Annotated in this window: 39 protein-coding genes and 1 pseudogene (1 of these 40 only partly in view); 20 read left to right on the forward strand and 20 right to left on the reverse strand. The window is 42.3% G+C overall.

Features of this window, described 5'->3' with window-relative positions; translation table 11 throughout:
- Both FTV25_RS04620 and FTV25_RS04625 read right to left on the reverse strand, forming a co-directional pair.
- Positions 1-750 carry the 5' portion of a neutral zinc metallopeptidase gene (locus FTV25_RS04620; protein WP_179992117.1) on the reverse strand. It extends 153 nt beyond the left edge of the window, so 750 of the gene's 903 nt are visible here — the first part of the coding sequence; it begins with the start codon at positions 748-750; the stop codon falls past the left edge of the window.
- Positions 751-798: 48 nt separating this feature from the next.
- Positions 799-1725, reverse strand: coding sequence for a DUF808 domain-containing protein (locus tag FTV25_RS04625; protein ID WP_180002271.1), 927 nt, complete (start codon positions 1723-1725; stop codon positions 799-801).
- A 190-nt stretch (positions 1726-1915) separates the two neighbouring features.
- Between FTV25_RS04625 and trpS the strand changes: the two genes are divergently transcribed.
- Positions 1916-2929 carry a tryptophan--tRNA ligase gene (gene trpS / locus FTV25_RS04630; RefSeq protein ID WP_005234596.1) on the forward strand — a complete coding sequence of 338 codons (1014 nt, stop codon included), beginning with the start codon at positions 1916-1918 and terminating at the stop codon, positions 2927-2929.
- 344 nt (positions 2930-3273) lie between these two features.
- Here trpS and FTV25_RS04635 read toward each other — a convergent pair whose 3' ends face one another.
- Positions 3274-4725, reverse strand: coding sequence for a capsule assembly Wzi family protein (locus FTV25_RS04635; RefSeq protein ID WP_180002270.1), 1452 nt, complete (start codon positions 4723-4725; stop codon positions 3274-3276).
- 271 nt (positions 4726-4996) lie between these two features.
- Positions 4997-6523 carry a lysine--tRNA ligase gene (lysS, locus tag FTV25_RS04640; RefSeq protein ID WP_180002269.1) on the reverse strand — a complete coding sequence of 509 codons (1527 nt, stop codon included), beginning with the start codon at positions 6521-6523 and terminating at the stop codon, positions 4997-4999.
- A 378-nt stretch (positions 6524-6901) separates the two neighbouring features.
- Between lysS and FTV25_RS04645 the strand changes: the two genes are divergently transcribed.
- The gene (locus FTV25_RS04645; protein WP_034704192.1) at positions 6902-7396 is read left to right on the forward strand and encodes a YqiA/YcfP family alpha/beta fold hydrolase; all 495 of its coding nucleotides are present in this window, start codon (positions 6902-6904) and stop codon (positions 7394-7396) included.
- 39 nt (positions 7397-7435) lie between these two features.
- On the opposite strand, the gene FTV25_RS04650 is transcribed toward FTV25_RS04645, so the two are convergent.
- Positions 7436-7978 (reverse strand): adenine phosphoribosyltransferase, encoded by a 543-nt coding sequence (locus FTV25_RS04650; RefSeq protein WP_004783009.1) that lies wholly within the window; start codon positions 7976-7978, stop codon positions 7436-7438.
- Positions 7979-8454: 476 nt separating this feature from the next.
- Between FTV25_RS04650 and rubA the strand changes: the two genes are divergently transcribed.
- From rubA to FTV25_RS04675, 5 genes are all read left to right on the forward strand, one after another.
- A complete protein-coding gene (rubA, locus tag FTV25_RS04655; protein WP_004783011.1) occupies positions 8455-8619 on the forward strand; it encodes a rubredoxin RubA in 165 nt (54 codons plus the stop codon).
- An 88-nt stretch (positions 8620-8707) separates the two neighbouring features.
- Positions 8708-9886 carry a rubredoxin reductase RubB gene (rubB, locus tag FTV25_RS04660; RefSeq protein ID WP_180002268.1) on the forward strand — a complete coding sequence of 393 codons (1179 nt, stop codon included), beginning with the start codon at positions 8708-8710 and terminating at the stop codon, positions 9884-9886.
- Between the two features lie 57 nt (positions 9887-9943).
- Complete coding sequence (gene estB / locus FTV25_RS04665) at positions 9944-10882, forward strand: esterase EstB (protein ID WP_034704187.1); 939 nt, start codon at positions 9944-9946, stop codon at positions 10880-10882.
- 13 nt (positions 10883-10895) lie between these two features.
- Complete coding sequence (oxyR, locus tag FTV25_RS04670; protein WP_004783017.1) at positions 10896-11804, forward strand: LysR family transcriptional regulator OxyR; 909 nt, start codon at positions 10896-10898, stop codon at positions 11802-11804.
- 232 nt (positions 11805-12036) lie between these two features.
- The gene (locus tag FTV25_RS04675) at positions 12037-12633 is read left to right on the forward strand and encodes a response regulator transcription factor (RefSeq protein ID WP_180002267.1); all 597 of its coding nucleotides are present in this window, start codon (positions 12037-12039) and stop codon (positions 12631-12633) included.
- Between the two features lie 48 nt (positions 12634-12681).
- On the opposite strand, the gene ppk1 is transcribed toward FTV25_RS04675, so the two are convergent.
- Together ppk1 and mtgA are read right to left on the reverse strand one after the other, a co-directional pair.
- A complete protein-coding gene (gene ppk1, locus FTV25_RS04680; protein ID WP_034704182.1) occupies positions 12682-14763 on the reverse strand; it encodes a polyphosphate kinase 1 in 2082 nt (693 codons plus the stop codon).
- A gap of 111 nt (positions 14764-14874) precedes the next feature.
- Positions 14875-15549, reverse strand: a complete 675-nt coding sequence (gene mtgA / locus FTV25_RS04685) for a monofunctional biosynthetic peptidoglycan transglycosylase (RefSeq protein ID WP_180002266.1) — start codon at positions 15547-15549, stop codon at positions 14875-14877.
- A 77-nt stretch (positions 15550-15626) separates the two neighbouring features.
- Between mtgA and FTV25_RS04690 the strand changes: the two genes are divergently transcribed.
- Entirely contained in the window at positions 15627-16457 is an 831-nt protein-coding gene (locus tag FTV25_RS04690; RefSeq protein ID WP_180002265.1) for a rhomboid family intramembrane serine protease, read from the forward strand.
- A gap of 3 nt (positions 16458-16460) precedes the next feature.
- Here FTV25_RS04690 and FTV25_RS04695 read toward each other — a convergent pair whose 3' ends face one another.
- Positions 16461-18956 (reverse strand): ABC transporter permease, encoded by a 2496-nt coding sequence (locus tag FTV25_RS04695; protein ID WP_180009793.1) that lies wholly within the window; start codon positions 18954-18956, stop codon positions 16461-16463.
- Position 18957: 1 nt separating this feature from the next.
- Entirely contained in the window at positions 18958-19683 is a 726-nt protein-coding gene (locus tag FTV25_RS04700) for an ABC transporter ATP-binding protein (protein WP_180002263.1), read from the reverse strand.
- Between the two features lie 11 nt (positions 19684-19694).
- Between FTV25_RS04700 and FTV25_RS04705 the strand changes: the two genes are divergently transcribed.
- A complete protein-coding gene (locus tag FTV25_RS04705) occupies positions 19695-20324 on the forward strand; it encodes an arylesterase (protein ID WP_179992124.1) in 630 nt (209 codons plus the stop codon).
- A gap of 34 nt (positions 20325-20358) precedes the next feature.
- Here FTV25_RS04705 and FTV25_RS04710 read toward each other — a convergent pair whose 3' ends face one another.
- Positions 20359-20973, reverse strand: coding sequence for a carbonic anhydrase (locus FTV25_RS04710; protein ID WP_004783034.1), 615 nt, complete (start codon positions 20971-20973; stop codon positions 20359-20361).
- Positions 20974-21281: 308 nt separating this feature from the next.
- Between FTV25_RS04710 and FTV25_RS04715 the strand changes: the two genes are divergently transcribed.
- Positions 21282-22319 carry an alpha/beta fold hydrolase gene (locus FTV25_RS04715; protein ID WP_180002262.1) on the forward strand — a complete coding sequence of 346 codons (1038 nt, stop codon included), beginning with the start codon at positions 21282-21284 and terminating at the stop codon, positions 22317-22319.
- A gap of 14 nt (positions 22320-22333) precedes the next feature.
- Entirely contained in the window at positions 22334-23341 is a 1008-nt protein-coding gene (locus FTV25_RS04720) for a hypothetical protein (protein WP_180002261.1), read from the forward strand.
- Positions 23342-23379: 38 nt separating this feature from the next.
- Here the strand turns inward: FTV25_RS04720 and FTV25_RS04725 are convergent, their stop codons facing one another.
- Positions 23380-25434, reverse strand: a complete 2055-nt coding sequence (locus FTV25_RS04725) for a TonB-dependent receptor domain-containing protein (protein WP_257218909.1) — start codon at positions 25432-25434, stop codon at positions 23380-23382.
- Between the two features lie 191 nt (positions 25435-25625).
- Positions 25626-26264 (reverse strand): Fe-S biogenesis protein NfuA, encoded by a 639-nt coding sequence (gene nfuA / locus FTV25_RS04730; RefSeq protein ID WP_004783039.1) that lies wholly within the window; start codon positions 26262-26264, stop codon positions 25626-25628.
- A gap of 158 nt (positions 26265-26422) precedes the next feature.
- Between nfuA and FTV25_RS04735 the strand changes: the two genes are divergently transcribed.
- The 3 genes from FTV25_RS04735 (at position 26423) to FTV25_RS04745 (ending at position 29810) form a co-directional block, all read left to right on the forward strand.
- Positions 26423-27040 (forward strand): rhomboid family intramembrane serine protease, encoded by a 618-nt coding sequence (locus tag FTV25_RS04735; RefSeq protein ID WP_004783040.1) that lies wholly within the window; start codon positions 26423-26425, stop codon positions 27038-27040.
- A gap of 113 nt (positions 27041-27153) precedes the next feature.
- Complete coding sequence (locus FTV25_RS04740) at positions 27154-28098, forward strand: ABC transporter substrate-binding protein (RefSeq protein WP_180002259.1); 945 nt, start codon at positions 27154-27156, stop codon at positions 28096-28098.
- Positions 28099-28265: 167 nt separating this feature from the next.
- Positions 28266-29810: a hypothetical protein gene (locus tag FTV25_RS04745; RefSeq protein ID WP_180002258.1), complete on the forward strand. Its 1545-nt coding sequence runs from the start codon at positions 28266-28268 to the stop codon at positions 29808-29810.
- Between the two features lie 359 nt (positions 29811-30169).
- On the opposite strand, the gene FTV25_RS04750 is transcribed toward FTV25_RS04745, so the two are convergent.
- Positions 30170-31789, reverse strand: coding sequence for an inorganic phosphate transporter (locus tag FTV25_RS04750; RefSeq protein ID WP_034589959.1), 1620 nt, complete (start codon positions 31787-31789; stop codon positions 30170-30172).
- Positions 31790-32305: 516 nt separating this feature from the next.
- Between FTV25_RS04750 and metH the strand changes: the two genes are divergently transcribed.
- Both metH and FTV25_RS04760 read left to right on the forward strand, forming a co-directional pair.
- The gene (metH, locus tag FTV25_RS04755; protein WP_180002257.1) at positions 32306-35992 is read left to right on the forward strand and encodes a methionine synthase; all 3687 of its coding nucleotides are present in this window, start codon (positions 32306-32308) and stop codon (positions 35990-35992) included.
- Between the two features lie 65 nt (positions 35993-36057).
- A complete protein-coding gene (locus FTV25_RS04760; RefSeq protein ID WP_076753215.1) occupies positions 36058-37071 on the forward strand; it encodes a hypothetical protein in 1014 nt (337 codons plus the stop codon).
- 47 nt (positions 37072-37118) lie between these two features.
- Here the strand turns inward: FTV25_RS04760 and FTV25_RS04765 are convergent, their stop codons facing one another.
- Positions 37119-37484: an endonuclease domain-containing protein gene (locus FTV25_RS04765; protein ID WP_180002256.1), complete on the reverse strand. Its 366-nt coding sequence runs from the start codon at positions 37482-37484 to the stop codon at positions 37119-37121.
- Between the two features lie 276 nt (positions 37485-37760).
- Here FTV25_RS04765 and dhaK point away from each other — a divergent pair, with 276 nt between their 5' ends.
- Positions 37761-39491, forward strand: coding sequence for a dihydroxyacetone kinase subunit DhaK (dhaK, locus tag FTV25_RS04770; RefSeq protein ID WP_180002255.1), 1731 nt, complete (start codon positions 37761-37763; stop codon positions 39489-39491).
- Between the two features lie 136 nt (positions 39492-39627).
- On the opposite strand, the gene FTV25_RS04775 is transcribed toward dhaK, so the two are convergent.
- The 3 genes from FTV25_RS04775 to FTV25_RS04785 all read right to left on the reverse strand — a co-directional run bounded on the left by FTV25_RS04775 (position 39628) and on the right by FTV25_RS04785 (position 42670).
- Positions 39628-40902, reverse strand: a complete 1275-nt coding sequence (locus FTV25_RS04775) for a glutaminase (protein WP_180002254.1) — start codon at positions 40900-40902, stop codon at positions 39628-39630.
- A gap of 266 nt (positions 40903-41168) precedes the next feature.
- A complete protein-coding gene (locus tag FTV25_RS04780; protein WP_180002253.1) occupies positions 41169-41975 on the reverse strand; it encodes an SDR family oxidoreductase in 807 nt (268 codons plus the stop codon).
- On the reverse strand, positions 41975-42670 hold the full coding sequence (locus FTV25_RS04785; protein WP_180002252.1) for a hypothetical protein: 696 nt from the start codon (positions 42668-42670) through the stop codon (positions 41975-41977). The genes FTV25_RS04780 and FTV25_RS04785 overlap by 1 nt, the downstream gene beginning before the upstream one ends.
- 174 nt (positions 42671-42844) lie before the next feature.
- On the opposite strand from FTV25_RS04785, the gene FTV25_RS04790 reads away from it, so the two are divergent.
- The 3 genes from FTV25_RS04790 (at position 42845) to FTV25_RS04800 (ending at position 47182) form a co-directional block, all read left to right on the forward strand.
- On the forward strand, positions 42845-45739 hold the full coding sequence (locus FTV25_RS04790; RefSeq protein ID WP_180002251.1) for a valine--tRNA ligase: 2895 nt from the start codon (positions 42845-42847) through the stop codon (positions 45737-45739).
- A gap of 64 nt (positions 45740-45803) precedes the next feature.
- The gene (locus FTV25_RS04795; protein ID WP_180002250.1) at positions 45804-46745 is read left to right on the forward strand and encodes a GAF domain-containing protein; all 942 of its coding nucleotides are present in this window, start codon (positions 45804-45806) and stop codon (positions 46743-46745) included.
- Entirely contained in the window at positions 46742-47182 is a 441-nt protein-coding gene (locus tag FTV25_RS04800; protein ID WP_179993366.1) for a Panacea domain-containing protein, read from the forward strand. The genes FTV25_RS04795 and FTV25_RS04800 overlap by 4 nt, the downstream gene beginning before the upstream one ends.
- A 98-nt stretch (positions 47183-47280) precedes the next feature.
- Here FTV25_RS04800 and FTV25_RS04805 read toward each other — a convergent pair whose 3' ends face one another.
- From FTV25_RS04805 to FTV25_RS04815, 3 genes and pseudogenes are all read right to left on the reverse strand, one after another.
- Positions 47281-47661 carry an endonuclease domain-containing protein gene (locus FTV25_RS04805; RefSeq protein WP_179993365.1) on the reverse strand — a complete coding sequence of 127 codons (381 nt, stop codon included), beginning with the start codon at positions 47659-47661 and terminating at the stop codon, positions 47281-47283.
- A gap of 68 nt (positions 47662-47729) precedes the next feature.
- Positions 47730-48449, reverse strand: a pseudogene (locus FTV25_RS04810) (molecular chaperone DnaJ); the annotation flags it as partial.
- A 7-nt stretch (positions 48450-48456) separates the two neighbouring features.
- On the reverse strand, positions 48457-48760 hold a 304-nt coding region (locus FTV25_RS04815), incomplete at its 5' end, for a transposase family protein (protein ID WP_180002249.1).

Here is a 48760-nt window from a genome sequence, read left to right on the forward strand (position 1 = left end):
CTTATGTGCCGCATCCATGGCTTCCTGTACATCACCCTGCTCCAGGAACTGAGTACGCTCATGGTTATGATAAGCCCATACCCCAGCCAGACAATCGGCCTGTAGTTCTTGACGTACAGAAAGCTGATTACCCTGTGCTTGAGTAGCTTGTTGACGTGCCTGCTGTACCTGTGAAGAAATACCTAGAATGGTCTGGATATGATGACCCACCTCATGCGCTACCACATAGGCTTGAGCAAAATCACCAGCCTGATCATTGCGAGATAACTCGGTTGAGTTCTGTTCCCCGCTAATTCCCATCTGAGTACGCATATCTTTAAAGAATGCCGTATCAATATAAACTTTCTGGTCTGCCGGACAGTAAAAAGGTCCCATGGCCGATTGCGCTGTACCACAACCAGAATTTACTACCCCACTAAATAGAACCAGTTTAGGCGGAGTATATTGCTGGTTCAGCTGCTGCTGAAATACTTGAGACCAGGTATCTTCTGTATCGGCAAGCACAGTTCCTACAAAATCGATTGCTTCTTGCTGCTCTGGCGTTGGATTTTCCAGACCTCGTGTTTCTGCACTAGAAACACCTTGCGTAACTTGCTTGGTGGTTTGATAGGCTTGCTGTGGATCAACGCCAAAAAACTTCCAGGCCACGAAAGCAATAATTAACCCGAGAATACTGATTCCACCGGCTTTGGCACCACCGCCACGACGGTCTTCTACATTGCTACTAACACGACGTCCTTTCCAGCGCATAGTGAGATTCCTTATAGTTTAAAGTCAGCTTATTTTAACGGGCCTGATTTATGCCTGCTTTGATTTCGATCTGATTTTTTGAATAAAGCCAATCAAGATAAATACGATTAACCCTGCCACAAAACCAATCACCAGATTAATCAGTGTAGGCGTAACAGCCCCTACGATACTGCCCAGACTAGGCATATGCTCTACATACTCAACCGAATCTTCAGTAAAATGATGAAACCATGGAATGGTATGGGCAATAATCCCGCCTCCGACCAGGAACATCGCAATCGTACCTACAATCGTGAGGGTTTTCATCAATTTAGGAGCAAAAGCCAGTAATCCACGGCCTATACTTTGCTTGAAGCTGGATGCCTGCTTAGTCAGGTACAAACCTAAATCATCAATTTTAACAATCATGGCGACGAAGCCGTACACCCCGACTGTCATTAATATGGCAATTCCTGCCAGTACGATGACCTTGGTGGTAAAAGCTGCGGCTGCCACCGTGCCCAAAGAAATCACTACAATTTCCGCAGATAAAATAAAGTCAGTTCGGATCGCACCCTTAATTTTCTCTTTTTCAAATGTGGCCAAATCGGTTTCGATCGTAGTGAATTCAGCCTCAGCATCTTCTTCAGTCTTGGCTTTCTTATGCTTTAAACTATGTAGAACTTTTTCTACGCCTTCATAACAGAGAAATAAACCGCCAATCATCAGTAAAGGATTGATTAACCAAGGCGCAACCACACTAATAAGTAAAGCCAAAGGAACAAGAATCAGCTTATTAATAAAAGAACCTTTCGCTACCCCCCACACCACAGGAAGTTCACGTTCTGCCCGTACACCGCTGACTTGCTGGGCATTTAATGCCAAGTCATCCCCCAAGACACCTGCCGTCTTTTTTGCAGCCATCTTGCTCATCACGGCAACATCGTCTAAAACAGTCGCAATATCATCCAATAATATTAATAAGCTGCTCGCCATTCTTGTTATCCTTATCATCTTTAGACATATTTTAATGAAAATATTTAAAAAATATTGTATTCACTTGTTTAATTAATAAGATTTTTTTACTGCGGCTTTTTTTCTGGCTGACATTCAAAAACAGAATGCCGTACAATGTGGCCATTCGTTAAAATATAGATGTAGTACAGACTACTTTTTGGAATAGATAATGAGTAATCAAGATAATCGTCCAGTAATCTTGACTGGCGACCGTCCTACCGGACAGCTTCACCTTGGCCATTTTGTCGGTTCATTACGCTCTCGCGTAGGTTTACAAGATTCTCACCATCAACATTTGTTACTCGCTGATGCTCAAGCCCTGACAGATAATGCAGACAACTTTGAAAAAGTACGTCGCAATATTATTGAAGTAGCAACAGATTATCTGGCTGTCGGTATTGATCCAACCAAAACTACTATCTGTGTTCAGTCTTGCCTGCCAGCCTTAAACGAACTGACTATGCTCTATCTGAACTTTGTGACAGTTTCACGTCTAGAGCGCAACCCGACCATTAAATCAGAAATTCAGATGCGTGGTTTTGAGCGTGATATTCCTGCAGGTTTCTTATGCTATCCAGTGGCTCAAGCAGCAGATATCACAGCCTTTAAAGCAACTGTAGTTCCGGTGGGCGAAGACCAGATTCCAATGATCGAACAGACCAATGAGATTGTACGTCGCCTTAACCGTCAGATTGGCCGTGAATTACTGCCTGAATGTAAGGCGCTGCTTTCTAATGTGGGACGCTTACCAGGTTTTGACGGTAAAGCGAAAATGTCTAAATCATTAGGTAATACTATTGTTCTAGATGCCTCTGACAAAGACATCAAAAAAGCTGTCAATGCGATGTATACCGATCCGAATCACCTGCGCATCGAAGATCCAGGCCAAGTTGAAGGCAATGTGGTATTTACTTACCTGGATGCATTCGACACCAATAAAGAAGAACTGGAAGAACTGAAAGCACATTATCGCCGTGGTGGTTTAGGTGATGGTACAGTAAAAAAACGTCTGGAAGGTATTCTGAAAGAGCTGATCGGTCCGATTCGTGAACGTCGTATGGAACTGGCCAAAGATCCGGATTACATCATGGATATTTTGAAAACGGGTACAGATAAATGCCGTGACATTACACAGGCCACTTTAGATGAAGTGAAAACAGGCTTAGGTGTTTTCCATTTCTAAGCTAGACAATATTTAAAAAAGCCCTTCATAAAGGGCTTTTTTTATTTAAGGCCAAAATGCGCAAAAATAAGGCAAGTTTCCACACAGATTCTTCATAGTTTTAACCTTACTTAACATCTATTAACATGAATACTGATGAGTCACATGAGAATGAGTCCTAATATACTTACATACAGTAAGGAATCAAATTTAACTCTCTCCACAGTTAATCTTGATTTAGTTTTGAAAGAAACTTCCTTTTTCTACGCAATGACAACCCCAATCATTGCGTTTTTTTTGTCTGTAATTTTTGAAAATATAAAAAAATCCTGCCAGATGAGCAGGATTTTGTTGTGTCTTGAATATTAATATTTGAACAAGCCTTTTTCTAATGGAATTTCAATTCCAATAGAGGCACCGCCATCCTGACCATTTACATCTGAGTCACTTATCCAGGCATTAATTTTAAGTGGCATTTCTGGACGAATATAATGCGACCAGGTGACATCTAGTGCTTTAATTTCATCATCAAAAGCAAAAGCAGCATTATTTACACTTGCACGCTCAGACTGATTGACTTCAGCAAACAATACCCGCCCAGATAAACGGTTCATCGGATCAAGACGGATATCACCACCTACTGAAACCATCTGTGCATCACCACCTAAAGCATGTGCCAGCGGATAACCATGCTGATAAAAACCATCAGTATAATTGGTATGGTTATAAGAAATACCTCGCACCTTGCCGTTAGTACGTGTATCTGCCCATTCTGTATAAAGTTGATATGGCATATTTCTTACAGTCGAAGAATAGTCTATTCCAGCCAGATACATTTTCTTCGCAGGCAGACCACCCGCTTCATCTTCACCTAAATATTGCCCATAGAAGCCCATAGGTACCTGTGTCAAAGGAAACAGGTTCAGGCGTGCATCGAAACCAGCAATCTGGTTTGATGGGTCAGGTTCACCCGTACCACCATTATCTTTATTCCCGACAAAAGCATCCCATAATGAACTTAAGCTTTCAGGACGTCCTTCCCCACCCCATTGAATCGCACGAGAAGCACCTAGCTCCAAGTAAGATAAAGGTTGTGCTGTTACACGAAGACCAATTAGTTTGGCATCTGGAACGGCAGTATAATCATCCAATTGTCCTGCAAAAGCCTGATATTGCCACGGTCCAATCCAGGACAGCCATTTAGTTTCAAAAGCTGTTTGTTCTGCACGTTGTGCCATAAATCCATATACTGGGCGGCTAGCATCGCCGCGAATCAAGCTGCCATCATGTCCCGGACCCCAATAGGTCGGAATTTGGCCGGCAATCAGCCATTGATTCCAGAGTTTCCCTGCTAGATAAGATCCTTCCAGATTTACATCCTGATCATTCTCAATTTGTCGATCTTTTTCGGCATTAACCCGGAGTTTGGCATCCCAGTTTTCGCCACCTGCATTAAATTCTAAAGCTGCCTGAAATTGTGCCTTTTGCTGATCGCCAAAGGCTTGAGGAATATCTTTTGGATCACTTTCCGCAAATAAGCCTACTTTGAGCTGCTGATTGTCTGCTGTTAATTTTGCCAGAACTGAATCAATAACACGTTGTTGTACTTTGTTACTCACTTGTGCATTGGATAGAGCACGTTGAATTTCATCACCACTGAGCGGCCAGGTCGAGGTACTGATCTGGATCACCCCTTGTTGGTTTAACCAGTTCAAGTCAGTACGAAGATTTGCATCATTCAGAACCAGCCCTTGAGCAAAAACAGGAAGCGAAAGTGTCGTAAGAAGTGCACTTAATAATGGTTTTTTTAGAAACATGGGATCAATATTCTCAAGTTTATTTTTGCCTAACCATAGATATTTCAAAAACAATATTCAATGGCGAAACTGTATCAGTATAATATGAAACCCTAGATTTAATTGACTTTCAAAATAATAAATCGCTTCGAGAAATGAGATAGAAATACAAAAATGAAATTACAAATGTAAAAAATAGAATTAAATAATGCTGGGTTTTAATTTTATTTAAAATAAATACTGAACACATAAAAAAGGCAGTTTTAAAAACTGCCTTTTTTCGAATAAGTCATTAGTGTTTATGACGCATATGCGGGAATAAGATTACATCACGGATACTTGGTGCATTCGCGAAGATCATCACCAAACGGTCAATACCGATCCCTTCACCTGCTGTAGGAGGCAGACCATATTCCAGGGCTTCAATGAAGTCAGCATCATAGTGCATTGCTTCATCATCACCCGCATCTTTCTCAGCAACCTGCGCCTGGAAGCGTTCAGCCTGATCAATCGGGTCATTTAATTCTGAGAAGCCATTTGCCAGTTCACGACCACCGATAAAGAATTCAAAACGGTCTGTAATATGCGGGTTTTGATCATTACGGCGTGCTAGTGGAGAAGTTTCTGCTGGATATTCAGTCACGAATGTAGGCTGACGTAGTTGAGTTTCTACCGTTTCTTCAAATACGATTGTTTGCAGTTTACCCAGACCAAAACCTGGTTTTACCTGTTCTTTCAGTTCTTCCTGAATGAATTTCGCCAGGAACTCACGGTCATTGACATTTTCTGGAGTGAACTGTGGATTGTGCTCAAGAATAGCATCAAACATTGAGATCTTTTTAAATGGTCCTTTGAAGCTAAAGACTTCATCGCCATAAGGCACATCAGTGGTACCCAGAATATCAATTGCCAGTTTTTCCAGCATTTGCTCAGTCAATTCCATCAGGTCTTTGTAATCTGCATACGCCTGGTAGAATTCGATCATAGTGAATTCAGGGTTATGACGAGTTGAAACACCTTCGTTACGGAAGTTACGGTTAATTTCGAATACGCGCTCGAAACCACCCACAACCAGACGTTTCAAATAAAGCTCAGGTGCAATACGCAAGAACAACGGCATATCCAGCGCATTATGATGCGTTTCAAATGGACGCGCAGATGCTCCACCTGGAATCACGTGCATCATCGGAGTTTCAACTTCCATAAAACGTTTGTCGTTCAGGAAACTACGAATACCGGCAACAACTTTGGCACGAACTTCAAAAGTTTTACGGGTTTCTTCATTTACGATCAGATCAAGATAACGTTTACGATACTTCATTTCAGTATCAGTTAAACCATGGAACTTGTCTGGAAGTGGACGTAATGATTTAGTCAGTAATTCAAAATGTTCGATATGAACATACAGGTCACCTTTACCAGAACGACCGATATAACCTTCAACTGCAATGATATCGCCCAGATCCAGGCCTTTGATCGTTGCAAGTACTTCTGGCTCAAGTTCTTTACGTGGAACATAAAGCTGAATACGACCGGTCATATCCTGAATCACGATGAATGAACCGCGGTTCAACATCACACGACCTGCTACTTTTACATGAACGTGTTCGCCAGCTTCAATTTCTTCTTTAGATTTATCAGCAAACTGGTCTTGTAAGTCTTGCGCATAATGTTCACGTTTAAATGTGTTTGGCCATGGGCTAACACCAGTTTCTTTTGCGTGGTCTTGAATCTGCTTTAACTTGGCATGACGCTGTGCAATTAAATCGTTTTCGGAAATGATTTGTTCAGAAGTCGATTGAGCGTTATTTTGCGTCATCTCTGCCTCGGATAAGATTAGTTAAAAAATAGAAGTTGCATAGAATAGCAGAAATCTGCATCAAATCGTAGCGTAAAGACTTCCCACACGTGGCTTTTCTTGAGAAAAATTTCTGGATATATGAAATTCTTAAAGGCAAATGATTTTCAGTTTCGAATTTTATGATTGGTTTTTTTAGAATATTGCCCAACTTTTGTTAGATGAAAGTCCAAGACCTCAATCCTCTGCACAAATTCTGCCTTTATATCCCATATCAGCTTAGACCAATAGCTAACTGCTTCCTCGAAATAGACGTTTTACAATAATGACCATATTAGAAGGTGGTGTCTTAACACCCTGACCACGACTTTGCCATGTCCGATAAAAATGAGTAAAAATATGTCTAAAATATTGTTTTTTCATGGCTTGGATTCGTCAAAACAGTCCACGAAATTTCATGCAATTGATGCAATGCATAAATATTGTATAGATGTGGATTATCGCAATCTGAGCTACCAGTCGGTAGCCGATTTCTACCACGAAATGGTTGAAACCATTAAACCGGATATTCTGGTCGGACACAGTCTGGGCGGTTATTGGGCGCTAAAAATGTCACAAGCTCATCAGATCCCTTGTGTGATCGCGAATCCTAGCTTGCAACCGAATTTCCGCGATGATTATCCTGCGATTTGTGACAGTGATTTGCAGCATGATATTCCGCAAATGGCCTATCTGGAATTAGGCGATGAAATTCTGGATATGCATGCAGCACAGGCACAGCTTGAAGATTATATGCAAATTCATGCCATTGAAGGTGGTCATCATCGTCTGGAACATCCCGAACAGATTAACGACCTGATTCAGGAAATTGAATATCATTTTATCCGGCAATAAAAAAGCCCTAATAGTTGGGGCTTTTTTGATCATTCAGACTTAAGCAACTGCAGCTTCAGGCTGGGACTTATCATCAAGTACTGACCAGATGTCCAGGCCTAATTCACCGTGTAAATCTGGCAGATCAAGGAAGATGCTCGCACCTAGAACCTGATGCTGACATTTTTCAGCCAACTCATGTACTGCTTTCAATGTACCGCCAGTTGCCAGTACATCATCCACAATAATTACTTTTTGTCCCTGAACCTCTGCAGACATTTCCAGACGGTCCAGACCATATTCAAGGCTATAACCTACACCTACGACTGGAGGCGGCAATTTACCTGCTTTACGAACCAGCAATAAGCCTTTGCCCGTACGCTGCGCCAACAGGCTTGCCAGCACAAAACCACGTGCTTCCACTGCCACAAAGCTGTCTACTTCAGCAAGCTTTTCTTCAGGAATGCTGGCAATCAAAGCATCAGTTAATGGACCCAGATTATTCATGAATAATGGAGTCAAATCAAAGAAACAAATGCCTGGTTTTGGGAAATTCTGGACAGTACGAATGTGAGACCACAGAGAAGTAGACAAATTGCTCATGGGAGATCTTTAAACAAGGAAAGGAATAGGTGAATTTTAAACTAAATTAACAATGTGTAACAACAACGACTGTGCAATATTAAAGCAGAAAATAATAATAACCAATTGATTTAAATATATAAATTTATTTTAAAAAATATTTAATAAAGATTGGGCTAAGTCTAAGTTAACTGATTTTAATCATTTTTTCTGCCCGACTTTGGTCTACAACCTAAAATCTAAGCCAGAAGAGTGTTTATAAAACTAAAAATACAACTCTTTTCCTAACCTTAAATATATTTATAGTAATGAAATACCTAGAGACTGCCCTTTTGCTATTAATTTCACTGATTAAACTTTTATTCGCTTTACTTTATGAATAGAACTGCGTAAAAATTTAGCCAAATATGTTTACTATTAAAAGTCATATTCTTTAGGGTCTTGCCATTTGTGGATTTTAAGCTGACAGCTACAGTTGGTCAGTTTTGGAGAGTTATATGAAAAAATATCAATGCATCGTTTGTGGATGGATTTATGACGAGGCAGAAGGTTGGCCTCAGGACGGAATCGTTCCTGGAACCAAATGGGAAGATATTCCTGATGACTGGACTTGTCCGGATTGTGGTGTTTCTAAAGTCGATTTTGAAATGATTGAAATCTAATCATGTTCTTTTAAAGACCATATTGAATGGTCTTTTTTATGTCCTTTATACCTGAAAAAAACTAATTTAAAAAAGCATGGAGAATCGTATGCATCCTATCGTCATCATTGGTTCGGGCATGGCGGGTTATGCTGTTGCCCGTGAGTTTCGCAAACTCAACCCAGACCATGAACTTGTCATGATTTGTGCTGATGATGCGACTAATTATGCAAAACCTACGCTTTCTAATGCTTTAGCAGGAAACAAAGCGCCAGAACACATCCCTTTGGGTGATGCAGAAAAAATGTCAGCACAGCTGAAAATGCGCATCGAAAAAAATACCTGGGTCAAAGCCATTCATCCTGAACAGCATCAGCTCACTTTAGAAAAAGACGGTCAGGAAAGCACACAGGATTATTCTAAACTGGTACTGGCTGTAGGTGCCGATCCGGTACGCCTGGCCATTGCTGGTGATGCGAGCGACGATATTCATATGGTCAATAACCTGACTGACTATAAAGCTTTCCGTCATAATCTGGCAGCCCGTGAAGATAAACGCGTAGTAATTTTAGGCGCAGGCCTGATCGGCTGTGAATTTGCCAATGATTTACAACATACTAATCATCAGGTCACCGTGATTGATCTTGCACCACAGCCTTTAGGTCGCTTATTACCCTCTCATGTCGCAGATGCTTTCCAGCAAAATCTTGAAGAGACAGGCATTCATTTTGTATTAGGAACAACAGTTGAAAAAGTCTCTAAAGTTGAAAATGGTGACTATCTGGTAACACTTGCCAATGGCCAATCAGTAGTTGCTGACGTGGTGCTCTCTGCTGTGGGCTTACAACCGAATATTTCTGTCGCAAAAGAAGCCGATATTCATACCAGTCGCGGGATTCTGACCAATACAAAACTAGAAACCAATCAACCGGACATTTATGCAGTAGGCGACTGTGCGGAAGTAAATGGAATGCTTTTGCCATATGTCATGCCAATCATGCAGCAGGCCCGCGCCCTGTCTAAAACATTGAATGGCGAACATACTGCAGTCCATTATCCAGCAATGCCTGTTGCGGTAAAAACGCCAGCTGCGCCATTGACTGTCCTTCCTGCTCCGATTGATGTCGAAGTAACTTGGGAAAATGAAGAGTTTGATGACGGTATGCTGGCCAAAGCCTTTGATGCCAGCGGTACTTTGCGTGGATTTGTCCTGCTTGGTGCCACTGCTGCCAAACAACGCCTGGCATTGACCAAGCAGGTTCCTGACTTGATTCCAGCTACAGTTTAGATGTTTAATACAAAGGACATTTTTTAAGCGAAATGTCCTTTAATCAGGAAATACATCATGCACAGTGCCCTGCAGTTCAATCATTCTCCGTATACAGCTTTCATGCGTGAAACCAAGGTCGATCTTGGCAATGGCATCGAATTGCACGTGGAAGTCGGAGGAAATCCTGAACACCCGACCATTCTGCTGATTATGGGGCTTGGGGCACAGATGCTGTACTGGCCGGACTTCTTCTGTAAATCCCTCATTGATCAGGGCTATCATCTGGTGCGTTTTGACAACCGGGATATTGGTTTATCTTCCAAAATTCACCATAAAGGGCCTCGCTTAAACACTTTAAAAATGATGAGCCGTTTTGTACTGGGTTTAGGCAATCAGGGCGCGCCTTATACGCTGTACGATATGGCAGATGATGTACATCTTCTGATTGAAAAAATGGGACTGGGTCAGGTCTATGTGCTCGGTGCCTCTATGGGCGGCATGATTGCCCAGATTCTGGCCGCACGTTATCCTGACAAAGTTAAAAAAATGGGCTTACTGTTTACCAGTAATAACCAGCCACTGTTACCTCCGCCTTTTCCAAAGCAACTCTTTAGTTTAATTGACAAACCCGCTTCCACAGATGAAGATGGCATTGTCGATCATAGCTTGAAGCTGTTTAATATTATTGGCTCGCCGGGTTATGTGAATCATCTGGAAGCGATTCAGACCGCCCGTAAGTTATATAAGCGAAGTTACCATCCAGCGGGTGTACTTCAACAGTTTTTAGCAATATTATGTACGGGTTCATTGCTGCAACTGGACAAGCAAATCCAACAAGAGACCCTGGTGGTTCATGGTGCTCGTGACAGATTGCTGCCTCCTAGTCATGGTAAGGCTGTTGCAAAAGCAATTTCAGGGGCTAAATTTGAATTAATTGATGGAATGGGGCATGATATCCCTCCGCATTTTATTCCATATCTTAGCGAATTATTTGCTGATCATTTTAAATCATAAACATTAGGACACTATGGCTGCATTACCATCCCTAAGACAGCTGTCATACCTCGTAACACTGTCTGAGACGCTGCATTTTACAGAAGCTGCTCGCCGCTCATTTGTTACCCAGTCAACTTTGTCTGGCGGTATTATGGAGCTGGAGCGTTTACTCGGTGGCGTTCTTGTTGAACGCGATCGCCAGAATGTACGTTTAACGCCGCTTGGTGAACAAGTGGTTGCACGTGCCCGTGTTCTACTGGCTGATGCTCAGGACTTAATGCGTTTAAGTCGTGAAATGAGTGAACCATTAACCGGTGATCTGCATCTTGGCGTTATTCCAACCATTGCCCCTTTCATCCTGTCGCAATTTCTGGATGAAGTGCATCAGCAGCTACCGAAAATCCAGCTACATTTACATGAAGCTCAAAGTGAGAAAATTGTAGAGAAACTGGAGCATGGTAATCTGGATATGGTGGTGCTAGCGCTGCCTTTCGATACCCGTAGCTTGAAAGTTGCTGAAATTGCCAAAGAGAATCTGTATCTGGTACATCACAAATCTGACCAGAATGCGGCTCAAGCCAAATCTCTGGAAGATCTGGATCTGTCTCGCCTGATGCTGTTGGAAGAAGGTCACTGCTTGCGTGATCATGCATTGAGTGCCTGCCCGATTGGTGAGCGTAAAAATGATCATCGCCTGAAAGCAAGTTCATTACCGACGTTAATTGAAATGGTGTCTGCTGATCTTGGTTTCACCCTGTTGCCAGAAATTGCGCTGCATACCAATATGATCAAAGCCAATCCGGATCTGCGCATCAATCCAATCAATGCTGCACCAAGCCGTACTCTGGCGCTGGTCACTCGTAAGAGCACACCGCTACAAAGCGAATTCGATATGTTATTACAAATTTTGCAAAAAATTACTGCCCATGATGCAGCTTAATTAAACTCTAAGAAAAAAGGAGCACTTAGATTGCTCCTTTTTTATTGCCTGTGTCTTCTGATAAAGTAAATTTTTATAAATTCAGTCAATTAAAATGATCCAAAAACCAGTTTTTCAAACTTTAACTATTTATAATATATAAAAATTAAATCCCTATTTCTTGGGATTGGCATTGATAATAATTTAAGCCAAAATACATCTGTATATTAATTACTCTCAGGATAAGATTTCTTTGGCCTCATTTTTGCCCGCACCGGTATTATTGGTGCAACCTTATCCACCACCGCTCTCTTCCAATCTTGATCTTGCATTGCTACAGCTCGGTTATCAACCAGATATGCTGTCCTATACCGATCATCTGTCTGCTCAATCCCATATTGAACAGTATCTTCCCAATCTAGTGTTATATGAGATTCATGAGAAAGTACAGCTTAAGAATTTTAATGTAATTCAAGCACGAATCCAGATTCCTCATCTGATTGCAGTTTTAGCTGATGATTCAGCTGAAATGATTAATTTACTCTTGTCATCTGGCGTGGATCGATATCTGATTGCATCGCATCCTGTTTCAAAAATAGTAGCGAGCCTGAAAATTATCCTACGCGGTGGTTCCGATTTACATCCTGAATTAGCCCGTTATTTAGTGAGTCAGGAAACAAAAATACATTTTTTAAATCAGACTGAAGTACAGATTTTAAAGTATTTCAGCCAAGACCTGACTTTGGCCGAAATTCAAAACAGATTAAGTCTGCACGATTACCAGATTTATGCTGCTATTCGCAAAATCTATCAAAAACTCGCGAATCCATTTATCCATTCTCAAAATTAACAAAATATAAAAAAGGCTGAATTATCAGCCTTTTTAGTTTGCATAGAGTTATTTAAAGGTTTCCAGCAAGGTACGCTGTGCATTATGCGGTTGTTCACCTTCTGCAACTTGGGCACGCACCCAGGTTCCATCTCCTTGTAACAACCAGGCCTGCTGATTGTCTTTCAGGTAATTTAATAAACCTTGCTGGTAAATGCGTTTCTTTAATGCTTCGTCTTCAATCGGGAAACAAGCTTCTACACGATTAAACAGGTTGCGGTCCATCCAGTCCGCGCTTGAGCAATAAATCCGAGAATTACCATTATTGCTAAAATAAAACACGCGTGTATGTTCAAGGAAACGGCCGACGATTGAACGTACCCGGATATTCTCTGAAAGTCCCGGTAAGCCTGGACGCAGACAGCAAATCGAGCGGATAATTAGGTCTATCTGTACACCTGCTTGAGAAGCTTCATACAGTTTATTGATCAGTTGCAGCTCAGTTAAAGCATTGACCTTCACGATGATCTGGGCTTTCTTGCCCGCTTTGGCATTGGCAATTTCATTATCAATATAGTTGATGAGCTGGGCATGCAAGGTAAATGGTGCATGGAGCAGCTTTTTCAGCTTGGCCATTTTCCCCATTCCGGTCAATTCCTGAAAGATACGATGCACATCTTCACACAGATCCTTGTCCGTGGTTAAGAGACCATAGTCGGTATAAATTCGCGCATTGCCGGCATGATAATTCCCGGTACCCAGATGTACATAACGCACCAGCTTGTTATTTTCTCGGCGTACCACCAGAATCATTTTGGCATGGGTTTTATAGCCGACAATACCATAGACCACGACAGCCCCCGCCTCTTGCAGTACATTAGCAACTGCAATATTGGATTCTTCATCAAAACGAGCACGCAGCTCGATGACTGCAGTCACTTCCTTACCGTTACGGGCCGCTTCTGCCAGCACCTGCACGATCTCGGAATCTGGACCACTACGATACAATGTCTGCTTGATTGCCAGTACCTGAGGGTCACGTGCTGCTTCACGTAACAGCGTAATCACTGGTGCAAAAGATTCAAATGGATGATGTAGCAAAATATCCTGCTTCTGCATGGCACTGAAAACATTTTCAGATTTCTTCAGTACTTTAGGCAGAATTGGCGTATGTGAATCATAACGTAGATGTGGACGTTTGAAGTTGGACAGTAACCGCGCCAGATTAACCGGTCCTGCCACTTTATAGAGCTGTTCTTCATCCAGATCAAATTCTTCCAGCAGATATTCATAAATATGCTGCGGACAATTTTCAGTCACTTCCAGACGGACTGCACGACCAAAACGGCGCGAACTTAGCTCGCCTTTTAAGGCTTTGGCCAGGTCTTCAACATCTTCATTTAAGGCCAGATCGGCATTCCGGGTAACACGGAACTGATAGCAGCCAGTCGCGGTCATGCCCGGGAACAGGTCAGACACATGTTCATGAATGATGGCGGATAACATCACATGATGTTCTTTACCATCAGTCAGTTCATCCGGTAAACGCACAACACGTGGCAATGAACGTGGCGCAGGAACAACCGCAAGATCAATCTGACGGCCAAAGGCATCTTTCCCTTCGAGCGTCACAATAAAATTCAGAGATTTATTCACCAGACGTGGGAATGGATGTGCCGGATCAAGGCTAATAGGCGTAAGAACTGGAGCAACCTGTTCCTGAAAATATTTTTTCACCCAGGCCGATTGTGCCGGTGTTAGCTCTCCACGGCGCAAGAAGCAGATATCTTCCTCACGCAGTTTAGGCAAAATCTCTTCATTTAAAATACGGTACTGACGTTCAATGGCGGCATGTGCAGTTTCGGCAATCTGCTCTAATACTTGTTTTGGCGTCAAACCATCTGGACTGCGGCTTTCATTGCCCAAATCCAGTTGTTCCATGACGCCAGCCACACGAATTTCAAAAAACTCATCTAAATTACGTGAAAAGATCAGTAGAAAATTCATGCGTTCCAGCAAAGGATGCAGAGGATCAACCGCCTGTTCCAGCACTCGCAAATGGAAATCCAGAATAGACAGTTCACGATTAATGTAACGATCATTATAAGTATATTCGGTTGGTGCCGAAGTCGTACTGGCTGCCGTATTCATATCAAACCTACGCTATTTTCAAGTCTTGCTTATTGCTTTTAGTATGCTTCAAATTAATGACATTTTCATAAAAAAAGCCCAAATATTTGGGCTTTATCTTGATATTTTTATTTAAGGGATTTCAGCATAGCGCATATAACGCTGAATCATACGTTTACGTGCTTTTAGGGCTGATGCATTACGATGATCTTCAAAATATTTTGGATTGGTGAGAATCGCTGCCAGGAAGATGGCCTGATCACGAGTCAGGCTCTCTGCAGTCTTACCAAAATAATGTTTGGCTGCCGCTTCTGCTCCATAGATATTGTCTCCAAACTCAATCGAATTTAAATACACTTCCAGAATACGCTCTTTAGACCACATGCGTTCCATCATCCAGGTCGCGACAGCTTCCTGACCTTTACGCAGGAATGAACGCTTGTTGACGAGGAACAGGTTTTTAGCCAGCTGCTGGGAAATGGTTGACCCTCCTGCCACAACACGGCCTTCATTCTTGTTACGGCTGAGTGCAGTCTGAATACCATCCCAGTCAAAGCCATGATGGTGCATGAATTTTCCATCTTCTGCCGTCACTACCGCCTGCTTGAGATTGGTACTGATTTCATCATAAGGGCGCCACTGATGTTGAATGGGCTTGGAGGGTTCAATCCAATAATCGATCCGCATCATCATGGTGGTATTCACTGGATTGGTTCGCCACCAGGCTAAACTTGCAAAAATCCACAGTTGAACAAGTAGAATCACACTGACAATCACGAGAAGGGTGCGGGTCAGAAAGGCTTTCATGTCAGTGCGTTACTCCTGAAAATTCAATTTTTCGTGTTAAGCTTATTCGAAATATACAATCACAGCAAAAAAATAGCATGCCTGAATATTCTCCCCCAACAACACATCGCAAACTGGAAATGCAGCTCTGGTGGATGACCGCACTCCTGATCTGTATCAATGTCAGCCTGTTTGGCTGGCAGGTTCTGAATGGAATGGACATCACACAGCCAAGTTCTCCAGATGCCATTCGCTGGGGAGCAGATTATGCACCTTTAACGTATTTAGCGGAACCCATACGCCTGTTTAGTAGCATGTTTTTTCATTTTGGCTTAATTCACCTGATGTTGAATATGTGGGCACTGTATATTTTTGGTAGTGTCGCTGAACAAATTTTTGGCCGGATCTATTTTACAGGTCTTTATATTTGTGCCGGCCTGATGGGTAGTTTGCTCAGTGGCTATATGAGTATCCAGGACAGTTATGCCTTAATCGAAGGCGGTGTAGCCAATCCTGGCTTATTGCCGGGTGTTAGTGCGGGTGCTTCGGGTGCAGTCATGGGTCTCGGTGCCTCCCTGACTGTTCTATCTTTACTGCCAATGTTGCCCCGTCAGCCTTTTATTCTGGATAAAAAAACGCTCGTAATGATCATGGGCCTTAACCTGGCGATGGGCTTTATGATCAGCGGAATTAACAATGCCGCACATATTGGCGGCATGATCATGGGGGCCGGACTAACAGCGCTCTGGTATCTTGGTCAGAAAATGCAGCGTGGCCGTTTGGTCAGTCTGGTTGCCTTACTGCTCGGCGTCGCTGCCTGTATCGTGCTGTATCAATATAATCTGGCTTTGCTTGAACCGATCCGCCCACTCTGGCAAGAGATTTTACAAATGCTACAACAGCAGTTGGCCGATCAACCTGCGAAATGAATCTTATTGATTCATCTCACGCAGGCTTTGTAAAGGTGGAATCTCGGAAAGATAACTCAGACGATAACGCCCGATCAGGGTACATAATACAGTCATAAACACAGGCAGGATAATCCAGATTTCCCAATGAGGCTGGATGATCAGATCCATCTTATAGCTGGCAATGGCGCTGATCACTTCTGCAAACAGACATGAAACAATACCGGCGAATAGTCCGATAAAACCGATTTCCAGACTCATCATGGTTTTCAGCTTCTGTTTGGAACTACCAAAAGACCGGAGCAAAGCCACTTCACGTTTACGTTCATCCATGAGCAGGTTTAGACAGGCCATCAGTACCAGAAAACCGGATACACTGACCAGCACAGCCAGAATGGTAATGATCTGTACCAGCACATTCACAATTCGTTTGATTTCTTCCAGAATCAGGCTGACATCAATAAATACCGTATTCGAAAAACGCTGAACCAGATTCACCAGTTTATCTTTGTCTGTTTCCGGTACATAGAAGCTGCCCAGATAACTGCCCGCATTGGCATCCATAGTATTCGGTGCAAAGATAAAGAAGAAGTTTGGACTAAAACTCTCCCACTCTACCGTTCTGAGATTCACCACTTTGGCTTCGAGTATGCCTTCAGGCAGGCTAAAGCTGAGCTTATCTCCCAGTTTGATGCCCAGCTCTTGTGCAGTATTGGCTTCGACCGAAACCTCACCCGGCTGTTTCAATCCTGCCTCCCCCTGAACAATCACATTATCCTGAGGATAGCGATCCGACTGGGTCAGATTCAGTTCACGTCTTAAGGTATTACTCTTTTTGACCAGTTCAGCAGCAAAAGGATGATCATTTTTCGCTACCAGGCGCCCGCGAATATTGGGATAAAGCGGCGTGCTTTTCCAGCCATTCTGTTCTAACTGAGCTTTTAAGTCAGGCATATCAAAAGGCGGCAGACCATAGACAAACTGGTTGGGTGTCCCTTCCGGCAACTGTTGCTGCCATCGATCAAGTAAATCTGTACGCAGTACAGCCAGCACACTAATCAAACTGAGTCCTAAAGCTAAGGCAGTAATCTGTAAAGCGGTCTGATACGGTGTCCGTACATAGGCAGACAGATTGAATTTCAGATTACGCAGCAGTTTTAAAATACTCCAGACCGTAAAATACAGAACAGCACAAAGCAGAATAATGGCCCCAATCACCCAAGCTGTCAGCACGATATTTTCCGTTAAAATCACACTGAAAATAATCAGACTTAAGGTTCCGGTCAGTAACATCCACAACATCGAATGGACGGATTTTTCCTGCTGACGAATGACCCGAATTGGGGGAGTATTTAACAGCTGAAACAAACTCGGCATGACAAAGCCCAATAACACCACAGCACTGGTTAGCATGGCAATTGGCAATGGTCCCAGCAGCATCGCCGTAGCAGAAAACTCAAGCTGCAAGTTTGGAATCAGCTGTAGCATGAGTTGCAGCAAGCCATAACCCAATGCAACACCTATCACGCTACCAATCAACATGGCGATTAAAAGTACTAAACCCAGCAAAGCCAGATAAGCGGCTAGAATCTGATTTTTGGTCGCGCCAATACAACGCATCAGGGCAATATGATCCTGGTTCTGCTGTACATAACGTTGTGCGGTTAAAGCAATGGCAATCCCGCATAATAAAATGGTGAGAATATTCGCCAGTTGCAGAAAAGTATCCAGATTGGCAATTGGTTTCATTAAACGGGTATTGCCTTCGCTGGGATTACGCAAGCGCAGACTGACCTGCTGTTCCAGTTCTTGTCCCTCAACCTCAACATCTGCTTCATCTGAAGTCCCTTTTTCAGATTTTATCTTCTGCTTGAACCAGGTTTCATATTGCCGGGTATCAGCTGGATTACCCGCCATTAATAAGCGGTAATCAATCCGGCTACCGACCTGAATCGCATTGGTGCGCGCCACTTCTGACTGAGCAATAATCACAGTCGGTGAAAAGCCAGAAAAACCCAGCTCCTGATTCGAATCCTGCTCGATTTTTGCAGTAACCTTAAATTTGGCATCGGCGATATTCAGTTCATCACCTAGTTTGACCTTGAGCAGATCCATGGCCCGTGAACTCAGCCAGATTTCCCCCGCTTGGATTTTATCTGCTGCAGGCTGAACCCGTAGCTCTCCTCGTAAAGGAAAAGCCTGATCAATGGCCTTAACATTGACCATGACAAACTGATCATTGGTATAAGCCATCGTACTGAAAAATGTGACTTCAGACTGCTGTAAATCCAGTTGCCTGGCCTGATCATGCCATTCCCGGGCTAGCGGCTCATTATCAGAAAGTACCAAATCTCCCGCCAGCATTTCAGCTGCCTGTAAAGCAACCGCGTTCTGAATCTGCTCATTACTGAACTTGAGTGCCGTTGTGGCACTAATGGCTAAGGTCAATGCGATGATTAGCAGATAAATCCCTGTCGTATTAAAACTTTGTCTGAGTAAAGGACGAAACAGATGCTGCATATCAGCCTCCACTCGCATGTTCAATCAGCTGACCATTGACCAGTTCAAAATGACGCTGGCATTGTTGGGCTAGATCAGGATCATGGGTAACCAGAACCAGCGTGGTGCCTAATTCGCGATTTAACTGAAAGAGCAGCTGTTCAATTTCCTGAGCGGTTTCCCCATCCAGATTACCTGTCGGTTCATCAGCAAATATGATTTTGGGTTCACCGACCAATGCGCGGGCAATGGCGACACGTTGCTGCTCCCCACCCGACAGTACTTTTGGTGTTTGCTGAGCCTGACGGTCTAATCCGACCTTTTGTAGCAATGCCAGCGCCTTTTGTTCGGCATCACTATATTTAAAATCTAGCTGTAAACGTAAAGGCAGCATGACATTTTCAAGCGCAGTAAGATGAGGTAAAAGCTGGAAAGACTGAAATACAAAGCCAATATTTTTTAGCCGGACTAAAGCACGCTGTTCTTCATTCAAGTTCGATACCAGCTCTCCACAAACCGTTAACTGCCCGGAACTAGCCTGATCTAAAGTGGCCAAAATGCCCAGTAAAGTTGACTTTCCTGAACCTGAACGCCCAGTAATGGCGACCTGTTCTCCAGTCAAAATTTCCAGCGAAAGATCTTCAAAAATAGTCAGTTGTTTTTGTGAAAGTTGTATCTTTTGTGTCAATTTCTGGGCAGAAATAATCGCTTGTGGCATGATGGTCGAATCGTTGCTGCTTTGAATCATACGTGTCCTATATGAAAGATCTAAATCAGAAAAATCGTGTATTGCCTTGCCTGGTATTCTTTGGACTGTGCCTGATTCCTTTTAGTCTGTCGGCAAAGACCATTATGATTGTGGGTGACAGTATAAGTGCTGGTTATGGCATGCAACCACAGCAAGGTTGGGTACATTTATTACAAAAGCGTTTGGACCAACACTATCCGAAACAGCATAAAGTGGTCAATGCAAGTGTGAGCGGTGAAACCACCAGTGGTGCCTTGGCAAGGCTGCCGAAACTGCTACAGACGCACCGTCCAGATATTGTGGTGATTGAGCTTGGCGGGAATGATGGCCTGCGTGGACAGCCACCCCAAATGATTCAAAAAAATTTAGCAGCTCTGGTACAACAAAGTCAGAAAGCCAAGGCGAATGTGGTTGTTTTTGGAATGAAAATGCCACCAAATTATGGCCAGGCATATAGTAAGGCTTTTGAAAATAACTATAAGGTGGTCAGTCAGCAGTATAAGGTCAAACTACTACCCTTCTTTATGCAAGGCGTCGCTGGTAATAAAAGTCTGATGCAACAGGATCAGATTCATCCCAACACCAAAGCCCAGACTATTTTATTAAATAATGCTTATCCTTATATTAAAGGCGCCCTCTAAGGCGCCTTTAACTAAATCAAATCTTGAAATTTACTTAGAAGTCGAAGAACGTCACTTCACCGGTTTCAAGTGAATATTCTGCACCAATCACCTGTAATTTACCTTTAGCAATCAGGCTTTCTAGAACTGCAGAACCATGACGTAATTGATTTACTGAAGCAAATACATTGGAACGGACTGCATGTTTAGATAGTTTATTCAGGTCATCTTTCAGTTCAGTCTGCATTAGAATTTCAACTGATGGACGTACACGGTTCACGATTGACATCAGATTTGCAGATGGCGGCGTTGCTGGATTGGTTAATGCTTCAATTGTTGAATGAATAGCGCCACAATGTGTATGACCCAAGACAATTACAATCGGACAGCCAAAACTTTCTGCTGCGAATTCGACACTGCCGACTTGAGACGGTGCAACAATATTACCTGCTACCCGAATGACAAACAGATCACCTAGCCCTTGGTCAAAGACCATTTCTGCGGGTACACGTGAATCTGAACATCCTAAAACAATAGCAAATGGTTCCTGACTTTCTGCCATCTCAGCACGTTGCTGATGCGATAATAATTTTAAATGCTGCGTTTCACCATTGACAAAGCGCTGGTTACCCTTTTTAAGACGATCTATAGCTTCCTGAGCTGTGAGCATTCTTTTTTACCATCGATGTTTTTAGTGGGAATATCTTACTGCTAGATTTTTTGAATGTCACTTGCAAAAAAAATTAGCTGTAAAATTTTTAGCGCTTTGATGATTTCTTGTTCTGATAATTTTTCTGTGAAGTTCATCACGTTTTTTGGGCAGTTTTTCTGCTCAAGCTAATAATTAACAGATGTACAATATTAAGGAATGCTTTAAAATAAGTGAAAGATTACGATTTGATTCATCTATAAATTGCAAATCGATAACACGGAAGTATTTTGAGCGTTTTTGCTCAGTTTTTTCAGGGGACAGTGCTAATGAAGAAAATAATAAAATTGCGCTCAAAAATTATCTATTCCACTTTAGTCGCTCTGGGTCTTAGCCTATCTAGCCTGAGCCATAGCCAATATCTGTTTACGCCGCCGAAAGCCAAGTCTGCCGAAGTTTTACAGCTGTATCTGAGCCAGCAACGCATCCAGGCGGGTCTACAATCCAAAACCTTAAAAATCGGTGATGTGACTTGGAGTTATAGCGAAGGCGGGGCAAAAAACAAACCCTCGATTATCCTGATTCATGGACTGGCAGGTACACGCGACAACTGGAATCGTGTCGCCCAGTTTTTGACACCTTATTATCATGTCATCATTCCGGATTTGCCGAGCAATGGCGATACCCGGGTTCCAGCAGATTTTGATTTGTCTGTACCCAATGTCACTTCGCAATTACGTACTTTTGTCGAAACCTTGAAGATTGAAAAAAATCTGCATGTCGCTGGCCATTCTCTAGGCGGTTCAATTGCGACAGTTTATGCATCCCAATACCCTTTCGATACCCAAAGCCTGTTTCTAGTAAATAGTGCCGGCATCTATAAAATGGGCAATACGCCTTATACCAAAGACCCACATGCGCTCAAAGATCTGATTGTCAGTAAACCGGGCGATCTGGAAGATGTCTCCAAACAGCTGATGCAGAATCCACCAGCGATGCCTTACCAGTTAAGACATGCGCAGGAAAAACTGTTGATTGCCCGTTCGGAACAAACCAGCAAATCGATTGATCAGGTGGTAATGCTCAACCGGCTGTATACGCCTGATACCTTTGCCCGTCTGACCCGTACAGTGGAAGCCCCGACTTTAATTTTATGGGGAAAACAGGATCGAATTATTAATGTCGAAGTGGTGAAAGAGCTATATTCTTTATTGAAACGTGCTGAAACTCCGGTAATTTTAAATAATGTTGGTCATATGCCGATTCTGGAAGCAGAGAAACAGGTTGCCCAACATTATTTGCCTTTCCTGGCCAAGACACAGACCCTAAAAAATCCACTTGCTGATAAACTCATTCCTTTCAATTAAGTTTCAGAGAAGTTATGCAGAAACACCCGATGATTGAGCAGTTGATTGATGCTCAACTTGATTTTCTTGATCAGGTATTTTCTCAATCTGAAACCATTCAAAGCGAGTTTCATGAGTTTTATCTCTGGTTGCGCAAGCAGACCCTAAAAGATCTGTGGAGCTGTGAACTGATCAATCAGCTGCTACAAAAGCAGATTCTGGATACTGCTGCCAGTTCTTTTCTAATTGAGCAGATTGCCGAACATATCCGTTTTGCACTGGTCCATCCGGCCAATGATACAACTAAAATCGCTGATGTCATTCCGGTACTGACCATTGATAAAATTGCACAATATGTGGCCAGCAAAAGTGGTCATCGTCAGCGCCTGATCAAAGCGGTGGTGAATAATCCTGCTTTTTCAGCCATGATTACGCAACTGATCCAACATTCGATTCAGGATTATCTGGATAATTCTGTGATTGCCAAGAGTGTTCCGGGCGTTTCCCGCTTCATGAAAATGGGCAAATCTGTTCTGGAAAATGTTACGGATTCCAGTCTGGACAATACAGTTGCCCGTTATTTGCAAAAAAATATTTTAAAACTCAGCCAAATGAGTGAGCATGTGCTGAACCAGCACTTTGATGATGACAAGCTATACCATTTTCAGGCCAATCTCTGGCATAAGATCAAAGACATGCCGCTGTCCGTGCTCAAGAACTATATTGAAACCCAGGATCTGAACCAGACGGTAAGTTTGGGGCACGAAATCTGGGATCATATGCGCCAGACGGAATATATGCAGCAGCAACTGCATGACGGGATTTATACCTGGTATGTACGCAATCAGGAACATACATTTGATCAGTTATTGCGTGATCTAAATATTGATGAAGCATTGATTCAACATGAATTGAATGAATTGCTGACACCGATTATTCAGCAGATGATTCATCAGGGCTATTTGCGTGAACGTGCCCGTGCCTATCTGGCAAAATTCTATTATACTGAAAATACCTTAAAAATTTTAAAGATTGAAGACTAAAAAAAGCCGCTAGAAAGCGGCTTTTTCATATCTATGAATTAGAATTTGATATTCATACCCACGGTGTATCTACGACCATCAAGTACAATGTCATAATCGCCATTGGTAATTTCTTTATTTGCAATGTTATAAATACCAGCGGTCAACCTTAAGTTATCTGTCGCTTTAAAGACTGCACCGGCATCAAAAGTACCATATCCCGGTGTCCCATTATCCATAGAAGTACGGCTTAAATAATCACTGGTTTTGCCACGGTAATTATAGTCCATCCAGGTCGTCCAGGTATCTGAAACATCATAATCCAGACCGACATTCAGCATATGTTTTGGCATTTTATTTAAAGGCTGGCCTTTAAATTCGCCACTTTTTTGCTCAGTTTTTGTATAAGTATAACTTGTACTCGCGTGAAGATTATCCAGTACATCATAGTCTAATGTGAATTCAGCACCTTTCATTTCTGCATCGGAAACGTTTTTCATTTGGCTAACAAATCGATATGGCTTGCCATTTGCCGAACATTTCCATTCTTCTACAGGAGAACTATTTGTTGTTCCTGGCGTGTCACATAAACGATCTTCAACAATTTTATCTTTAAAATCAGATTTAAAGACCATTAAACTGCTTGTTAAACCAAGTTCAGGAGCCGAATAGTTAAATCCGAATTCATAGCTCGTACTTTTTTCTGGAGACAAATCAGGGTTACCAATGATGACAGCACTGCCTTTTCCTGTTCTGCTACCAAAACCTTCTGAAATTTGGCTAATCGTTGGTTGTTTATAGCCTGTACTTACACCACCTTTCAAAGTTAAAGCATCAGTTAAATGATAAACACCATAGACGCGCGGTGTAATTTCACCACCAAAGTATTCATCTTTATTGTAGCGGGCGCCCACAGTTAAAGCGAAATCATCGGTAATGCTCCACTCATTTTCTGCATATAAGGCAAATAACCAACGGTCGAGTGAAGTGACCCCAGTAATATCGGCTAGACCATTTGTGGTATCAGTGATTTTTTCTTTTTGATATTGACCACCCACTGTTAATGCATGGTTACCCAAAAAGAATGAGCCTTGTGTATTAAAGACTTTTAATTCTTCATTTTTTTCGTCAGCAACGACACCACTATAAACTTTTTTAGTTGTCTCATCTTGATAGTATGAATCAAGGGTAAAATTATCGTAACGTGCTTTATGCGTTAAGGTATATAGATTTTTCTCATTTTCATTGATAGAGGCTTGAGTGGCAACATCCACACTTTTACCCAGTGTTGTAGTGTACTGCTGCCCTGTAAAATCATATCTCAAACCAATATCGTTATGTTCATCGACATTCCAAACCAGTTCAGTACCGAGCTTTCTCACTTTCTTCTCAGACTCACTTGAACCAGATTTTTGCCCTTCTCCACCGACAAAGTCACTTTCGTCATTCCCCTGGAAGTTACCATCTATACTTAAAGATAATTTATCTTGAATTAATGGGCCTGTGACATACATGCTGACGCCATAACTATCATTTGCATAATCATTATCAGACTTCGTATATTCAGGAGAAATACTTCCATACCAATTACTAGCAGACGCTTTTTTAGTAATAATATTAATTACACCACCCATAGCATCTGAACCATAAAGTGATGACATTGGACCACGTACGACTTCGATACGTTCAATCATGTTAATTGGTGGTAAATATGCACCAATTTTCCCACCGTCTGTGCCATTACCATTCACTGCCCTACCGGCGCTAATTGGTCTGCCATCAACAAGGTATTTCGTATAGGTTGCACCCATACCTCGGATTGTAATCTCTTTATTATTGCCGCCACCTTGCACAGAGACGCCTGGCATATTTTTTACAGCATCAATTACATCTGTATATGATTTTTTTTGTAATTCTTCCGCGGTAATGACTGAAATAGAAGCGGGTGCATCTGCAATATTTTGTTCAAAACCGCCCGCTGTGGTTACCACAATGGTCTGCAATTTAGTAGTTTCAGTCTGTAATGCTGTTTTTTGTTCTTCAGTTACCTGGTCTTGTGCTTGTACTGAAGCAGCCCATGTTGAAAGTACCGCAAAAGCTAAAGTCGATTTCATAAACGGCTTACTCATATTCGAAGGTGCCCCAAAAGTTGATTTATGAAGAAATATTGCTGGAATTGTGACGCATTGTATCAAATGTAACTATAAATACAATTAGTATTGATAATTATTATCATTATTAAATCTAGATAAAAAAATACCCCGAGCATTCGAGGTATTTCTTTCAAGCTAATTTTATTAGAGACTTATTTGAAATAAGCACCTTCAGCTTGGGTATGGTCAGTCTGGTCAACCACACGTGCCAATTCAGGAATATGCTGTTTCAAGGTTGTTTCAACGCCTTGTTTTAAAGTCACATCAATTGCTGAACAGCCCTGGCAACCACCACCAAACTTAAGAACTGCAGTTAAGCCATGCTCAGGATCTTCAACCACTTCAACCAGTGCACAGTTACCACCGTGACCTGCCAGACCCGGGTTAATTTCTGACTGAAGCACATAGGTAATACGCTCTTCTACAGAGGCATCAGGACCGACGCGTGGCACTTTAGAGTTTGGTGCACGGAAAGTCAGCTGACCACCAAAACGGTCTTTATTGTAGTCAATAACTGCATCTAGCAAGTATGGAATTGACGGAGAGTCAATATAGGCCGGAAAATCTGGATATTCCTGCTTATAGTCTGTAGGTACAACCTCATCAGGTGCACTATAAGCCATGCAACATTCAGCGCGCGGTGTACCCGGATTTTCTACAAACACACGTACGCCAATACCTGGTGTATTCTGTTTGTCCAATAGATCCTTTAAATACTCTTGTGCTGTCGGTGTAATCAAAAGATTTGGAATTTCTTCTGCAACCGGAGTGTTGCTGTTCTCAGTCGACATAACAATAATTTCCTCAAGCTGAAGCTGCTATTTTAACTGAAGATGCGGGGTAATTATAAAAATTCAACCAAAATTGTCGGATTTATTATAAAAGTCGCACTTTAGATTTGTTTTAATGGCATGATCATTGTCAAATAGATAGAACCAGAATTACTTATATGCTTGATTTACCTTTTAATCATACTGTCACTATTATTCTGATCACCTGTATTGTTTCTTTTATTGCTTTTTCAAAAGAAACGGTAATGAATCGTCTGATTTTCTGGCCGCCTGCCATGCAACGTGGTCAATATGACCGTTTCATTACCCATGGTTTTATCCATGCAGATGGCACGCATTTACTGTTCAATATGATCACGCTGTTCTTTTTCGGCAGCATTATTGAAAGTTTTTATCGCCAGTATTTATATGATCTGGGCTTTATCCTGTTTTATCTAGGTGGTCTGGTTGCAGCGATTCTGCCAAGTTATCTGAAACATAAAAATGATGCGCGCTGGGCCAGCTTGGGTGCTTCCGGTGCAGTATCCGCGGTTCTGTTCGCTTATATTCTGTTTGAACCATGGAAGCTGATTTTCGTGTTCTTTATTCCAGTCCCTGCGATTATTTTTGCTGTTTTATATGTAGCGTATAGCATCTGGTCGGGCAAACGTGGCAACAGCAATATTAACCACAGTGCCCATCTTTGGGGTGCAGCTTATGGTGTGGTGATGACGATTATTCTAGAGCCACGACTTATTCCGCATTTCCTGAATAAATTGACTCAAATCCCCTTCTAAAGTTTTGAATGATTAAGGGATAGCAAATATCCCTTTTTTAATCATTCACATATGAAAATGATTTTCATTTCTACCAATTATGCTAATCTTGTCGCGAATTTAGAGGAATAAACATGAAATTTAAGACTTTAGCATTTGCCACAATATTAGGACTGACGACTTCCTTTACAGTTTCTGCACAGGTCACTTTCGAGTATAAAGACCAAAATATTCAACTCAAAAAAAACCCGAAAAAGATCGCAGTATATGACCTTTCGGCACTGGATATCTTGAATACACTAGGGCTTGAAGCTCAGCTGGTGCCTTCTGCAAGCTTTGCAGGCAACTTAAGCAAATACCAGCAGGACAAATTCACCAAAGCTGGTTCTCTGTTTGAACCGGATCTCAATGTACTAAAAGCTGCTAAACCCGACCTGATTATTGTCGGTGGCCGTTCGGCTTCTAAAGCCGAGGCTGTTAAAGGTATTGCTCCGACTTTAGACCTTTCTCCAGATACTAGCCAATATATTGTCGATCTGACGGAACGTACCCATGTCTTGGCTCGTGCATTTGGTAAAGAGAAAATTGCTACTGAAAAGCTCGGTAAAATTGCAACGCTGCAGCAACAGCTTAAAAAGCAAACTGAAGACAAAACTGCACTGATGTTGTTTGCGGTTGGTGAAAACTTTATGCCACATGCAGAAAATGACCGTTTTGGCTTTGTTTATGAATTAGCAGGTTTTAAACCAGTCTTGGATCCATCTGAACAGTCTAATGCACCACGTCCAGAAGCCGGCTCTCCGGAAGCATTGAAAGCAGCGGAGAAAAATGTTCAGCGTATTACAGCAGCCGTTGAGAAGAATCCGGATTACATCATTATCCTGGATCGTGGTGCAGTGAATACCCAGAAATATACCGCTCAGGATAATATTCAGAAACACCTTGCCCTAAAAAATGCCAAAGCCTTGGCAGAGAAAAAAGTGATCTATGTGAATGCTGATGCCTGGTACATCACTGGTGCAGGTTTGGACAATACCGCTTTCATGCTGGAAGAACTCATTAAAGGCACAGCGAATTAATTTTTAACCCATTACTAAAAAGGAAGCTTCAAGCTTCCTTTTTATTTGAAACATCTAGTAATAAATTAAGACCCAAGACTGGAATTTAATGCCAACTCAGGAAGCAACTTAGCAGCGATAATGTATACATCTGTATATTAATTGCTGTAAATCGCGAGATATTTTGCATGTCCACTTCCCTAGACGGTCTCCAATTTCCCATTTCTGCTTCACAACAAAAACCAAGCACATCGAAAATCGGCCGTAATATTATTTCTGAAGCCTTAGGCGCAGTCGATCCTGTACATGCTACCGCAGCACAGCAGGAAAAGAACTGGCGTAAGCAATATTCGCTGCACTTTAAACATCTGGTTGAAGATGGATTACGCTCTGCGGGTGCAGCACTGAGTATTGCCAAGCAAGGTCTGGAAACTGCACATGCCAGCTTTGAATTTTATCGTGATGGCCAGAAGCATCTACTGAAAGATGTCATGTCTTTACCAGCGCAGAACCTGAATACTTTCCAGCTGAAAGGCCAGTCTGAAAAAGCCCCAGAATGGTATGTGCCTTATCATGGCAAAAAACTGCAAGGACAAGCATTACTGGATCAGATCCAATCATGGGAAGAGCGTGGCATTGTCGAGCCAAGTCATGCCAATGCGCTACGTGAATGTATTGCTCATCCGGAATGGTTTGACCTATCCGATCGTACCACTGTTCTATTTGGTGCCGCTTCTGAAGCAGGTCCACTAACCTGGTTGTCGAAATGGAAAGCCAATATTGTCGCGATTGACCTGCCGAATACTCGTGTCTGGGGCAAGATTTTAGATACAGTAAGTCAAGGCAACGCTACTTTATATGCACCATCAGTTGAAGCCCTTCCTGCTGATACTTCACTGGAAGTTTTAAAAGAAAAACTCGGTGCCAACCTGCTCACCCAGATTCCTGAAATTGCTCAATGGCTGATTCAGTTTGAACAGGATCTGGATCTCGCGGCGATTGCTTATCTGGACGGTGAAAAGCACGTACGTGTTTCCATGGCGATGGATGCCATTATGAAATATGTCAGTGAGCAGAAAGCCAATACCAGCCTGATGTATATGTGCACCCCGACGGATGTATATGCAGTTCCAGAAGAAGTGGTGCAGGCTTCACAAAGCAAATACCAGCAGTTATCGAAACTGGAAAGTACCTTAACCAAAGGCATTTCACTGATTTCACGCAAGCATTTTTTCCAGAAGAATGAACAGGATCTGTTTAAGGTTGGCGACAAGTCCTATGGTGTTTGCGACTGTCTGGTCGTTGAGCAAGGTCCAAACTATGCACTGGCTAAACGCATCCAGCAATGGCGTGCAACATTGGCTCGTGCTAACGGGCAGCAAGTGAGCATCAATATCGCTCCTTCAACCACAACTTATTCAGTGACCAAGAATCCGTTATTAAAAGCTGCATTTAACGGTGCCAGCCTGTTTGATGTAGAAGCATTCGCTCCTGAAACCACCAATGCGATTATGGCTGCACTGTGGATTCATGACTTACGCAACTCTGAGTCTGTTGCAAATCCTGATGTACAACTTAATCATCCACTTGAATTGATGATGTCAGGCGCGAATCATGGCGGTTTATGGCGTGTGGCTTATCTGGCACGTACTGCTCTGCCTTTTGCTGCGCTGTATGGTTTTGCAACGGATAAATTACCAAAGGGATTATTGGGTAAGAAGTTGAAGAAGTAATTCTTCTTAAATAGATAGATCTCTCTCCAGAGCAAGTTTTAAGGTAATACTCAAATATGGGTTAGTGAAAAAGTATTTTTACTTTACCCTCACCCCCTTGCGTAGCAATGTTACTCATCCCATAGGGAGAGGGATTATCATGTGATTTATCTATAACTTCCAAATGGAAATTCCCTCTCCTGAGCAAGCTTTAAAGCACTGCTTTTAAAGCGCAGCGCAAGTGAGGGTTAGGGAGGGTCATCTTTTATTTAAATCCCTCATCTCTTGCAGAAGAGGAGTACTCCTATCTTCCACAAGGAAATATAAAAATCACCCATAAAAAAACGCTGCCTAAGCAGCGTTTTTTACATCGAATCTTCTTAGAAAACTTTCAGAAGAATCCAGTACAAACCACCTGATAAACAGATCGTTGCTGGCAGTGTAAATACCCAGGCAGACAGAATTGATTTGACCATTTTAAAGTTTAGGCCCGACTTGTTCGCCACCATGGTACCTGCAACTGCAGAGTTCAGGACATGAGTGGTAGATACTGGCATACCAAAGCCATCAGCAGCAGCAATCGTAGACATGGCTACCAGTTCGGCAGACATCCCCTGACCATAAGTCATGTGCTCTTTACCGATCCGCTCACCGACAGTTACGACAATTCGTTTCCAACCCACCATGGTACCTAAACCCAATGCCAAGGCTGTTGCCACTTTCACCCAGGTCGGAATGTATTGCAGGAATGAATCCAAGTTGTCTCGATACTCATCAACGGTTTTTTCCTGAGCCTCGCTCATTGCCGGTAAAGCTTCTGCTTTGTCCAGACGTTTAAATGCTGTGGTGCTCAGGTACATGTCGTTACGGAATTCTGAAACTTGTGTTTCTGGGACATCTTTAATATTGCTGTAGCTACCGACTTTATCACCCAAATGATCTGTCAGGCTTGCCAGTGCAGGAACAACCTCAGCATTCAATTCTTTGGTTTGAATGTAGGTCGTGATGATGGCACGTGCTTTTTCGTCCGGAATATCTTCATGCTGCGGATAAATCGCATCAGCCGTTTGCGCAGACAACTGACCAAAAGACTGGATATGTGCTGCATCCAGATTTTTGTTTAATGAATATGCCAAAGGTACACAACCGATCAGGATCAGCATGATCAGACCCATACCTTTTTGACCGTCATTTGAACCATGCGCGAAGCTCACACCTGTACAGGTAAAGATCAGAATGGCACGAATCAGCGGTGGTGGTGGCTTATTGCCTTCAGGTGGCTTAAACAGTTCAAGTTGCTTTCTGAAGATCTTTTTCACCAGCAGGAATAGCACTCCAGCAAAAGCAAAACCGATCAAAGGTGAAAACAGCAATGCTTTACCAACTTTCAGCACCTGTTCCATATCCACACCAGAAGCACCACCACCTGAATTCAACAGGTAGTTCATGATACCTACCCCCAGAATCGAACCGATCAGGGTATGTGAACTGGAAGCGGGAATGCCAAGGAACCAGGTACCCAAATTCCAGAGAATCGCGGCAATCAGCATGGCAAAAACCATAGCGAAACCGGCACCTGTGCCGACATTCATAATCAGCTCGACAGGCAATAATGCAATGATCCCATATGCAACAGCACCACTGGCCACCATTACCCCAAGGAAATTACAAAAACCTGCCCACATGACCGCAACCGGTGCAGACAATGCATTGGTATAAATCACGGTCGCAACCGCATTGGCCGTGTCGTGGAAACCGTTGACGAATTCGAAGCCCAGCGCAATGAATAACGCCGTGCCTAAAAGAAGCATTGAATACAGACCGATCGGTGGGACATGAGCTAAATCTGAAGTCAATTGGAAGCCGATATAGATCAGCGTGGAGATAATTAGAGTCAGAAACACCGGCATAAAAAATTTCGGTGTGGGCACATGAACATTGGCCGGCTTATCAGAAGGCGACTGTTGTGCTGAACCTAAGGGAGTTTGATTAGAATTCATGCAAGCAGGAATAGAGGATTCAAGAATCCCCATATTGTTCAGTTAAATTGTGACAATTATATGACAAAGTGCTGTCATATAAACCAGTTTTTTAGACTTTCTCGTTGCCGTTTATCCTGTAACCACATGCTCTAAATTTTAAAAATATACAAATATAATCAATTATTTATTAAAAATAAAACGCTTGAATCGCCCAGCTTTATTCATGTTTTGCAATATATCTGATCATTCCTACCCGGCTGTCATATTTCCGAGCCTGTCATATTTGGCTAAAGATTAGCTTTGTAATATGACACTCTGATGAAAGCTGCTTACATTTTATTTTCCAGTCGTACCCTTTTATCAAAAACTTTAATTTCCAGATTTCCATCTGTTTTCAGCTTTCTATACCGGCTTGAGTTTCTTTATCAAATTTTCATATCAAGCATATCCAGCATTCTGTATAAGCGTTACAGAAAACTGCGCACTAATCTGTTAAGATTATTGCCGTTTTTGATGCTTACTGAGAAAGTTTGAATGTCCACACTTGCCACCCTAAAAGAACTTCTTGCCAAGAGAATTTTAATTATCGATGGTGCGATGGGTACCATGATCCAACGCCATAAATTGGAAGAAGCCGATTATCGTGGTGAGCGTTTTGCTGATTGGGCATACGACCTTAAAGGCAATAACGACTTACTTGTGCTGACTCAGCCACAGATTATTCAAGGCATTCACGAAGCGTATCTTGAAGCCGGTGCCGATATTATTGAAACCAATACCTTTAACGGCACCCGTGTTTCAATGTCTGACTATCACATGGAAGATCTGGTTCCTGAGATCAACCGTGAAGCGGCGCGTCTTGCCAAAGAAGCCTGTGCAAAATACTCAACGCCTGAAAAACCACGTTTTGTGGCAGGTGTGATTGGGCCGACATCACGTACTACGTCGATTTCACCAAATGTAAATGACCCTGCTTTCCGTAATATCACTTTTGACGAATTGAAAGTGAATTACATCGAATCAACCAAGGCCTTGATTGAAGGTGGTGTTGATATCATCCTGATCGAAACCGTATTCGATACTTTAAACGCCAAAGCTGCCATCTTTGCAGTGAAAGAAGTGTTTAAAGAACTGGGCACTGAATTGCCAATCATGATCTCAGGTACGATTACTGATGCGTCTGGCCGTACCTTGACTGGTCAAACTGCGGAAGCGTTCTGGAACTCAATGCGTCATGCAGAACCGATCTCGATTGGTTTCAACTGTGCACTGGGTGCAGATGCAATGCGTCCACACGTAAAAACTGTGTCTGATGTGGCGGATACTTTTGTGTCTGCGCATCCTAATGCCGGCTTGCCAAATGCCTTCGGTGGTTATGATGAAACTCCAGAAGAAACTGCAGCTTTCATTAAAGAATTTGCGGAAAGTGGCCTGATCAATATTACCGGTGGTTGTTGTGGTACGACACCTGATCACATCCGCGCGATTGCTCAAGCAGTTGAAGGCATTGCCCCACGTAAAGTACCTGAAATTGAACCTGCATGTCGTTTAAGTGGTTTAGAGCCATTTAACATTACTAAAGATTCACTATTCGTGAACGTCGGTGAACGTACCAACGTGACCGGTTCGAAAAAATTCCTGCGTCTGATTAAAGAAGAAAACTTTGCTGAAGCTTTAGATGTTGCCCGTCAGCAGGTTGAAGCAGGTGCACAGATCATCGACATCAACATGGATGAAGGCATGCTCGATTCAGAAGGTGCGATGGTGCACTTCCTGAATCTGGTGGCATCTGAACCTGATATTTCTCGTGTGCCAATCATGATTGACTCATCAAAATGGGAAATCATTGAAGCTGGTCTGAAATGCGTGCAAGGTAAAGCGGTTGTTAACTCGATTTCCCTGAAAGAAGGTTATGACGAGTTTGTAGAACGTGCCCGCCTCTGCCGTCAGTACGGTGCAGCTGTGATCGTCATGGCATTTGATGAAAATGGTCAGGCAGATACAGCTGAACGTAAAAAACAAATCTGTAAGCGTTCTTATGACGTGCTGGTGAATGAAGTTGGCTTCCCGTCTGAAGACATTATCTTTGACCCGAACGTATTCGCTGTTGCAACCGGTATCGAAGAACACAACAATTATGCTGTAGATTTCATCGAAGCCACTGGCTGGATTAAACAGAACCTGCCAAATGCGATGATTTCTGGTGGTATCTCGAACGTATCTTTCTCATTCCGTGGTAATGAGCCGGTACGTGAAGCGATCCATGCAGTATTCCTGTACTACGGTATCCAGCAAGGTCTGACTATGGGTATCGTAAATGCCGGTCAGTTGGCGATTTACGATGACATCGACAAAGACCTGAAAGATGCAGTTGAAGATGTGATCCTGAATCGTAACCAGGGTGAAAGCGGTAATGAAGCAACTGAAAAACTGCTGGAAATAGCTGAAAAATACCGTGGTCAAGGTGGTGCACAAAAAGCGGAAGAAAACCTTGAATGGCGTAATGAAAGCGTTGAAAAGCGTCTTGAATATGCACTGGTTAAAGGTATTACCACTTACATCGACCAGGATACTGAAGAAGCTCGCCTGAAAGCTGTTCGTCCACTCGACGTAATCGAAGGCCCATTAATGGCCGGTATGAACGTAGTCGGTGACCTGTTCGGTGCCGGTAAGATGTTCCTGCCACAGGTAGTGAAATCTGCACGTGTCATGAAACAGGCCGTAGCTTGGTTGAACCCGTACATCGAAGCAGAAAAAACCCAAGGCGAAGCCAAAGGTAAAATCCTGATGGCGACCGTAAAAGGCGACGTACATGACATCGGTAAGAATATCGTAGGCGTAGTACTGGGCTGTAACGGTTATGACGTGGTCGATCTTGGTGTCATGGTGCCATGTGAAAAGATTCTGCAAACTGCGATTGACGAAAAAGTTGATATCATCGGTTTATCTGGTCTGATCACACCGTCTCTAGATGAAATGGTTTTCGTTGCCAAAGAAATGCAGCGTAAAGGCTTTAATATTCCATTGATGATTGGTGGTGCGACGACTTCTAAAGCGCATACTGCTGTGAAGATTGCCCCTCAATACCAGAATGATGGCGTGTATTACACAGCTGATGCGTCTCGTGCCGTCGGTGTAGCGACTCAATTGCTTTCTGCCGAGATGAAGCCAAAACTGGCAGCAGACTATGCAGCGGATTATGAAAAAATTCGTATCCGTCTTGCCAACAAGCAGCCGAAAGCAGCGAAACTGTCTTATGCTGAATCGGTTGAAAATGGTTTTAAAATCGACTTCGATAAGAATGCACCATTTAAACCAAACTTCATCGGTTCACAAACTTTCACCAACTATCCTTTAGAAACCTTGGTGGAATACTTTGACTGGACACCGTTCTTTATTTCTTGGAGTCTTGCGGGCAAATTCCCGAAAATCCTTGAAGATGAAGTCGTGGGTGAAGCAGCACGTGACCTGTATGCACAAGCGCAAGCGATGTTGAAAGACATCATCGAAAATAAACGTTTCGATGCGCGTGCAACGTTCAGCATCTACCCTGCGAATCGTACCGGTTCAGATACGGTTGCGGTGACTGATGAAGCTGGCAATATCACACATACATTCGAGCACTTGCGTCAGCAGTCTGACAAAGTAACCGGTAAGGCTAACTACTCATTGGCTGACTTTATTGCGCCTAAAGATGTGGCTCAGGATTATCTGGGTGGCTTTACCGTTTCGATCTTCGGTGCGGAAGAATTGTCTCAGGAATATAAAGCCAAAGGTGATGACTATAATGCGATTATGGTTCAAGCCTTGGGTGACCGTTTTGCCGAAGCCTTTGCAGAGCATCTGCACCAGCGGATCCGTAAAGAGTTCTGGGGCTATCAGGCTGACGAAACTCTGGACAATGATGAATTGATCAAAGAGAAGTATGTCGGCATCCGTCCTGCGCCGGGCTACCCAGCTTGTCCTGAACATTCTGAAAAAGCGCCATTGTTTGACTGGTTAGGTACGACTGAGAAGATGGGTACTTACCTGACTTCTAGCTTTGCGATGTGGCCACCTTCATCAGTGAGTGGTTTCTATTATGCAAACCCTCAAACTGAATACTTTAACGTGGGTAAAATCTCTGGCGATCAGCTGGAAGATTATGCGAAGCGTAAAGGCTGGACACTGGATGAAGCGAAACGCTGGTTAGCGCCAAATCTGGATGATTCGATTGTTTAATTGTTGATTGATTATTCATAAAGAAACCTCTTTAATAGAGGTTTCTTTATATTAAATAATTACTTATGACAAGATTTGCAACAAACTTTTGTTTAGATGTCCCCGCCAAAGGATACTTTTTTATTTTGCCGAAGGAATTGCATTCTGCAAGTGAGGAAACATTAGGATCAGTAACTTTTAACTTAGCTAAGAAATGTCATATTTACATGATTGTTCGCCAGCCAAAATATACTTTTATCCCTGAATCTCTTGAATTCATCTCTTTTACATCAACTCCCGCTGGTAAAGTTGCTCATCTAAACTTTACAATAAGTTATAAAGTATCTGGAGTTCTAAATGAATATAATTTTGAAAATTATGGAATTTTAGTTCCAGAAGAATGTGAAAGTATTGAAATTTCACTTTACCCTCATCACAATTTATTAGCTAAAGATTCACAGAATGACTCGTTAAAATACTATCCAGCTTTACAAATTGCACACGAAAGGAATAATCATCTTGAAATTTTATATATTGGACAAGCATTTGGTAATGAGCAAGGCTCTAGAACTACATTAGATCGACTAAAAAATCATTCAACTTTGCAGAAAATACTCGCTATTACACAAGATGATTTTCCAGATGATCAAATATTAATTGGATCTTTTGAATTTGATAGGGCTAGATTTCTAAGTAGTATGGATGGAATGGATAAAACAGCTATCTTCGACGAATCAGATTCACGTAGATTCCATAAAACATTAAATATGGATATTAAACTAAGAGAAGAAATATTTTTAATTGAGGCAGCTTTAGTTAGATACTTTCAACCACAATATAATATTACGCTAAAAGATAGCTTACCAAAACCCAATTCAAAGACTATGCGTAAATGTTTCGACTATGACTTTACAGCTTTAAGTGTAAATATTTTTACTGATGAAAAACCAGCTAATTTTTACTTATATACTCAAACTGTTCCACCAAAAGATATTCATCTTGCAATTTTTGAATTAGCGAATCCGCAACTTAGAAAAACGTTTTTCTCAATTGGTACTGATATGGGAACACCCGATTATGTACAAAATGACTATCTTTAAACCAAACGCTTAATACCATTGCATCAACTCCTAATCCTCCTTTCTTTTTAAGTAAGGGGGTATTCCTCGAAATACCAACAAACCACTTCTACCACATCATCAATCCGCCCAATCACCTGCCGATTATCAAATCTCAGTACTTTTAATCCGAGTTGAGCCAAAACTTCATCTCGAATTCGATCTGCTTCCAATCCTTCATCCGTAAAGTGCTGGCTGCCATCATACTCAATAATCAAATTAGCAGCGGGACAGTAAAAATCCACGATGTAATTTAAAATTGGCTTCTGTCTATAAAACTGCAAACCTAAAATTTGCTTATTCCGAAGTCGTGACCATAATAACTTTTCAGCATCGGTCAGGTTGTTACGTAGGTCACGTGAGGCTTGTTTTAAGTTTTTATTATAGAGTCTCATTTTTGTTCTCTTTTTTTGGAATCTCCCCTAACCCTGAGCCATATATGGCGCAAGAACAAAGAGAGGGACTCCATGTAAACAAATAAATTACGTGACAGCTCCTTCCTTAGAAAAAGGGAGGTTGGGAGGGCTTTAATTTATCAAATATGCGCCCCTTTTCTAGCCCATCAATCCCAAACAATTCGTTTTTACACTTTTAAGTCTGCAAAAATCATCACTTTCATGAATAATAGACCAGTAAATTTATCTCCCAAATCAATGACTATTGGTGTTCCAATGAAGAAACTCATGAACGGTGCTGAAAACATCGTTGTTGAAATGTGCAAAGGCTTTGTCCTAGCACATCCAGAACTGGCATTTAATGAATCTTATAAAATCATTTCCCGAAAAGAAAAACACCAAAATGTCGCCCTGATCAGTGGTGGTGGTAGCGGTCATGAACCTGCTCATGCCGGCTTTGTTGGTCAAGGCATGCTGGACGCTGCTGTATGTGGTGATGTGTTCGCCTCTCCTTCACAAATTCAGGTCTATAAAGCCTTACAGCAAGTCGCGACTGACAAAGGCGTCCTGATGATCATTAAAAACTATTCTGGCGATATGATGAATTTCCAGAATGGTGCTGCCTTAGCGACTGAAGATTGCATCAAAGTTGATTACGTCAAAGTGGCAGATGATATTGCAGTAAAAGACAGCCTATATACCGTTGGCCGTCGTGGCGTTGCCGGTACAATCTTCGTGCATAAAATTGCCGGTGCTGCCGCATCAAAAGGTTATGAACTTGCACGTGTGAAAGAGCTTGCGCAAAAAGCAGCTGACAATGTAACTAGCCTTGGTTTTGCCTATACCTCTTGTACCGTTCCAGCTAAAGGCACACCAACTTTCACTTTAGCTGATGATGAAATGGAATACGGCGTCGGTATCCACGGTGAACCGGGCATCCGTCGTGAAAAGATTCTGCCTTCTAAAGAACTGGCGCAACGTATTGTCGATGACCTGTTCCTGGATCGTCCTGATCTAACTGAAGTTGCAGTATTAGTTAATGGTTTTGGCACAACGCCATTGCAAGAACTGTATGTATTCAATAATGATGTATGTGAACATCTGGCCAGCAAAGGCATCAAGATCTACCGTACCTTTGTCGGCAACTACATGACCAGTATCGATATGGCAGGTGCATCTGTTTCCTTGTTGGCTGTGGATGATGAACTGAAAACTTATCTGGATGCAGAAGCCAATACCCCTGCATTTAAAATGGATGGTTCACCTGCACTGCCATTTGAGTTTGCTGCCAAAGACCAAACTGCTGTACGCACAGTAAATACAGATGTTGAAACACATCCTGAACATGCGGTGATTGCCAATGAACAATTCACCATTGAAAACATGCGCTATGTTGTGGATGTGATGAGTGCCTGCATTATTAAAAATGAAGTGCCATTCTGTGAACTGGATGCCCATGCCGGCGACGGTGACTTCGGTATGAGTGTGGCCAAAGGCTTTAAACAGCTGAAACGCCAATGGCATGAACTGGTTCAGGTTGAACAGATGGATGACTTCCTGTTGAACTGTTCAATGATCATTATGGAACATTGTGGCGGTGCTTCAGGTCCAATCTGGGGTTTTGCTTTCCGTGCAGCAAGTAAATCGATTAAAGGTAAAAACACATTAACTGTGGCGGATTTTGCAGAGATGCTACAAGCTGCGGTAAAAGGTATTCAAACGACTGGTGAGCGTTCATTCGGTCGTGGTGCAGTGGTCGGTGACAAAACCCTGATTGATGCTCTAGTTCCATGTGCAGATTCTTGGTCAGCGAATACTGACAAGACCTTTAAAGAAAACTTTTCTCTAGGTGCACAAGCAGCAGTTCAGGGTGCGGAATCAACTAAAGACATCGTGGCACGTATGGGCCGGGCAGGAACTGTGGGTGACCGTAGTCTGGGTTATCCGGATGCTGGTGCGCATGGTTTAGGTGTGATCTTTACCGATATTGCTGAGCATATTAAGTAATTTTTTGACTTATTCCTCACCCCATCCCTCTCCCACAGGGAGAGGGTGTCTCATTTAATTAAATAGAGGGTTAGATTTCACAGTGAAATTCCCTCTCCTTTTAGGAGATGAGCAGCACTGCTGCGCAAGGGAGAGGTTATTTATACTTTTCCAAAAACTTCTCCAACTCCTCCGTCACCACCACCCTTTTTCTACCCTTCAACTGGTCCTTATCCAGCAAACCTTCTGAATCTACGACTAGTACTTTATGTCCATCCTGTTTTAAACGATCTACACCTTCAAACAGCATTCGGGCACCGACATCATGCATCAAAGTGAGATTAGTCAAATCGAGGATAATGGTACTTTTACCTTCAGGTTCATCCTGCAAAATGCGTAGCAGCATTTCAGACTCAGTAAATTGCAGCACTCCACGCAGTTCATAAACCACGACGTTATTCTTTTTACCCACCGTATAACGGCTTTGCAGAATGGTCTGTGCTGACGGCGTACCTTCCATAAGGTGCAGCCCCATATCGTGCGACAGATTTTCAAAGATTCTGACCCCACGTACACTATTACCATGCTCATCGATTTTCGGTGAAAAGACCGCAATCCCCACTTGCCCTGGCAGTACTCCAATAATGCCACCTGCCACACCACTCTTGGCCGGAATACCGACTGTGGTCAGCCAGTCACCTGCAGCATCGTACATACCGCAGGTTAGCATCACACTGAGTAATTGCCGGACTAAAGCCCGATCCAGCAGCCGTTTTCCTGTCTTGGGATGCACACCACCATTGGCCAATATACTGGTGATCACCGCTAGGTCTTTGACTGTGACCTTAATTGCGCACTGCTTGATATAGCCATGCACGATTTCTTTAGGATCTTCATCCAGCACACCGACGGTACGTAGCATGTAGCCAATCGACATATTACGAAAAGCTGTTTTAATCTCAGAGTTATACACCTGCTCATCAAAGGACAATTCACGTCCAGCCAGTCCACTTAAAAAACGGCGTAACTGTTCAGCACGTGATACTGTTTTCTTGGCAGGAATCAGAGAATGCGTGGTAATCGCGCCAGAATTAATCATCGGGTTTTTAGGAATATTGCGTTCTTTTTCCAACGAAATCTGGTTAAACGCCTCTCCCGAAGGTTCCACACCTACTTTTTCCAGTACCTGTTTTAGCCCTAGCTCCTTGATTGCCAGCGCATAGGCAAAAGGCTTGGAAAGAGACTGCATGGTAAATTCAACGTCATCATCCCCGGCAGAATAGATGGTTCCATCTACGGTCGATAGCGCAAGTCCGAGCTTGTCAGGATTAACCGACGCGAGTTCAGGAATGTAATCTGCCAGCGCGCCTTTTTTATTATCATGGCAAGCAGAAAGCACATGATTCAAATAATCCGGTACCGGCGTTTTCATGGCAAATGCTCCCATCTCAATCTTTTATATCATTTTTATTAAAACTGAATACTGACGGCGGTTTTGCTACTTTTATGCAGTTTTATGTTGTGAAAATGGGATATGGACAAAAGGGATAGTAAAAATAGATGACTTAATTGGATAAGATAAGAAATCTTAAAAAAGAGAAATAAAAAAGATGAGCACATTATTTTCAGATTACAGGTCTATTTCTATGGAGCAATAAACCTGTAACCGATGACAACCAGCTTGATCTTGCAAGCAGATTATTTCACCTTAGTTTTGCGAATCATCTTATACAACACCTTTGGCGATAGACGTGAAACTAAAACACCCAGTTTTTCTTTAGAGCCACCCACCACGATATATTCTTCACCACGTTTCAACGCTTCTACAGTCTGACGGGCAAAATCAGCCGGCTCCAGACCGTTTTCAATTGCTTCATCCTGCTTGGCCTGAGGTGTACCTTCCCCATTTAAGGCATTAAAAGACACATTGGTTTTAATAAAGCCCGGGAAAATCACGGATACCTGAATACCCTGATCTGCCATTTCAGCGCGCAGGCTATTCGCCCACATATGAATCGCGCCTTTGGCTGCTGAATAAGACGCCCGATATTGAGTTCCAAGCAGGCCGGCCACACTGGAAATAAAAGCAATCCGGCCAGATTTCTGTTTTAAAAATGTCGGTAAAACTGTTTTGGTGAAAAACACCTGAGAGAAATAATCGACTTCCATAATGGCGCGTTCAGTCTGCATGGTGGTTTCCTGAATCAGGGCACGCTGACTGAGTCCGGCATTATTGATCAGCCAATCAATGCGGCCTTTCTCACTCAGCACCTGTTCATAAGCCGTGCGTACCTGACTTTCATCAGTAATATCAGCCACCACTGAAATATGCTGATCAGGATTCACCAGTCCTGCACGGACTTTTTCCAGTTCTTCCAAACGTCGTGCAGTCAATACTATCTGTGCACCTTGGGCAGCACATTCTTCAGCCAGTGCCTTACCAATTCCTGAAGATGCTCCGGTAATCCAGACTACTTTTCCCTGTAAATTTTCTAGTTTTGCCATTAAATCCTGTCACCCTCTTTATATGAATGTGTTCCTGGCGGCATTTCATCTTCCAGAAATGCCAGCAACTGCTCAAAATAATAACTCATAGTATCCGCATCATAGAGGCTACCGAGTTTATCAAAACGTTTATAACCCAGTTGTGTGGTCAGGTGAATCACACCATTCAATGTTTTATCCACCACCACATTAAATTTCAGCATCTTTTTTGGTTCACGCACCAGATGCGTCACACCCTGATCCACCACCTGAATAAAAGCTTTCAATGCCGGTGAGACATACTGGTTATTGCCACTTTTCATCTGCTCCACGCAGCCCAGCAGTTCCGTGATCAGCATGCGTTCTACCGGATAGCGAACAAAGTATCCATCTTCATTTTCATGGGTCATCTTGTACAGATAGTTCACCATAGGAATCAGCCGATCATTACCAAAGAAAGAAACCGACCATGGCATATATTTGCGAGTCGTTTCTAAAATCTGTTGAATGACTTTTTCGGATTCCTGATCTGGGGAGCTAGAGAGCTGCACCACACGACCAAAAATCTGGTCAATAATTTCACAGGCAATATCGGCCAGATTTTCACCGAGCAGTTTGGCCAGGCTTTCCTGCTCACCGGCATTAAATCGGGAATGCAGGTCTTTAAAGCGTTGATGGGTATCGGGGTGAATCTTGAGAGAAATGCTATAGCTCATCTTGTTATCCTTTTTTAATCGTCTGCGATGAGTCGCGTTTTTATCAATCTATCATACGTTGAGTTCAGGCAACTGCCAATTGGCGAAAGTTTGCTTTTGGTTAAGCTGCCGCATGGCTTGATTTTTTTGCTACAATAGATGCAATTTTTTATCCACTTTTGATCTGTTTAGACTATGACTGATTCAGCGCAAAATATTGCTACGACCTACGATCCGACCGAGATCGAGAAAAAATGGTACCAAACCTGGGAAGAGCGCGGTTACTTCAAGCCGTCTCAAAAAGGTGAATCATTCTGTATCATGATTCCGCCACCAAACGTCACTGGTAGCTTGCACATGGGTCATGGTTTTAACAATGCCATTATGGATGCCTTGACTCGTTATAACCGTATGTCAGGCAAAAATACCTTATGGCAGCCAGGTACTGACCATGCAGGGATCGCAACCCAAATGGTTGTTGAGCGTCAGTTAGGTGCTCAAGGCGTAAGCCGTCATGATCTGGGGCGTGAAAAGTTCATCGAAAAAGTCTGGGAATGGAAAGAACAGTCCGGCGGTAACATTACTCGTCAAATCCGTCGTTTGGGTTCTTCTGTAGACTGGTCACGTGAACGCTTCACCATGGATGAAGGTTTATCCAATGCCGTTAAAGAAGTGTTCGTGAAACTGCATGAAGAAGGCCTGATTTACCGCGGCAAACGTCTGGTGAACTGGGATCCTAAACTGCAAACTGCCCTGTCTGACCTTGAAGTAGAATCTGATAAAGAAGAACAAAGCTCATTGTGGCACTTCAAATATTTCTTTGAAGATAAATCGCTTCGCACTCAAGATGGCAAAGACCATATTGTCGTTGCAACCACTCGTCCAGAAACATTACTTGGTGATACTGCGGTTGCGGTCAACCCTGAAGATGAGCGATATGCACATCTTGTCGGCAAAAATATTGTATTGCCTATTACTGGCCGTACCGTTGCCATTGTTGCTGACGAATATGTTGAAAAAGAATTCGGTACAGGATGTGTAAAAATTACACCTGCACACGACTTCAATGACTATGAAGTGGGTAAACGCTGTGGTCTGGCACTGATCAACATCTTCAACAAAAATGCCGAAGTTCTGGCTGAGTTTGAATACATCGCGAAAGCGGGCGAACAGATTTCTAAAACCATCCCTGCGCCTGCAGACTACATTGGTTTAGAGCGTTTTGAAGCGCGTAAAAAACTGGTTGAGCAAGCGGAAGCTGAAGGCTGGTTAGACCAAATCCAACCTTACACACTAAAACCACCTCGCGGTGACCGCTCAGGTGTGATCGTTGAGCCATTACTGACAGACCAATGGTATGTAAAAATTGCGCCACTGGCTGAACCTGCAATTGAAGCGGTTAAAGATGGCCGTATCAAGTTCGTTCCTGAGCAGTACAGCAACATGTACATGTCATGGATGAATAACATTCAAGACTGGTGTATTTCACGTCAATTATGGTGGGGTCACCGTATTCCGGCCTGGTACGATGCTGAAGGCAATGTATTTGTCGGTCGTAACGAAGAAGAAGTTCGTGCGAAACACGGTATTGCACCTGAAGTTGAATTGAAACAGGACGAAGATGTACTGGATACCTGGTTCTCTTCTGGTTTGTGGACATTCTCAACTTTAGGCTGGACTGGCGACGAAGCGAAAGATAAAGAAAACTATTTCTTGAATACTTTCCACCCGACTGATGTGCTTGTCACTGGTTTCGACATCATTTTCTTCTGGGTTGCCCGGATGATCATGATGACCATGCACTTCATGAAAAATGAAGATGGCACACCACAAGTACCATTCAAAACTGTGTATGTACACGGTCTGGTACGTGATGGTGAAGGTCAGAAAATGTCTAAATCTAAGGGTAACGTACTTGATCCATTAGACCTGATTGATGGTGTTGATCTGGAAACCTTGGTACAAAAACGTACTTTCGGTCTGATGAACCCTAAACAGGCAGCGAAGATTGAAAAATCAACCCGTAAAGAATTCCCAGAAGGTATTCAGGCTTACGGTACGGATGCAGTTCGTTTTACCTTCTGTGCATTAGCAAACACTGGCCGTGACATTAAGTTCGACATGAAACGTGTTGAAGGTTACCGTAACTTCGCCAACAAAATCTGGAACGGTACCCGTTTCGTGATGATGAATGTTGAAGGTCAAACGGTTGGTCAAACTGCTCGTCCTGATCTTTGGGAATTGCCAGAACAATGGATCGTGAGCCGTCTGCAAAAAGCGGAACAAGCAGTTCAGCAAGCCTTCGCGACTTACCGTTTAGACTTGGCTGCACAAGCGATCTACGAGTTCATCTGGAATGAATACTGTGACTGGTATGTCGAGTTGACTAAACCAGTTCTGAATGATGAAAACGTGTCTGAAGAGCGTAAAGCCGAAGTGCGTCGTGTGTTACTGGCTGTGATGGAAGCGTCTTTACGTCTTGCTCACCCGATCATGCCGTACCTGACTGAAGAAATCTGGCAAACGCTTGCTCCTAAACTGGGGATCTCTGGCGAAACTATCATGCTGGCTCAGTACCCTGTTGCTGACGAAGCGAAGATCAACGAACAAGCTGAAGCAGATATGCAATGGCTGCAAGGTTTGATCGGTGCGGTACGTAACATCCGTGGTGAAATGGGCTTAGGTAATGCACGCCTATTACCTGTTCTTCTTCAGAACACCACTGAAGCTGAAAAAGCACAGATTACTCGTATTGAAGCATTGTTCAAAGCATTGGCGAAAGTTGAAAGTATCACCTTCCTGGCTGATGGCGAGCAACCTCCGCTCTCTTCATCTTCAGTCGTTGGTCACGTGTCTGTATTCGTTCCAATGAAGGGCTTGATTGATCCTAAAGCGGAATTGGGTCGTCTACAAAAGGACTTAGACAAGGTTCAAAAACAGCATGACCAGATTGCCAACAAACTTTCTAACGAAGGTTTCGTTGCAAAAGCACCTGCGGCTGTGGTTGAAGGTGAGAAAGTAAAACTTGCTGAGTTTGCTGATCAGTTAGCGAAGATTAAAGCGAATATGGAGCAAATTGCGGCGCTTTAATGTGTTGTTAGTTTGATCTAATTTGTAGTATAAAGGGCTGATTATTCAGCCCTTTATTATTTTTATGAATACTAAAAGCGAAAGTTGGTTAGTTAAAAAAATTAAATATTTTGAAAGTAATTACCATCATATTTACAAAAACTATGAAGCCCTATTTTTCTTTATTTTAAGTATCTTTTTTCTATCCGGTTTTACTCATCTAAAAGATAATATAATAAAATTGTGGTCATCATTATTTAATAAAGATGAAGAATTTTCTGATTTAATTCAATATATTGTTGATATTTTATCGTCAGTTTCCTTTTATGTAATTTTATTCTTTTTTATTATTTCATATTTCATTACTAAAAAAATTACCCGTCAATCACATAGTCAAGAAACAGAAATTGAGCGACTAACAATCGAATTAACACAGAGCAATAGAGCGGCATCCGAAATTAAAAATCAATTAAATGAAGCAGAGGAAGCTATTGATGAATTAAAAAATAGTAATTTAACAACCTCATTTGAAATAGGTAGTAAATTTATAGCTTATATTTTTACGAAATTTGGTCTGACTTCTAGAGAAAGAGTTAGTTTATATCTTAAAACTAATGGTCACTTTATTTTGGCTGCACGTTATTCTTTAGACTCAAGATTTGCTGAAGTTCATCGTAAAGAATTCTCGATTGAGCAAGGTGTTATAGGAGAGTGCTGGAGGCTAAACAGACGTATTCTGAAACATCTACCTAAAAATGATGCTCCTTATATAAAAGAAACTGTCAAACAAAATTTTACTGAAGCAGAAATTAAAAGTTTTACAATGAAAAGTAGAAGCTTGATTGCCATACCTATTCATAGGGATAATTTTGAGCTAATCGGTGTAATGGTTGTTGAATCTACTAAAGAGCAATGGGATTTTGATGAAGATGGTACGCTAACCGATGAATATCATACTCTATTCAGACAATTCCTTATACACTATGAAAAAACTATAAATGCATGTCAAAGGGAGGTTGTAGAATGACTAACTCTCTAACTGATTTAATCAAATACTTTTGCAGCAAATACCCTCATGCTCAAGAGTTATCTAAAGCACGTTTAACAAAAATGATCTATTTAGCTGATTGGGAAAATTATCAGGTAAATAAAGAACAAATTTCTAATATTAATTGGTATTTTGATAATTTTGGACCTTATGTAACTGATGTTATCGATGCTGCTTATACGGATCCTGAAATCAGAGTTGTATCGACAAGAACAATCTACGGAACAGATAAAACACTGATTGAATATAAAGGTGAACCTCCAAGATTAGATGAAAATACAACCTCTATCCTGGATAAAGTTATTGATGAGACTAAGCCATTATCGTGGAAAAGCTTTATTGACTACGTATACTCAACCCCTCCTATAAAGCAATCTACTAGATACAACCACTTAGATTTTGCCAATTTCAGTTAACCCTCACCCCAGACCTCTCCCATAGGGAGAGGGAGCGTCATTTGAATTAATGCTTGCATGGATTTAGTAATGAAATTCCCTCTCCTTTTAGGAGAGGGTTAGGGAGAGGTGTTTTTACTTTTAAGCCCTAAACACACTTTCCATAAATCATCTAATACATCATCAGTTTCTAACAACACTTCATTATTCCAATACCTCACAACTCTCAAACCCAAAGCCTCTAAACACTTGGTTCGTTCAGCGTCATATTCTTTTCCCTCATCCGTTCCATGTTGACTACCATTTAACTCAATCACCAAACCAATTTCATGACAGTAAAAATCCACAATATAAGGCTCAATCACATGCTGACGACGAAATTTAAGATTCATAAAACGTTTGGCACGAAGGATTTGCCACATGAGGTGCTCAGCATCGGTGGCAGTGTGGCGCATGAATTTGGCGAAAATTAAAAGTTGAGGATCAAGCTTTTTGTTCATGGTATTTTTTATTTTTTGTGAGATTAGCAGATTTTATAACCTCTCCCCAAGGAAGAGGTAGAAAAACCTTAAAGCATCCCACGCCTTAAAAACATCTCTAATCCACTTACCTTTTTGATATACATCAGGCGTTCTTTTTCGACCTTAATCTGCTGTTTTATGGCTGAAGTGTCTTCATCAATCTGCTTATACAAGTCAGCAATTTGAACCTTACCTTTTGCCTTTTTGACTGCAATTCTGGTTTTTGATGACCAGACCAATCGATTGATCAATGCATCAATCTGCTCTTGTAACTTCTGGCTCTGCACATCCAAAGCCAGTTGATACAGCTTGACTTGCTCTGCACTTAAACTCTTTTGCGAAGGATCTCGGTCTTGCTCAATCTGAAGCTGCATTTTCAGTAAAGCAAACAGATCCTGTTCTGCATAGGCCTCATTGGCACGTTGCAACAATTCAGTTTTTTTAATCTTTTTTACATCATTTGCTTCACGATCCGGATGAATCGCCGCAGCAATCTTTAAATATACAGATTTCACTGACTGCTCTGCCATCGCAGCCGCCTGTTCCTGTTTTTCCTGCTGGCGTGTTAGTTTGGCCTGCTCGCGGATTTGCTGAAAATGATCAGAGGCCCATTCTTCAAATCCCTCAGCATCAGCCGGATCTGGGACATTTTCATTCTTAAAAAACCTTTCCAGTTCATTGGTCTTTTTTTGGCTTTTTCTGAATTGAGCATGTTCAGCGCGTTGCTGATAATAGATGAAGATTTCATTGACCTTATTAGACCTCTTTCATAAATCATTTTTTGCTCAGTTCCAAGTTGTAGATTCCAGCGATTAAATTGAATCTCAAACCAAGCCTTTTACCTCTATTTCGATAACGCTCAGCAAGGATTTTGAAGGTTTTCAGGCTGCCAAATACATGCTCAATTCCAATTCTTCTTTTATTGATTTCTTGATTATAGATTTTCAATTTAGGATCCAATTTACAGTGTCTTTTGGCTTTTAATGGCAACAGGCTATTCGGATACAACACATAAATCCCCTGATAGCCTTTATCTGCAAGGATAAAAGCCCCAAAAGGAATCTGGTTTAAATTGCGT

The sequence above is a fragment of the Acinetobacter sp. YH12249 genome (assembly GCF_013417475.1).
In the GTDB taxonomy this organism is placed as follows: domain Bacteria; phylum Pseudomonadota; class Gammaproteobacteria; order Pseudomonadales; family Moraxellaceae; genus Acinetobacter.

Bases quoted from the DNA above. Each gene is read 5' to 3' on its own strand.
- FTV25_RS04625 (WP_180002271.1), bottom strand. From the start codon at position 1,725: ATGGCGAGCAGCTTATTAATATTATTGGATGATATTGCGACTGTTTTA.
- trpS (WP_005234596.1), top strand. From the start codon at position 1,916: ATGAGTAATCAAGATAATCGTCCAGTAATCTTGACTGGCGACCGTCCT.
- FTV25_RS04635 (WP_180002270.1), bottom strand. From the start codon at position 4,725: ATGTTTCTAAAAAAACCATTATTAAGTGCACTTCTTACGACACTTTCG.
- lysS (WP_180002269.1), bottom strand. From the start codon at position 6,523: ATGACGCAAAATAACGCTCAATCGACTTCTGAACAAATCATTTCCGAA.
- FTV25_RS04645 (WP_034704192.1), top strand. From the start codon at position 6,902: ATGTCTAAAATATTGTTTTTTCATGGCTTGGATTCGTCAAAACAGTCC.
- FTV25_RS04650 (WP_004783009.1), bottom strand. From the start codon at position 7,978: ATGAGCAATTTGTCTACTTCTCTGTGGTCTCACATTCGTACTGTCCAG.
- rubA (WP_004783011.1), top strand. From the start codon at position 8,455: ATGAAAAAATATCAATGCATCGTTTGTGGATGGATTTATGACGAGGCA.
- rubB (WP_180002268.1), top strand. From the start codon at position 8,708: ATGCATCCTATCGTCATCATTGGTTCGGGCATGGCGGGTTATGCTGTT.
- estB (WP_034704187.1), top strand. From the start codon at position 9,944: ATGCACAGTGCCCTGCAGTTCAATCATTCTCCGTATACAGCTTTCATG.
- oxyR (WP_004783017.1), top strand. From the start codon at position 10,896: ATGGCTGCATTACCATCCCTAAGACAGCTGTCATACCTCGTAACACTG.
- ppk1 (WP_034704182.1), bottom strand. From the start codon at position 14,763: ATGAATACGGCAGCCAGTACGACTTCGGCACCAACCGAATATACTTAT.
- mtgA (WP_180002266.1), bottom strand. From the start codon at position 15,549: ATGAAAGCCTTTCTGACCCGCACCCTTCTCGTGATTGTCAGTGTGATT.
- FTV25_RS04690 (WP_180002265.1), top strand. From the start codon at position 15,627: ATGCCTGAATATTCTCCCCCAACAACACATCGCAAACTGGAAATGCAG.
- FTV25_RS04695 (WP_180009793.1), bottom strand. From the start codon at position 18,956: ATGCAGCATCTGTTTCGTCCTTTACTCAGACAAAGTTTTAATACGACA.
- FTV25_RS04700 (WP_180002263.1), bottom strand. From the start codon at position 19,683: ATGATTCAAAGCAGCAACGATTCGACCATCATGCCACAAGCGATTATT.
- FTV25_RS04705 (WP_179992124.1), top strand. From the start codon at position 19,695: ATGAAAGATCTAAATCAGAAAAATCGTGTATTGCCTTGCCTGGTATTC.
- FTV25_RS04710 (WP_004783034.1), bottom strand. From the start codon at position 20,973: ATGCTCACAGCTCAGGAAGCTATAGATCGTCTTAAAAAGGGTAACCAG.
- FTV25_RS04715 (WP_180002262.1), top strand. From the start codon at position 21,282: ATGAAGAAAATAATAAAATTGCGCTCAAAAATTATCTATTCCACTTTA.
- FTV25_RS04720 (WP_180002261.1), top strand. From the start codon at position 22,334: ATGCAGAAACACCCGATGATTGAGCAGTTGATTGATGCTCAACTTGAT.
- FTV25_RS04725 (WP_257218909.1), bottom strand. From the start codon at position 25,434: ATGAAATCGACTTTAGCTTTTGCGGTACTTTCAACATGGGCTGCTTCA.
- nfuA (WP_004783039.1), bottom strand. From the start codon at position 26,264: ATGTCGACTGAGAACAGCAACACTCCGGTTGCAGAAGAAATTCCAAAT.
- FTV25_RS04735 (WP_004783040.1), top strand. From the start codon at position 26,423: ATGCTTGATTTACCTTTTAATCATACTGTCACTATTATTCTGATCACC.
- FTV25_RS04740 (WP_180002259.1), top strand. From the start codon at position 27,154: ATGAAATTTAAGACTTTAGCATTTGCCACAATATTAGGACTGACGACT.
- FTV25_RS04745 (WP_180002258.1), top strand. From the start codon at position 28,266: ATGTCCACTTCCCTAGACGGTCTCCAATTTCCCATTTCTGCTTCACAA.
- FTV25_RS04750 (WP_034589959.1), bottom strand. From the start codon at position 31,789: ATGAATTCTAATCAAACTCCCTTAGGTTCAGCACAACAGTCGCCTTCT.
- metH (WP_180002257.1), top strand. From the start codon at position 32,306: ATGTCCACACTTGCCACCCTAAAAGAACTTCTTGCCAAGAGAATTTTA.
- FTV25_RS04760 (WP_076753215.1), top strand. From the start codon at position 36,058: ATGACAAGATTTGCAACAAACTTTTGTTTAGATGTCCCCGCCAAAGGA.
- FTV25_RS04765 (WP_180002256.1), bottom strand. From the start codon at position 37,484: ATGAGACTCTATAATAAAAACTTAAAACAAGCCTCACGTGACCTACGT.
- dhaK (WP_180002255.1), top strand. From the start codon at position 37,761: ATGAAGAAACTCATGAACGGTGCTGAAAACATCGTTGTTGAAATGTGC.
- FTV25_RS04775 (WP_180002254.1), bottom strand. From the start codon at position 40,902: ATGAAAACGCCGGTACCGGATTATTTGAATCATGTGCTTTCTGCTTGC.
- FTV25_RS04780 (WP_180002253.1), bottom strand. From the start codon at position 41,975: ATGGCAAAACTAGAAAATTTACAGGGAAAAGTAGTCTGGATTACCGGA.
- FTV25_RS04785 (WP_180002252.1), bottom strand. From the start codon at position 42,670: ATGAGCTATAGCATTTCTCTCAAGATTCACCCCGATACCCATCAACGC.
- FTV25_RS04790 (WP_180002251.1), top strand. From the start codon at position 42,845: ATGACTGATTCAGCGCAAAATATTGCTACGACCTACGATCCGACCGAG.
- FTV25_RS04795 (WP_180002250.1), top strand. From the start codon at position 45,804: ATGAATACTAAAAGCGAAAGTTGGTTAGTTAAAAAAATTAAATATTTT.
- FTV25_RS04800 (WP_179993366.1), top strand. From the start codon at position 46,742: ATGACTAACTCTCTAACTGATTTAATCAAATACTTTTGCAGCAAATAC.
- FTV25_RS04805 (WP_179993365.1), bottom strand. From the start codon at position 47,661: ATGAACAAAAAGCTTGATCCTCAACTTTTAATTTTCGCCAAATTCATG.